Here is a 43,766-nt window from a genome sequence, read left to right on the forward strand (position 1 = left end):
TAAGACTGTAAGCTTAAGCTTCTCGAATAATTTATAATATTATTTACCGAGCGGTCCGTCGGAGCTTTCACCACACCATCAAGCAGGTGCTGAATTAGTAGCAATTCTGAGCAGCATTCTGCCAGCTCATCATCTTGCATTAGCGATTTCTCCAGTTGTTCGCACACATCTTCGGCCAATTCATCATAGACATACTGGATCAATTCATTCTGAGTAGAGGTTTTTATCATAGACAATATTACTTTTTTGCATCTTTTTCCTCAGGTTAATAAGCGCGTAGCGCATACGACCCAAAGCCGTGTTGATGCTCACTCCAGTTGCCTCAGCTATCTCCTGAAAGCTCATGTCTGCGTAATGGCGCATCATAAGCACCTCACGCTGCGTTTGTGGCAGCGCCTGGATAAGCTCGCGCAAGCGGGCATGTGTATCCTCTTTTATTTGTAAAGACTCTACAGAGTCTTCAGCAAACGACAAAGTGTTAAACACATTATTCCCATCTTCCAGAGTGATAATCGGGCTTCGTTTCTCTTTACGGAAAAAGTCGATTGCCAAGTTATGGGCAATACGGCATATCCAGGAAGAGAATTTGCCTTCTTCGTTATAACGACCGCTCTTCATTGTATGGACTGCTTTTATAAAAGTGTCCTGCAATAAATCTTCAGCCGTATACGAATCTTTTACAATCAGCAAGATCGTGGTGAATACTTTGTTCTTGTGTCTGTTTACTAGTTGTTCAAACGCATTTTCATTACCTGCGATATAGAGCGAGACTAAAGCAGAGTCGCTCAGCTGGGTAGTTGTATTCATCTTAAAGCTACATTAGGTTAAACGTAGAGCTTTATATCATATTGTTGCGTTTACTAGTTTGAACAAAGTTTTTTTAGAAGTGTAAATCAAATATAGGTAAAGCTTTCCTACTGTGCAATAGCTTTTGGTTTATCAAAATAAAAAATATTCAAATATTGTACCAACAGCATTTTTTTCTTCGTTAAAGGTTTCCTCAAAGCTTTGGATATGTTGAAGGTTTTTACAATAGAGGCTTTGGCAGCCATGTATTCTCTTTGAAAAAGTTTACTTTAAATAAAAGCTTCCTCAGCAGTTATGTTTTAAGCCAGCATATGGGCTCGGTGAGAACAGGTTCTTTTATTGTTGATCGGTCACTATACTAAATAAGCCTAACTTCATCTGAAAAATGCGCGCAATGCTACTTGCTCTGAATTTGGTGTCCTCGGCTTTTGGTCCTTTGAACAGTTTATCTACAGTACTAGTAAATAAACTGACCCAGCGGTTAAAATGAGTTTGCTCAATAGGTAGTCTAAGGTGTTTCGGAAACGGCTGCCCCTTATAAGCCGTGCTTCCAAACAAAACTGAGCTCCAGAAGGTGTACATAACAGGCAGGTGACGTTCCCAGTTTACCTGGGCAAACTCGTTGAACACAGGCGCAAGCAGTTCATCGTTGTTTACGTTACTGTAAAATGTGTCAACCAAAAGCTTAATATCAGCTTCATTCTCAATATCTTTAAACATGTTTTTCTGTGTTATTTAAGCAGCACCATTTTAAAATTGGTTGCGGCTATTAAGCTGTGTAGTACATTGGCAGGTATGCGGAAAACCTGCCCCGCTTTTAAGGTTTGCGCAGCGCCATCAAGTACAAAGTTACATTCTCCTTCCAGTATAAGTATGAACACGTCTTGTTTTGCTTTATGTGCTTTAAGTTCCTGCCCTTCAGAAAAGGCAAAAATGATGGCTTTTTGCTTCTCGTTCTCTAAAATAGTTTTACTCTGAAAGTTTTCCTGATTATAACTTATCTGACTTGCTATGTCTTCCATTTTTCTTTGCTTTCTGAGTTCTCCAGTAGTTTTGCTTTCTACGAAGCAAGATTAGCCATAAAGATCGTCCGGAAAAATGACATTTGTCATGCCTGTCAAAGTTTAAGAAGCCTTATCGTAAGATTGGTGCAGCGGTGTTAGAGAAACAGGCGGGCATAAAAAATCCTTCGAAAGAGCTAAGGAATCTTACCGAAGGATGGGTTTACAATATAGCCGATCAAGCTTTTACTTTATTTTCTGCTGTAACCTTTAAGGCGGTTTAATATTAACAGCAGGCGCCGGTTAATTTCGCGCTCTTCCACTGGCGTACACTGTGCCGTAATATTGTGAGGCTTCTCCAGCTTTTTCTCTACTGATTTCAGGTGGTCCAGGTAGCACTCTAGTGTGGTGCAGGAGATATTCTTCAGAGACGAGTCGAGATCATAATCTGTGCCCTTCTCTTGCTTATACTTGAGGTTTATGGCTTTATTGATCTCTGTATTAATCATTGTGGTTAGATCTGCATCTGTTGTGATTTCCTGCTGGTACACCTTTCTCTCAATGTTCTCCAGTAGACTTCTGATGTCCAGTTCTTTCATATACAAGGTTTTTTTAGTGAATAGTTATAAATAAAAATAGTATAATTCAATTAACGCGTGTTTTAGCTAAGTGTTTATCAATAATAGTATGTTTAAAGTAATGATAATGTCTATGTTTTAATCATAACATAAATGTAATATGTTAGCTACATTCTGTTTATGTCACAAGATGAATAACTGACTTGCGACTGCACAGAAAAATGTTTCCTCCAAAAAAGTTATACCTTTAAATGTGCGGCGGTGTTACGGGATGAAGCAAAAAATATAAATATAGAAGTGTTACCAGTAGTTCATAATGGTAAAGCCTCGGGAAAATACGAAGGTTTAAGAATAACAAAAATAGCTTACCAATGAGCACAATGCTTTGTGCCAATAAACACAAAGCATTGTGCTCATTGGTAAAAAGTTTATTGCCAGCTGATTGTTGAGCAGGATTGGAAGCTGCTGGCCTTTGTACAGTTGGGTAAGAACGTTTAGCTGCAGAGGCGAAAGCAGATATGCCATATAAAGGCTCTCATTTAGCGTTGCTTTTGCAACTGTTAGTAACTGGTCCTCAAACCAGCTTTTGTTAATTAAATTCGAATTGTTGCACAGTCGGTTATCCTCTAGCCAGTAGTAAGATTTGTGCTCACCTGCCACATTTAGCCTTCCGCAAATTCAGAAAGTTCCACATTTCTCTTCCACCTACGGAAAAGTACGTCTGAGTCTGTCCGATAAGCAGTGCTTAGGAAAGGGAGTTCAACTTTATCTATAGTTTCCATATATATAGTGTTTAATATTTCTTTATCAGAGACATTAAATATGTAGCCCTGTCAGATTACAGTACAACAGGATTAAAAAAGTGGTAGAATAGAATAATGGTAAGCGTGAAAATTTTAAAAGGAGTGCTATTTAATCAGCAACAGTTCGTACTACAGAAGTTACTGTAATGTGATATAACAAGGAATGCTTGCAAAGTGGTTTCTTAAGGTAAAGATAAAATTATTTATCGGGAGATTAAAAAAATCATCTGAAGACTTTGCTGTAGCTTTGTGGCAGAGTAGACTTTCGACTAGTAAAAATAAAATCTAAATGAATAAAAAAGGCGCTCGTTCACACGACCCTTATGCCGTGTTAAGAATAGCTGAGTTCAGGCTGTATGTTTCGGCAAGGTTGTGTATAACGCTTGCTATGCAGATACAGGCGGTAATTGTGGGTTGGCAGATCTATGATATTACCAGAGATGCCTTATCACTGGGTCTTATAGGCTTAGCAGAGGCTATTCCTTCTATTATTGTGTCGTTATATGCAGGTTACCTGGCTGATATAATGCCCCGCAAGAAGATTATTATGGCGGTTATATCGGTACTGATGCTATGTTCAGCCACATTGCTTTTTTTTACGACAGATATGAGCCATGTGCTAGCAAGCTATGGAGCGGGACCAATTTATGGTGTTATCTTTCTGAGTGGTATTGCCAGAGGATTTATGGGGCCGGCTGTATTTTCTTTTATGCCGCAATTGGTCGCCAACAAGCAGCTGTATACCAATGCTATTACCTGGAGTAGTACTACCTGGCAGGCTGCGTCAGTGGCAGGCCCTGCCCTAGGAGGCCTGATCTATGGTTTTTGGGGCATTACGGTTTCTTATGCTACAGATGCTGTACTTGTGTTGCTGGCTTTGGTATTGTTTTCACTGATCGGTGCCAAACCCTTACCTGAGAATATTAACCCGCAGAACATGAAAGAGAGCTTACGCTCCGGTATTAAGTTTGTGTTTGGAAACCAGATCATCCTTAATGCTATATCGCTGGATTTGTTTGCAGTACTGTTTGGTGGTGCAGTGGCTCTGCTGCCTATTTTTGCTTATGATATTCTGAACATGGGGCCACAGGCGCTTGGCTTTATGCGTGCAGCTCCGGCTATTGGTTCTGTGTCGATGGCTTTAATTATGGCATATTACCCTATTACGGTTAATGCCGGAAAGAAAATGCTGCTTTGTGTGGCAGGGTTTGGCGCGTGTATCGTTTTGTTTGGGCTGTCCACCAATTTCTGGTTTTCGATAGTTCTATTAGCGGTCAGTGGCGCTTTTGATAGCATTAGTGTCATTATCCGCTCTACTCTCATACATACCTTAACACCAGAGTACATGAAAGGGCGGGTGTCTTCTGTAAACAATATCTTTGTAGGCTCATCTAACGAAATAGGTGCGTTTGAGTCAGGCTTTACAGCCAAGTTAATGGGGGTAGTGCCAGCCGTAGTGTTCGGAGGTGTCATGACCATGGTAGTAGTAGGGATAACGGCATTGAAAGCTGATAAGCTTCGCAAACTGAACCTTACATCAGATATGGAGCCGGCTGTGTAGCAAAAAGAAGAGGTATATATAAACCAAAAGCCCGTCCTGCTTATAGCAAGCAGGACGGGCTTTTGGTTTCAAGTACTAGGTCAGGTTACTGGGCAACCTCTTTTTTTGCTTTCTGAGCTGCTTTGTTCACCTCTTTATGAGGGCGGCTGTTGCCGTAAGAGCCCTTCGTGATCTTTCCTTTTTTTGTTTTTCTATCTCCTTTTCCCATAAAATTAACTAGTTAAAATGAATTTGAACTTATAACTCCCATACGGGTAAAGCTGAACTGCAGATATACTAACGCTTACTCCTGCTGCTCTATTGCTAATTTACAGAAATGTGTCTGTAAAAGAAAATGATTGCTATTGTATCTGAATGTTAGCAGAATTCCTTCTCAACTCCTGCACATTCTGCCTCGTCTGCTGTAACAATCTCCTTCTAAATGAGGTTGAAAGTCTGTATCTTTGCAGATTAATTTAACTACAAGTATAGAAGCTTTCACAGGCAAAGCGTATAGCTTTAACTAGAGAAGGCATTGGCTTATGGCAAACATTCCTGAATATAATTTCGACGAACTAGACGCTCGTCAAAACATCATCATAAAAGGGGCTCGGGTACATAACCTTAAAAACCTGAGTGTGGCACTTCCCCGAAACAAATTTATCGTTATTACTGGTCTTTCTGGTTCTGGTAAATCTTCGCTTGCTTTTGATACATTGTATGCCGAGGGGCAACGCATGTATGTAGAAAGCTTAAGCTCTTACGCACGTCAGTTTCTGGGTCGTATGGACAAGCCTGATGTGGATTATATCAAAGGTATCAGCCCGGCTATTGCGATAGAGCAAAAAGTGAGCATAAAGAATAACCGCTCTACCGTAGGTACCAGCACAGAGATTTATGATTATCTGAAACTGCTTTACGCCCGCATCGGCAAAACATATTCACCTGTTTCTGGTGAGGTGGTGCAGAAAGATACAGTGACAGATGTCGTAAACTTTATATTTTCCCTGGAGGATGAGGCAAGAGTAATGATCTTGGCTCCGCTGCACCGGCACGAAGACAGAACACTGGAAAAGGAACTGGGCTTGTTGCTGCAGAAAGGCTATTCCCGTATTTACTCCGATGGCGATGTCTTATTTATTGAGGAATTGCTGGAGCAAAAGAAGCCCAAATTGGGTAAAAGTACTTTCATTCTGATAGATCGTGCGGTTATTTATAAAAATGACGAAGACCTGCAGTTCCGTATTGCAGACTCAGTGCAGACAGCTTTTTTTGAAGGGCAGGGTGAATGCCGTGTATTATATGGAGAGGAGGAACGTGTGTTCTCTGACAGGTTTGAGTTGGATGGAATAGTGTTTGAAGAACCCTCCGTTAACTTCTTTAGCTTTAATAATCCTTATGGTGCCTGCCAGACCTGCGAAGGCTTTGGAAGTGTTTTAGGTATTGATCCTGACCTTGTAATACCAGATAAGAGCCTGACAGTTTATGAAGGAGCTATTGCCCCCTGGCGAAGCGATAAGATGAACGAGTGGCTACAGCCCTTGGTTAAGAACGGCATCCGCTTCGACTTTCCGATTCATCGCCCTTACAACGAACTGACAGAGGCAGAGCAGGAACTGCTCTGGACGGGCAACAAGTATTTCGAAGGCCTTAACGATTTCTTCAAGCATATACAGGCACAGACGCATAAAATTCAGTACCGTGTGATGCTGTCGCGCTACCGTGGGCGTACTGCCTGCCCTGAGTGTAGAGGCTCACGCTTGCGCAAAGATGCCAGCTACGTAAAAGTCAACGGCAAGAGCATTACTGACCTGGTGCTGATGCCGATTACGCAGGTGCTGCCTTTTTTTCAGAATATACAGCTAACAGAGCATGAACAGGGGGTAGCAGAGCGATTGGTCACAGAAGTGACGAACCGCCTGAGTTACCTGGAGCGTGTAGGGCTAGGCTATCTTACCCTTAACCGTTTGTCTAATACCTTATCTGGTGGTGAGAGCCAGCGTATTAATTTGGCTACATCGTTGGGTAGTGCGTTAGTGGGCTCTATGTACATTTTAGATGAGCCAAGCATAGGCTTGCACCCAAAAGACTCTGAGCAGCTGATTGGTGTGTTGCGTTCGTTACAGCAAATTGGTAATACAGTAATTGTAGTAGAGCATGAAGAGGAAATGATGCGTGCAGCCGACCAACTCATTGATATTGGCCCGGAAGCAGGTTCTGGCGGTGGTAACCTAATGTTTCAGGGTACTTTTGATGAACTAATGAAATCTGCCGCTACCTACACTGGCAAGTATCTGAGTGGCAAAATGGAAGTGTCGGTACCGGCGCAGCGTCGTAAGTGGCGTAACGCGATAGAGGTTACGGGAGCCCGTGAAAACAACCTGAAAAACCTGTCAGTAAAGTTTCCGCTGGAGGTAATGACAGTGGTGACAGGTGTGAGTGGTTCCGGTAAATCGACCTTAATTAAAAAGATACTGTATCCGGCTATGCAGAAGTTACACGGTGCCACAGCCGAGGCTACCGGTAAATTTGATAAACTGCAAGGGGACTATAATAAAATTGAGCACGTAGAGTTCGTGGACCAGAATCCGATTGGTAAGTCTTCACGCTCAAATCCAGTAACTTATGTAAAGGCTTACGATGCTATCAGGGCGCTGTACGCTGATCAGCCCTTAGCCAAGTCACGTGGGTTTAAGCCTTCACATTTCTCTTTCAATATAGAAGGAGGCCGGTGTGAAGTTTGCCAGGGAGAAGGACAGGTGAAAATTGAGATGCAGTTTATGGCCGACATCTACCTGACCTGTGAAAGCTGCCACGGGCAACGCTTTAAGCAAGATGTGCTTGATGTGAAGTACAAAGACAAGAGCATCTCTGATGTACTTGATATGACCATTGCCGATAGTATAGACTTCTTTGCCGATCAGCCTAAAATTGTGGAGAAACTTAAGCCTCTGAACGATGTAGGCTTAGGTTATATTCGCTTAGGGCAGTCCAGCAATACTTTGTCGGGTGGAGAGGCGCAGCGTGTAAAGCTGGCATCTTTCCTGACTAAAGGAGCGCAGCCGCACCAGGAGAATATACTGTTCATTTTTGATGAACCAAGTACCGGCCTTCATTTCCATGACATCAGTAAACTGCTTACGTCCATCAATGCTCTTATTGAGAATGGCAATACCGTTGTGATTATTGAGCACAACATGGACATTGTAAAGTGTGCCGACTGGATTATAGATTTAGGTCCTGAAGGTGGTACTAACGGTGGGCATCTGTTATTCGAAGGTACACCAGAAGATATGGTGAAGCTGGAGGGTAATGATACAGCCAGGTTCTTGAAAGGAAGATTATAGGACGTACGAAGAATTAAAGTTATGGTGCCTGCGGCTTTTACTTTATAGCATCAGTTTGTATCATTCGAAGGGAGTTTGGGATTGCTGCTTCCTTTTTAGTTTCGCTATAAATAGCTACTCGGTTGAATAAATATCTGTACAGAAACACATGGCTCTTAACAGCTGTAGAATTACTGAGCTGCTAACAGGCATGAAGCATGACAAAGGTGCTGCTGTATGGAAGCAGAAGCGTGAGAAAGTAATTGTATAAATAAGGAGGGACCAGGGCTTTTAGGCTCGGTATTGAGGCAGCTTTTTGCCTGAGATAAACTACCTTATTGTCTAAATTGCAAATAGTACGTACAGCTCAAATCAGAAATTAGTAAATTGCCGTTGAGGTAGCTTAGACTGTGAAAGAAACTCAAGATTTAATAACAAATACATAAAACATGAGAAAGAAAATCGTTGCAGGTAACTGGAAAATGAATAAAACCTATGAGGAGGCGCTTTCACTGGTATCAGAAATTGATAACATGGTGAAAGACGAGGTAAATAATGACGTGACTGTAATTGTGACACCTCCTTTCCCGTACTTGCAAAGCGTAAGCAAATTAACGCAAGGCAACGATAAAATGCATCTGGCTGCTCAGGACGTAAGCGAGCATGAAAGTGGAGCCTATACTGGTGATATTTCAGCTGCTATGCTAAAGTCGGTAGGAGCAGAATACGTGATTATCGGCCACAGCGAGCGCCGTATGTACCATCACGAAGATGCACAGGTGCTTTATCAGAAAATGAAAGTTGCCTTAAAGCATGGTTTAAAGCCAATTTTCTGCTGTGGAGAGCCACTGGAAGAGCGTGATGCAGAGCGCCATTTTGAGTATGTGGGCCAGCAGTTGAAAGACAGCGTTTCTTACCTAAGCAACGAAGAGTTTGATCAGATTGTAATTGCCTATGAACCAATCTGGGCTATCGGTACTGGTAAAACAGCAAGTGCAGAACAGGCACAGGAAATGCATGCCTTCATTCGTGAGCAACTGTCGCGTATGTTTGATGCAAAAGCTGCTTTTAACTGTACTATACTGTATGGCGGTAGCTGCAACCCTGGCAATGCTAAAGAAATTTTCTCTAAAGAAGATGTTGACGGAGGCTTGATTGGAGGGGCTTCGCTTAAGTCCAGAGACTTTACCGATATCATCAAATCTTTTTAAAAAAGAAGAAAATTAAATGCAGGCTACTGGTGGAGACATTAGTAGCCTTCTTTTTTATAAGCTATAAGCTAAAACAGCTCAACCTTTAGCGGCGTTTTTACGTGAGCACAAGCGGCTTTTCCAAATCATCCTTCCTGTGCTTTAACATATTATTTCGGGCCTGGAAAATCAGTTTAAGGGGGAGATAGCTGAAAAATACATGATGGTTGAATAATGGAAGTTTACTGTAGTGATCTGCTTTTGCAGGGGGAGGTGGAGCTTATTAGCTGGCAAAAGAAACAAAAAGGCTGCTGATATAAATTAATCGGCAGCCTTTTTGTTTATAGCTTATCGTTATATTTGAGTAAATTTTAATTTTATGTCTATTATCTTCTCTCTTTTGCTGGCGTTGGCCCCATTCTTTTCAACATTAAATTCTAATAATGCGTCTGCCTCTGAGCCAGTAGTTGTGGAAAAAGGTTTCTGTAGAATTTATGGAGCAGTGTATCTTGAGCGGGATCCTAAGTACAGGAATACTGCTGCTTATACCGTTTTCCTGAATGACGATGAGGCTTTTGCCAATATGATTGTGTACAAGGAGAAGAACAAGCTGTTTGCCGATAACACAGCAATTTGGTACCTTACTCCAAAGAAAGCGTTTGCAGACCACATTTTATATGTAACGGATAAACGTAACTTAGCAGACTTTACGGTGCATTTTACCGACGTGCGCTCTTACGCTACTTGCCGCGAATAACTATTACCATGGATTTTATAGAAGTAACTTTAAAAGTAAACGCAGATTTTGCGGATATACTTATTGCCGAGCTTGGAGAGCTGGGTTGTGATGCCTTTGTGGAAACAGAAGATGGCTTTAGCGCCTACATGGACGAAGACAAATACTCGGAGGAGGCACTGGAAGAGACCTTAAACCGCTATGCTGATTTTGTGCAGGTGGATTATACGGTGCAAAAAATAGAGCGCCAGAACTGGAACGAAGAGTGGGAACGTAATTTTGAACCTTTGTTTATTGACGGACAGGTTTCAGTAAGAGCCTCTTTTCATCCAAAACCTGAAGAAGCAAAGTATGATATTGTTATCAACCCAAAGATGTCTTTCGGTACAGGTCACCACGAAACCACTACCCTCATGATCGAGAACCAGCTGACGCTGGATCACCAGGGCAAGCGGGTACTGGATATGGGCTGTGGTACTGGTATTCTGGCTATAATGGCCGCAGAACTAGGTGCTTCAGAAATTGTAGCTGTGGAAATTGAAGACTGGACTGTGGAAAATGCCCGTGAAAATGCAGAGCTAAATAACTATCCTGCTATTGATGTGCGTTTAGGTGGTGCTGAGACGGTTGAAGGAGAAAAGCCTTTCGATGTTATACTAGCCAACATAAACCGGAACGTTCTATTGGAAGACATGCCTGCTTATAAAGCTGTGTTAAAGCAAAAAGGGTGGCTGCTGTTAAGCGGTTTTTATACAGAAGATTTGCCGATACTCCAGGAGCGAACCGCAGAATTAGGACTAACTTATATTTCGCACCGGGTAAAGAATAATTGGGTGTCAGCTATTTTTACATCACATTAACAAACTTGCCTATGAAACGGATTTTACCCATACTGCTTTTTTTTTCGATTCTTACGGCACAGGCCCAGACGAAACTTTCTGAGAACCCTGATGAATTTGTAGCAGATGTGAGAGCAATGCTGTTAGCGGGTAAAGTTGAAAATGCTGAAAAACTTTCCGCTGAACTGGAGGCTGCCTGGAGTAGTGGTAAGCTTACTGCTAAACAGCAGAAAGAGGTTGTAAATATCTCTCAAAGCATGTACCGCAAGCGCATGAGCGTTAATCCGCATTTTGTGCAGTTCTTTACAATGGTTACAGCGGGTGTTAACAACCAGCATTTAGAGGGAGGTGCATTAGACAACATGCTTCATGTTACTGCTAAAGCTGTTGAACAGGAGAAAGTAAAAAACCTGGAAAAATTTCTGAATACAGCCAGCCTTTATCTAAGTACAAACCGGTTATTTCAGAATTCCTATTATACTCTGAGCAGCGCAGGGGGCAGCTTTAGCTTTGCTTACGAGGGAGAGAGTAAGGTGTCGGAAGAGGAAGCTGAAAGCAAAGACGGGTGGGATACTGCCTTTGAGGATGCTCCTGCTGATGAACAGGAAGAAGAGGATTTGTGGGGAGTTGCTACAAAGGTTCCTCAGAAAGAGGATAAGAAGAGATCAGAGAAGAATAGAAAAGAAACTTTGAAGAAACAGTTTATTCCTGCTTTGCCTGGTGTTTCAGGCCCCGTGTTAAAGCTGGAAAAGGCGACACTTACTTTCGTTACTCCCTGGGATTCTACTTCCGTCGAGGCAACTTCTGGGCAGTTGATGTTAACCAACAATACATTTGTGGGTGAGGGTGGAAAGCTGAACTGGAAGGCTAATGGAGAACCAGCTTCCGCTGAGTTTAATAAGTACAGCTTTAACACTTCTTTTGCTGGTTTTAAGGTGCCAGATGCAATAATTTCCTATCCTGCTGTACTTAATGCTCCCGTAGATGGTGCGCTGGAATGGATCAGTAGCCGGCATAAAACCAGTGAATATCCTTATCCTAAATTCTTTTCTTTCACGAATGATGCAAGCATTAAGACCTTAGGCACTAACATAGCCTATAAAGGAGGGTTTTCGCTTGTTGGCAACACCGTAGGCAGTAAGTCACTGGATAATAGCCTCTCAGAAATTGTGGTGATGCATAATGGGGAACGTAAGTTTCACTCAATGGCCCGAAACTATATTATTACCGATTCGCTTATTCTTGCGAACCGTGCCGCAGTAGCCATTTATCAACAGAAAGACTCTATTACCCACCCGGCTATGCAGTTACGCTTTTCTACTCGCAAGCAGGAACTTGTTTTAACAAAAGATAAAGGGGGATATGCGAACACACCATTTTTTGATACCTACCACAAACTTGAAATTACTGCTGAACGTCTGCATTGGCTCCTGAATGAGCCAACTATAGATTTTTCTATCTTAAACACAAAGACACTGGTCCCATTGCGGCTGGAGTCAACAGGGTATTACTCTGACAACCGTTTTCAACGTCTGATAGGTGTAGCACAGTTTCACCCTCTGCAGGTGCTGGTAAGCTATGCCGTCAAATCGAAGCAAAATGATTTTTATGCTTCTGACGTAGCTAAGTCTACCAAAATTAATGAGTCAGCTTTGAAAGAGGCCGCTATAAACCTCTCCCGGCAAAGCTACTTAGATTATGACCCTGCTAGTGGTTATATTGCTTTAAAACCTAAGGCTTGGCACTACGTCGGTTCCGCCCGCGATTTGAAGGACTATGACCACCTGGTAATAAAGTCTATTGTTCCCTCCGGCAAAAATGCCACCTTAAACTTAGAAGATAATAAGCTAACTGTCCGGGGAGTAGAAAGAGTGGAATTTACCAGAGATTCCTCTATCGTCTACATAAATCCCCGAAGTAAGGAGTTACATATTCTCAATAACCGCGATATAGAGTTTGACGGACAGGTGTATGCCGGTCAGTTGGCTTTTAAAGGTGCTGAGTTTAAGTTTAACTACAACGAGTTTGCTATAGATATGGCTAGCTTGGATACTGTAGCACTAGTACCGAAAAGGAGACGTGTTAAAGATGAAAAGGTTGCAGAACAGGTCTTGACAAGCGGAGGTAGTAAAATGTCAGGTAAACTGTACCTTAACAAGCCCGATAATAAGTCCGGGAAAGAATATTTTCCAGAGTACCCTAAGTTTGATGCTGTTTCAGGTGCACAGGTTGCTTTTGCCCGCCCTGATGTTGCAGGAGGAGCTTACGATAGCACCGTCTATTTCGACTTGCCTCCTTTTAAACTCGATTCTCTAAGCTCTGCAAAAAAGACAGTAAACTTAGACGGTACTTTTAACTCCGGTGGCATTTTTCCGCCAATCAAGGCTAAATTACAGCTAATGCCTGATGAAACCCTCGGCTTCTACTACCAGCCTCCTGCAACTGGTTTGCCAGCGTTTGAGGGTAAAGGAATGGTATTCGATACTATCATGATGGATAGTAAAGGTATTCAGAGCAAGGGAAAAATACAGCACTTAACAGCAACAATAGAAGCCCCGGCCTTTAACTATTACAAGAATGCCGTAACCACAAAAGAAGGTACAAAGGTAACCATAGCAGAGGGAGCATCTGGTGGTACTAATTTTCCTGCAGCTACCCTGAATGGCTTTAATATGAACTGGCGACCACAGGCTGATACCATGTATCTGCAGACATTAGAACAACCAATGCAGCTATACGATGAAGGTCTGACATTTAAAGGCGTGGCAAAGTTGTCGCCCGGAGGTTTATATGGAAGTGGTGAAGTAGAAAACCCGCTGGCGACTGTAACGGCTCCTGATCTGCATTTCGAACAACGCAGTTTTGCTGGTAGCCAGGCTCAGATGTTGATAAAGTCAGATGATGAAAAGTTGCCAGGAGTAAAAGCACAAGGAGTAGCTTTTAACTATGACCTGGTAAAAGGAGTCGTAGACTTTGCTATAGAGCAGAAAGGACAAGCGAGCCTGGAGTTCCCGCAGGCGCAGTACAGAACAAACATGAGCAGTGCCACATTAGACTTTAAAACGCAAAAGGTAAGCTTAAAATCTAATGATACCGGAGGCAAAAACTGGTTCTATTCTTTGCACCCACAACAGGACTCGCTTCGCTTTATGGCAGCTAATGGTTTATATAACCTTAAAAGCAATACCATTGAAGCAAACGGAGTACCTTATATAGCTGTAGGCGATGTGCATGTAGTGCCAGACAGCGGGCATGTGGAAGTTGCTGCTGATGCTACTATTAAAACACTGCGTAACGCTAAAATCATGGCTGATTCTGTGCAGCAATATCACAAGCTTTATGCAGGCAATATTGACATTATATCTCGCAGAGCTTTTAGAGGCGATGCACTGTTAAATTACACAAGTGCCACAGTAGACTCTTTCCAGTTACATTTTGCAGACTTTGTGTATGGTAATCCAGAGGAGAAAAAGAGAGGGAAGAAGAAAGAAGAGTTAGGCTTTACTTCTGCAAAAGCTACCATAGAGGATGCCAAATCGCTTTACATTTTTCCGCGAGTGATGTATAGGGGGCAGGTAACTATGAACTCCAACAACCAGTACATGAACTTCGATGGAGAGTTGAAGCTGAACTTTACCGGCAATGAGGCCGATGCTGATTGGTTCTCTTATAAAAAAGACTCTTTAAACCCTAATAGTTTACGCATTCCACTTGTAGCACCAGTAGCGGCTGATGGAGTGCCTTTGCATACAGGACTTCACGTAGCAAATGGTTCTTCTGAATTGTACAGTACTTTTGTGTCTAAAAAGAAAGCGGAAGACGACCTGGACTTGTTCGTAGTAGATGGGTTGTTGTCTTACAATAAAGAAGCCAGTGAGTTTAAAATAGGTCAGGAAGCCCGTGCTTATGCCGACTCTTACCAGGGGAACGTGCTCACGTACAACGAAGCATCTAACACTGTTCATTTTGAAGGTAAGCTGAACCTGTTAAAAGCAGTGAAAGATTTTATGGTAGAAGCTTCTGGTAGCGGAAGTGCGAGAATAGACAGTAATCGCTATAGCATGGATGCTTTTCTTGCTTTTGACCTGAATGTGCCTAGCCAGGCTTTAGCTTCTATGGCAAGTAGTATTAAGGAAAGTGCAGGAGGCGCCGGCGAGGCAATGGATGCAAGTGAAGCAACTATGTATAAGCTGGCAGCGTTCATCGGCGATAAAGAGGTGCGTAAGTACAAGGAGAGTTCTGCTGTGGAATATGTTCCGTTACCTAATTTGTCTGGCAAGCTGGTGCGTAGCATTATTCTGAACCAGGTAAACCTCCGTTGGTCCGATGCGCGTAAAGCATGGTACAGTGTAGGCAAGTTAAGTATGGCGAGTATGGGCAAAGAAGACATAAATGCGCAACTGGACGGTTACCTGGAAATGCGCCATGATCTGAATGGTGAGCCTGCTGTGAATCTGTATGTGCAGGCTGACCCTTATACGTGGTATTACTTTAGCTTTTTTGAGAACGGCCTGTCCTTGGTTTCCTCTAATGAGAAATTTAATAAAGCTGTAAGCTCTAAGGCGCGAGGAACCAGAGGAATAAAATCCGGCTACGGCATTTATGCAGGTGCTCCGATTGAGAAGAATGAGTTCCTGGACTATTTCCGTAAAGCCTACCTGGATGGGGCAGGAGGTTTTGAGGTAGCTAAAGAACAACCACTGGATGAGCCGACAGACAGGTTTGAGACTTTAGAAGAACAACCCCAAAAGGATAAGAAGAAGAAAAAGAAAAAAGATAAGCAAGATCCGTTTGGTCTTATAGAACAGTAACCAGAAGCCCTAAATACAGCGTATACACTAAAGTAAGGCAAAACTGATACTTGTAAAGTAAATCAAATATTCTATATATTTGAATTGATTGCGACCTTGAATAGGATCTTTTTTGCACTTATTTAAACTTAAAGTGGTTTAAGATCTAAGTTATAAACTCAAAGTAATTAATGAGCATACTTCTGATAGCTATAATGTTTATAGCCGCTTACCTGATTGGCTCTATCTCTACCGCAGTTTGGGTAGGTCAGGCATACTATGGTGTTGATATACGCCAGCATGGGAGTGGTAACTCCGGTGCAACCAACACATTTAGGGTATTAGGTAAAAAGCCTGGTACAGCTGTTATGCTAATCGACATTTTTAAAGGCTGGACAGCCACTTCTCTTGCCGGGTTTCTGATTATTTTTAATGCGATTGAGCCTGATAAACTGGTTGTTTTCCAACTTATTTTAGGCGCTTTGGCTGTTATAGGTCATATTTTCCCGGTTTACGAAAACTTTAAAGGTGGTAAAGGTGTCGCGACTTTGTTAGGTATGATGCTCGCTATACAAACAGAAGTAGCGCTTATGTGTATGGTTATTTTTATTGTGGTATTGCTTACTTCTAAATATGTATCGCTGGGGTCTATGATTGCAGCACTGTCTTTCCCTATTTTGCTGTTACTACCCCGTTTCCAGCCAGATAACCCGATTCTGATCATTTTCGGGTTCATCATTTTTGCTGTGGTGGTACTAACGCACCGTAAAAACATTAACCGCCTGTTGCAAGGCGAAGAAAGTAAAGCCAATATTAAATTAGGACGGAAAAGATGAACCTTGCCTGATTAATTAATCACATCAAGTTAAAAAGCTTAAAAGCCATTCTTCTCTGCAAGGGTGGCTTTTTTTTGTAACTTTAAGCATAACATTCTACCTCATGATGAACGAATACATAACTGAAAACGAAGAACGTTTTGTGTATGAACTGATGGAGATGCTTCGCATCCCGTCGGTAAGTGCCGACCCTAAGTTTAAAATAGATGTGCTGCGGACGGCTGAGTTTGTGAAGCAAAAGCTGGAAGAAGCAGGTGCAGATAACGTTGAATTATGTGAAACGGCTGGTAACCCTATTATTTACGGAGAGAAAATAGTAGGTACTGACCTGCCGACCGTATTGGTATACGGCCACTACGATGTACAGCCAGCTGACCCTTACGAGCTGTGGGACTCGCCTCCCTTTGAGCCTGTAGTAAAAGAAAATAAGATATATGCCCGGGGGGCCTGCGACGATAAAGGCCAGATGTACATGCACGTAAAGGCGTTTGAGGTGATGATGAAAAACGACAGCCTACCTTGTAATGTAAAGTTTATGATTGAGGGTGAGGAGGAAGTTGGCTCTGTGAACCTGGCTACGTTTGTAAGAGATAATAAAGACAGGCTTAAGGGCAATGTTATTCTTATCTCCGATACCAGTATGTTAGGTAACGAGACACCATCTGTTACAACAGGGTTACGTGGCATGAGCTATTTGGAAGTAGAGGTAACGGGGCCTAACCGCGACTTGCACTCAGGTATGTATGGTGGTGCTGTAGCGAACCCTATCAACATATTATGTAAAATGATTGCCTCTTTACATGATGAGCAGAACCACATAACCATTCCGGGTTTTTACGACAATGTAGAGGAGCTAAGTCAGGAAGAACGTAATGAAATGGCACGTGCACCTTTCAGCCTGGATAACTATAAAAAAGCTCTTGACTTAGGCGACGTACACGGCGAAGAAGGGTATAGTACCTTAGAATGTACTTCTATTAGGCCTACCTTAGATGTAAACGGAATATGGGGAGGTTACACCGGAGAAGGAGCTAAAACAGTTATAGCCTCTAAAGCCTATGCTAAAATTTCAATGCGTTTGGTGCCTAACCAATCATCTGAAGAAATTACAAAGAAGTTTCAGAAGCACTTTGAAAGCATTGCGCCTGCCAGTGTTAAAGTTAAGGTTAAGCCGCATCATGGAGGAGAGCCTGTGGTTACTCCAACAGATTCTGTGGCATATCAGGCGGCTGCTAAAGCTTATGAGGAGACTTTTGCTAAAAAGCCTGTACCAGTACGTAGTGGTGGTTCCATTCCTATTGTTGCCATGTTCAAATCAGAGTTGGGGTTGGATTCTGTACTCATGGGTTTTGGTCTTGACTCTGATGCTATTCACTCTCCTAATGAAAGCTTCGGTATCTTTAACTTCCTGAAGGGAATAGAAACAATTCCTTTTTTCTATAAATACTATGCAGAGATGAGTAAATAAGTCCTTTTTCATCTTTAAAAGCCAAAGCCCCAACAATATTACTGTTGGGGCTTTGGCTTTATCTTCACTTCAAGAAGAGAGTCCACGTTTCTTTATTAAAATGAATGAGGCAGCTTAAGTATGGAATTGTCGTAGCCTTTTAGCTAAGTTGCCACAAAGCTAGTACATCAGGTTAGCAGGCTGTTGAGGTGGGCGCAAATAACCAATGGAGAGTTGCCAGGCCATGTTTCGCTGAGTAAGATTTTTTGAGAAACTGCGAAGACCACCGGTGTTACGTACGCTCAGAAAAAAGCCATTGTCCATAATAATACCTACTCCTACAGTATAGCCGTAGTCAAACCGATTAAAGTCGTTTATGCTGTACTCTTGTGGGCCCAGCACGACAGGAGATGAGCTTCCCTGGTTTGTACTACTAAGTCTGTCGGTTTGGCTATACTCGTCTACAAGGTAAGCAACGTAAGGACCTGCTTCTGCAAATAAGCCCCCTTTTCGTATTTTTGCGAGCAAGGGCAGTTCAATATAGCGCAGTCTGATATCCCCATCCATATACTCATCGTCATTTAACGGATAGCCTTCATATACAAAGCCTTTTTCCGCGTAATTTAGCTCTGCCTGCACCGCAAGGGCAGAAACAAATTCATAGCTGTAAATAAATCCGGCATTAAGGCTTGCTATATGCCGGATCTCATCTGATGGGGCATCGCTTCCTACGGCATGTGTAAAGCCCCCACCTACTTTTGCGCCAAAGCGCGTGTATTGTGCCTGAGCTGTTAATAGTGGCAGAAATGTAAGGGCAATGATCGTGATAGTTTTTTTCATAGCTGTGAGTTTCATATAGTGCTTGAGAGCGGGGTTAGTCTAGTACTTTAGTTTACTGCGACAGACGTAAAATTGTTAGACAGGGAAGGAATATAAAGGCACAAAAAAAGCCAGCCTTGCAAAGGCAAGGCTGGCAAAAAATAGCAGAATGGTTATTTTAGTTTGTTATCGTCCGAAGTTATAACCCAGAGTTAACATAAATACCGAGTTTCTGGCATTACTTAAATCGCTTCCTATTTCTCCTTCTTCAAAATCCTCAGGGTTAAAGTCTCCAAAATCGTTGAAGCTGCCATTGTAGCGGACACCAATGCTAAAGCCGGTGGTTGTTGCTAATCCAATACCCGCAGCATAACCTATTTCAAACTTCTTCATGTCGTCTCTGTCTACCTGACTTGTGCTTGATGACTGAAGTTCATCATTTCTATAAAGTTCAGTTTCGTTGTTTACACTAAGCAGGTAAGATGCCTGAGGACCAGCCTCAAAATAAATGGGGCCAGCTTTTATTTTAGCTAAAATAGGCAGGTCTAAATAGTTCATGTTAGTCTTACCTTCACGTCTGTAGGTGTCGTTGATTAAAGGTATTGTGTATTCTTCATCACTGTTTTTATAGCCTTTATTAGAATAAAGTAGCTCTGGCTGAACCGAGAAAAACTCACCTACAATAGGAATGTTATAGGTTAAACCGGCGTGAAAGCCCAACTTGTTCTCAAAAAGGTCTTCATTTTGTAAATCACCCTCCACGTTGGATAGGTTAGCACCTACTCTGATACCCAGACCAGATTGTGCATTTGCTACTGAAGCAGTAGCGATAATAAAAGAGAATACTATAAATAACTTTTTCATAATCTTAATACGTTTGTAGTACATTGATTGTTTAAACAACAATAGTACGGGTACTCAAATTTTTATTTGTTTTAGTTATACAATAGTTTAACTGATTTGAGGGTAAGATGTTGGCCTATGATCGAATATTTTTTTATTATAAGTCGTTTTTCTCTTACTCTCTGGCATGCATGCAACTGATTATATAGCAACAAGTAGGCCAAAATATATTAATAGTTTATATATGGTTATTATATTTAAAGCAAGTGGTGGTGCTTTTAGCTGATCAAAGGAATTACCCGGCACCAGGCCGGGGTTTTGCTTTCATAGTTTGTATCTTGTACTAAGGCGGGTCTATCTGGTTGGCAAGGTAAAACCCAGCGTAAGCAGAAAGACAGAGTTTCTTACGTCAGCACTGTTATCCCCATCATCGTAAAGTTTGGAAAAATCGCCGTTGTAACGTACGCCAAGGCTTAACCCCATTGGTACAGATGTAAGACCAAGCCCGGCTGCGTAACCAACACTGGTGCGCCGAAGGTTATCTATATCATCAAAGTCTATGGAAGTGCTGCCTGTCGGGCTAACTTCAACTTTGTCATTAATACGAAAAGATACCTGAGGGCCAGCCTCAAAATAAATAGGACCAGCATTAATACGAGCCAGTACGGGTACATCGAGATAGTCTACTCTCACTTTAAACAAGTCGTCGTTGTAACTTGCACCTTTCTGAGAGTAAAGAACTTCCGGCTGAATAGAAAAGAATTCCGGTACAATAGGGAAGTTTGCAGTTAAACCAGCATGAAAGCCCCATCTGCTTTCAAAGTCTTCTGAATCATCTCCTTCGAAGCTGGCTATGTTAGCGCCCCCTCTTATACCTATACGTTGTGCTTGTGCCGCAAATGCTGTTAGCAAGGCAAAGGCAAAAAGTAACAGTGTCTTTTTCATAGTTTAAAAGGTTAATCTTAAGACTACAACAAAGCTGTTCATTATTCTTTATTATATATCTGTTTTGGGGTTATTACGGGGCATTCTAATAAAAGTCTAAAAAATAAACTTAAATTTAGTGAGTAACTGGAGTGGCGTGTTGCAATCTTAAAGACAAAAGAAAATAAAAACGGCAGCTGTTTTAGCTGCCGTAGATGCTCTTAATAGTAATTTAACTATATGTTAACAACAGGACGTTCTTAACCTGCCCATCCTTCTCTGTCCAAACTGCGGTATTGTATGGCTTCTGCTAAATGTTCAATTTTAATACTCTCACTATCAGCTAAGTCTGCGATAGTTCTGCTTACTTTTAGTATACGGTCATAGGCACGGGCTGAAAGGCCCAGGCGCTCCATGGCGGTTTTTAATAAAGCTCTTCCGGCTTCATTAATCTGGCAAATATCTTTTACCATTTGGGAGGGCATCATGGCATTTGAGTGAATGTTCGGGAAGTCTTTGAAACGGATTGTCTGTAGTTGGCGTGTACGTACTACCCGCTCCCTAATTGTGCTGCTATCTTCGGCTTTGCGGGTGGCAGTCATCTCGTCAAAAGTGACAGGTGTTACTTCTACATGCAGGTCTATACGGTCCAGTAATGGTCCGCTAACCTTGTTCAGGTAACGCTGTACTATGCCTGGGCCACATACACAGTCCTTCTCCGGATGATTATAATAGCCACACGGACACGGGTTCATGCTTGCTACCAGCATGAAGTTAGCAGGGAAGTCTATGGTTGTTCTGGCCCTGGATATGGTTACACGGCGTTCCTCAAGTGGCTGGCGCATTACCTCCAGCACAGTTCGCTTAAATTCAGGTAGTTCATCTAAAAACAGTACACCATTATGCGATAATGATATCTCACCAGGCTGAGGCATTCCGCCTCCGCCTACCAAGGCAACATCTGATATAGTGTGGTGCGGCGAACGGTACGGGCGATTGGTTAACAAAGAAGCCGATTCTCCAAGTTTTCCGGCAACAGAATGTATTTTAGTAGTTTCTAACGCTTCGTGCATAGATAGTGGCGGCAGAATAGACGGCAGCCGCTTGGCCAACATGGTTTTACCGGCTCCCGGAGGGCCGATCATAATGACATTGTGCCCTCCGGCAGCGGCAATTTCAAGCGCACGCTTAATGTTCTCCTGCCCCTGCACATCGGCAAAGTCAGCCGCATATTGGTCTACTTCGCTCTGGAAAATGTCGCGGGTGTTAATAACCACAGGCTCTATTTCACGCTTCCCGTCTAAAAATTCAATGGCTTCTTTAATATTGCTCACGCCTACTACATCAAGGCTGTTAACAATGGCGGCTTCGGTGGCATTCTGAACAGGAAGTATAAAGCCCTTGAAGCCTTCTTTCCGGGCTTGTATGGCTATAGGCAGTACCCCTTTAATAGGCCTGAGTGAACCATCAAGTGAAAGTTCTCCCATAATCATATATTGCGCAACTTTATTATCTGCCATTTGGCCGGAAGCAGCTAATACACCCATAGCTATTGTCAGATCATAGGCAGAGCCCTCTTTACGTATATCGGCAGGGGCCATATTGATAACTACCTTCTGGCGGGGCATTTTATAACCATACTGCTTTAATGCCGATTCAATGCGCTGTTCGCCTTCTTTCACGGCATTATCCGGTAGGCCTACTAGAAAATATCTGGCACCGGCGCTAACACTAACTTCAACGGTAATAGTATAGGCATTTACGCCTTGTACGGCACTGCCGAACGTCTTAATGAGCATCTAACTATGTCTTTATCTTAGGGGTACAGGTAAATTGTCTTTGGCCGGAACATTGTTATGCATAACAATGTTCCGGCTTGAACTATAGTGCTTCATAATTTTATTGCACTGCATAAGTACTTGAACTTTCTAAAGTACTAAAAAAAGTAGAATAACAAGATACGTACTAACGCTACTAACATTTACTAGGCAGTATGTAATAATAGGTATGTTCTTGTTCATTATATTTGGTTATTACTATATTTATCAGCATCAGAAAATAAAATGTATTTAAAGAATGAGCCTGTAGAAGGATTTGAGAAGCCGGATATCATCTCTGTTTTTAATAAAGCACAACGTAGAGTTCGGGAAAGTCTAATGAAGGGCAGTTCGCTAGAGGAAGTACTGGATAACCTAATACTGACTATACAGGAGCTGAATACAGGTATGAAATGCTCTGTGCTTTTATTAGATAGTGAAAAGAAGCAGTTGTTTCATGCCAGCGCTCCAAACCTGCATAAAGATTATGTTAATGTGGTAAATGGTTTGCCTATAGGGGCTGCTGAAGGGTCTTGTGGCGCTGCGGCATACAGTAGGCAACGAGTAGTGGTAGATGATATTGAGAACAGCCCTAACTGGGCCAGTTATCAAATTGCTTTAAAGTATGGATTAAAAGCATGTTGGTCGGAGCCCATCATATCCTCCAAAGATAAAACAGTATTAGGCACCTTTGCTATATATTATGCAACAACGCGTATACCTTCAGAAGAAGAAACTGAATTGTTGCGTATTGCGGGCGACCTTGCTGGTACCGCAATTGAATGGAACCAGGTTCTGAAGGAACGAAAAGTTTTTGAGGATGAGCTAAGAAGAGCAAATGAGGAGTTGGTAACACTCAATAAGGAGTTAGATAAGCGGGTACAGGCCCGGACGGAAGAATTAGAGTATCAGAATCATATTACCCGCACTATAACGGATAACGCTACAGGTGCTCTTTTTATGATGAATGAGCAAGGCATTTGTACATTTATGAATCCGGCAGCTGTTGCCATGACAGGTTACACCCTGGAGGAGATACAGGGCCGGCCACTGCACAACGTTGTTCACCATACAAGGCCAGACGGAACGCATTACCCGCTTGAGGAATGCCCGATTGACAGAGCTCTTCCTCAAAATAGTGATGTAAGGGCACACAAAGATGTCTTTATTAGGAAAGATGGTCGTTTCTTCCCTGTTTCCTGTGCAGCCAGTCCTATTGTAGAAAATGGTGTGCCTGTTGGTACGGTAATAGAGGTGCGTGATATCACAGAGGAAAACCATGCCCAGGCAGAAATAGAGGAAATAGCAGAAAGATTACATCTAACTCTGGAAGCACTACCACAGCTTTGCTGGACAGCCAGTCCGGACGGAGCTATAAGCTTTGTAAACCGTAGATGGATAGAGTATACTGGCTTGAAAGAACATCAGGCGCTTGGAGATAAGTGGCTAGATGCACTGCACCCCGATGATGTAGAAAGTGTTGTTGAGCGCTGGCAGGAGTCAGTTAGTAGAGGAGTAGAGTATGAGACACACTTTAGGCTGAAGCGTAATGATAGCCAGTACAGGTGGTTTCTTGTAAGAGGTATACCCCTTATAACACAAGGAGAAGAAGTAAAGGAATGGTTTGGAACGTGCACCGATGTGCATGAGCAGCTACTGATGATTGAAGAGTTGGCAGATGCGAAGAAACAGCTAACAGCTACAAATGAAGAGCTGCACAGTAAGAACAGAGAGTTGCTTATGATTAATGAGGACCTGGATAACTTTATTTATACAGCCTCTCATGACCTGCGCGCGCCTATTGCTAACCTGGAGGGGCTACTGTATGCACTAAAAGAAGAGCTACAAGTGGAACAGCCTGCTATAGAACAGATGCTCAACTTGATGGGTACGTCTATAAGCCGTTTCAAAAACACAATTGCTGACCTTACGGAGATATCAAAAGCACAGAAAAATCTGGAAGAAACCCATGAACTGATTAACCTACAGGAACTTTTAGATGAAGTAAAAGAAAGCATTACAGACAGTATTGAAAAGTCTGGGGCCACTATTACAGCTGATTTTAGTGAAGTAGCGGAAATAAGCTTCTCCCGAAAGAACTTCCGGAGTGTTCTGTACAACCTGTTGTCGAACGGCATTAAGTACAAGGCTCCAGAACGGCCTGCTGTTGTAAAGGTGAGCACCAGGTTATTAAAGGATAGCCATCAGGTGCTGTTTAGAGTAGAGGATAATGGCCTGGGTATAGATATGGCTTACGTGGAGCATCTGTTTATTATGTTTAAACGGTTACACGACCATGTCGAGGGCTCAGGAGTCGGCTTGTATATTGTAAAGCGTATTGTGGATAACTCTGGTGGGCGAATAGAGGTGGAAAGCGAACTGGGTAAAGGAACAGTCTTTAGTATATATCTGCCTTATACTACTGCTGATTAAGCCATGTCACGTTTAGGTGTATAGGCAGGTAACCGTTTGCCATACTTTCGCCTTTTTCATGCACTGCTATGGCTGCACAAGTACTGTCTGTTTCTGTTATCTCAAAAGTGATACCTTGTGCGGCATCATCATAAATATACACGCGCTTCTGCTGCTTATCAGGATAGTAGCCTACAGGCTTCAGGTGGTTGTACTGCTGCCTGATTTCGCCCATAGTGCTGCCAGTACTAATGCCATCAGGAGTGGTGAAACGAGGAGATGTAACCAGAACCTGGCGGGTTCGCAGGTTTATGTTGCCAGTCCCCATGCTACGAGAAGAGTACACCGCTACCATGTGCTTTGGTGTGTCAGGTGAATTGCTTAACCAAAAAGAAACCGCTTTGCCCATGGCAGCATCTCCGCTGTCTGCCTTGCTCAGGATGTTGCTTACTTGTTCTGCTGTGGAACCGATTTCCACCTGCCCAATGCTCTCACCCGGAACAATCATATATAAAGAGTCAGTAGTGTCTTTAGCTGGAGTTGTTTCTAGAGTTGTGGTATCAGTGGGTGCAGTAGAAGAGGTACTGGTTATGGCTTTATTTTCTGCTGTCTCGCTTCCGCAGGCGCTTAGTAAGGCAGCTAGTGCAATATATAAGTTACGTATGTTCATAAAGCAAGCTTTTAATGTCGTTTTTATACGTAACTTTTTTATTTATAACTATACCTTTTGGCTGACCAGGATGACGAAGTGCTGTAAATAAGGGTAGGGCAGCAGGCCTTTATTGCTACAGCCCGACCTTTACTATTCAGACCTTTTTCCAAAACCTACAGAGGAGAGCTTAAGTTAGTTTTTCCTCCAGTAAAAGGATAAGTATGTGTATTACTTTTATATGTACTTCCTGCACACGGTCTGCGTAACCAAAGTGCGGTACACGTACCTCAACATCACAAAGAGAAGCTAATTTACCCCCGTCTTTTCCGGTAAGGCCGACTACCTTCATTCCTTTATCTTTGGCTACCTCTGCCGCTTTTATAACATTACCTGAGTTACCGCTGGTGCTAATGGCCAACAGCACATCGTGTTGGTTACCTAAAGCTTCTACATAGCGGGAGAAGATAGCTTCGTAACCATAGTCGTTACTGACGCAGCTAATGTGGCTGGCATCAGCTATGGCAATAGCCGGTAAGGCTTTTCGGTCGTTGCGATAGCGGCCTGTCAGTTCTTCGGCAAAGTGCATAGAGTCACACATGGAGCCTCCATTGCCGCAGCTTAGTATTTTACCTCCGGCTTTAATGGCGTCGGCCATAACGTTAGCCGCTTGCTCTATAGCCTGCAGGTTATTTGTGTCGGAGATGAAAGCTGCCAGTGTTTTCTGCGCTTCTACCAGTTCTCCAAGAATGGTGTTGATCATATAAGGTTAAATGTCAACCTCAACCGCTTCTCTGGCTTCAGGTTGTTTTATGCTGTTGCTTCTGAACGCCTGCCGCTTCTCGTACAGGTCAGCCTTCAGTTCGTTTATTTTAAGGTCAGCCCGGTGCTGTTCGTGTCGGATACCGGTAATATATAAGTAATTAACCAGGAGCTTCAGGAGCATTATTCCGGCCCCCACACCTACCAGAACTTTGTAAAGGACCAGTACCTGGTTTTCTGAAGAAACATTAAAAATAGTGTTTTCATTAAGTACGGTTGCCAGCAGAAGGACTGCAAACACAATGTAAGCCACTAAGATCAGATCAAGAGCCGCTTTTAGTATTTTCATGCTTAAAAGGGTGTTTTTGGGGTGAAACAAGATGCTAGCTTAAAAATAAAAAAATAATATGTTTTTTTGAAGTCGTAGCTGCTGTTTTACTCAAAATTTCCTGTTAAGATTGCACTAAGCTCTTGCTATGGCTAAACAGTAAGCTGCATTTGCGTTAGTTTAGCGTATAAACCACTGCTGTTTTGCAACTCTTCGTGCGTGCCCCGCTCCACTATCTGCCCGTGCTGTAGTACCAGTATCTCGTCGGCATGTTGTATAGTGCTCAGGCGGTGTGCAATTACAATAGAGGTACGGTTCTTCATCAGGTTAGTAAGTGCTTCCTGTACCAGTTTCTCCGACTCTGTATCCAGTGCCGATGTGGCTTCATCCAAGATGAGAATCGGAGGGTTCTTTAAAATAGCTCTGGCGATACTTAAGCGCTGCCGCTGGCCCCCTGAAAGCTTGCCGCCTCTGTCGCCGATGGTGGTTTGGTAGCCATCGGGCGTTTGCATGATAAAGTCGTGTGCATTGGCTATTTTAGCGGCGGTTATTACCTCATCTGCTGTGGCATCTGTTTTATTAAAGGCAATATTGCTGAAGATGGTATCATTGAAAAGAATAGGGTCTTGCGTTACCACACCCATTTTATCGCGGACAGATGCCATGGTGTAATCGCGGATATCAAGGCCATCTATCAGTATTTTGCCTCCCATAGGGTCGTAGAAGCGCGGAATAAGATCTGCCAGTGTAGACTTGCCACCTCCTGATGGTCCTACCAGTGCGACAGTTTTACCTTTTGGAATGGCTATATTTATGTTCTGTAACACAACTTTATCACCATAGCCAAACTTCACATTACGGAACTCAATATCCTGCTCAAATGAACGGAGCACTTTAGCATCAGGTTTGTCTTTTATTTCAGGTTTGGTATCTATTACCTGCAGTACACGATCACCGGAAACCAAGCCTCTTTGTATGTTACTGAAGGAGGCAGACATGGCTTTAGCCGGAACCAGCACCTGCGAGAAAAGAATAATGTAAGTAATGAACTCACTTGGCGAAAGTTCCGATTCCTGGTTCAGCACCAGGGAACCACCGTAATATAAAAGCCCTGCTACTACTGTTACACCTAAAAACTCTGAAAGGGGAGAGGCCAGGTCGCGCTTATTGGCAATAGAACGCTGGATATCAGCATAGCGGTTGTTCTGGCTGTTAAATTTATTAAGAATAAAGGGCTCCGCATTAAAGGCCTTAACTACGCGTATGCCACTCAACGTTTCATCTATAATAGTGAGTATAAAACTTAAAGAATTCTGGCCCTGCTGTGCCTTCCGTTTTAGCCTTTTAGAGATACCTGCAATAATACCACCTGATAAAGGCAGCAATATTAAGGTAAACAAAGTTAGCTTTACAGACATAGAGAACAATAGTACGAAGAAAGCTATAATAGAAATAGGCTCCCGTACCACAACTGTCAGTGTACTTACAACGGAGCTTTCTACTTCTTGTATGTCTACCGTCAAGCGTGTCATCAGGTCGCCTTTTCGCTCATTAGAGAAGTAGCCTAAATGCAGTTCTGTTACACGCTGATACACTGCATGGCGCATGTTTTTAACTACATGTGCGCGTAGTTCACCTATCACCCTAAAAGCTAAATAACGGAACAGGTTTGCCAGGAAAATTGAAACAATCACTATTAAACAAACAAATAACAGCGCGCCCTGGCGGCCTTCTTGCAGAATCACCTGCCCGAAATAGTAGTTGAAAAAGTCTTTGAAGAACTCGATATTCAGGCTGAACTCCGGCTTTTGCGTAGCCATAGCTACGGCTTCTTCTGCGCCCACCTCTCCAAACAACACATTCAGTAGCGGAATAATGAGAGTGAAGTTAAAGAGACCGAAAACGATGCCCAAGATGGTATATATCGTGTACAGTGGCACAAACCGGCTATACGGTTTGGCAAACTGGAGTATGCGGAGGTAAGTTTTCATGTTAATGTATATGGCCTGCTCTTATACAAGCTGGCTGGCAGCAGTATGTGTAAAAGTTGCTGCATCAGTAATTTATATTTTAAAGTACATTTTAGGTTGATGCTCTCATTTTGGCACCAGCTGCCGCAAAGATACTTAAATTAGTATGGAGATGAAGAGTTGGGAAGGTGGAATTAAAAATCTGACTATCGCTAAGCTTTAGTTGATGACAGGCTTATTAACTGTTCGGGAGGTGGTTTTAAGTAAGTGCTGAACTACTCATCTTATTTAGGAACAGAAAGCAGGACGCTCTCTCCTGAAATATCAGGAGAGAGACAGGAAAAATACTAAAACTCATGCAGCCGCTGTGGAATGTTCCAGCGGAAAGATACAGAAGTGTAAGAGGTGTTCTTATCAAGTAAATCATCCTCGGCATCGGTTCTTCTTATTATTTGCTTTAGGTCTACAAATACATTGTGCCTGAACTGGAAAGTAGCCGTAAGGTCTACATGAAGCTGATTTGTTTTTATTCCCTGCCCTATTTGGTTGCCATATTCCAGTGCCCGATCGTTGTAAGAAAGATTTACGTTATTCCCCCAGTTAACTGTATCTGTAGCGGTTACTACATCCTGGCCAAACCTTGTAAAAATAGCTTTGCCAACAAGGCTAAGGTGCGGGATAGGCTGGTAACGTGCAATGCCTATAACCTCATAAAGGTTAGCCCCGTTGGGGTGGGCCAACGACTGGTTGTAGTGCTGGTAATTCGTAAACTGATCTGTATGCTGGTAGGTGTAGGGGCGAATAAGGTTAAACTCTCCCTGAAGGTCTAGGTTGTTTATACCAAAGGCATCAATATACTTTGCGCCCAGCTGCCCGGCCTGCTTGTTTGCCCACCAGCCATTGCCTGCTTTAACCTCGTTTAATAAGAATTCATCAAGTTGAAGTTGGCCGTACACTTGCACTACATTGCGTATGTTCCATCTAAAGTCTAAGCCCAGCATCGCATTGTCTTCACTGCCAAGTTGCTGTTCAATGCTTCTGTAGAATATAACAGGGTTTAAGTACTGCAATTCAAACCTGCCTTTGCCACGGGCAAATACAACCTGTTCAAAAAAGCCAATGTTCAGGTTGTCTGTAACATTAATGCCTAAGCGGTGCAATGCCATGTACTTTTTCGGAAACAACTCATCAGTGTTGCCACGGCGGTACTCTGATGTCAGTTCCTGGAACAGGTTCATGTAGTGTAGTTTCCAGACACGGGTATTCAGCTTCAGGAAAAAAGCAGGCGGCGCATAATCAGAGTAAATTAATGAGCGATAGCCGTCGCCGATAAAGTGGCGGTCGTGGCCTAGTTGTATTTCAACATGTTTGCTTAAGGCATAATTTATATAACCTCGTGCTGTTATAAAGTCATAGCCATCATCTTTAAAGGTTTTCCAGAAGCCCTCGTGGGGCACTACATTGTCGCGTGCTATGCGGTCTTCTACATACCCGGGAAAACGGGCCTGGTTCTCACTAATAAAAGCATAAAACCCAAATTTCTCATCTATGGAGCCTTCCAACTGTACACCTCTGGTATTTACATAACGTGCACCATCTGTTTGGTTGTCGTGGCCAAGCTCAAAATGTATAACTGGGTTTACGCGTAAAGAAAAGTCTTTGCTCTCGTAGTGGTACAGGTCCGTCTTGTTTCTGTAGAAAGTGTTGAATATGGGGTGTTCACTTAGGTTGCTTTCCTGGTCAGTATAGTTCCAGTTGTCGTTTAGCAGGTATTGTATGTTAAAAGCATCTGCTGCTGTTTGAACATTACGGGCACTTACCTCGGCTAACTTAGCGACATCTCTGCGACCATAAGGGCGCACTGCTGTCTGCAACTGCGGCACCTGATCTCCATATTTTATCTGGTAACGATCTATAAGATGATATGTGTCGGGGTTATATGGCATGTATACATCCTGTGCCTGCGCAGCAAAAGAAACTATAGCACAAATACCAACGGCGCAAAGTAGATATCTCATCAGGAAAGTAGCAGTTAAAAGTAAGGGTGATGCGTTTAAAAGGCAAAATAGCTCAATTAAGACAGAGTTTATACTTTTATATTTTAATTGAGATTCAAATTCTGCAGAAAATATTCAACTTTTCTGATTCTTGCTAAGTAAGCCATTGTGCCAGCACTCATTTAAATCAGCTGAAACTATAGCAGATGCACTAAGTTTCCTGAATTCAGATTCTATATTAATAATTTGAATTGTGGCTTTTCTGCTGAAAGCTTGTACTAAAAAGCCACCAGTCAAGATGCGTACATTTATTATTGAAACGAGTAGATATATAGTCAATATCAAAAAATAATGTTAATCTTGATGTTGACTTTGCTCCTGAAGCATATTTATCACAACAAATACGTTTTGGCAATGCACACGGAAATAAAGAAAGCAAACATCCTGACAGATACTCCCTCACTAGCCAATCATTTTGTGGCAGAACTGCGCAATGTAAGTGTGCAAGGCGACAGCATGCGTTTCCGTCGCAATCTGGAGCGACTGGGAGAGTTGCTGGCTTTTGAAATATCAAAGACTCTGCCTTACAAAGAAGTTACTGTAACAACACCTTTAAAAGACACGCAAACGCTTCTGCTGGCAGAGCAACCTGTGCTGGCAACTATACTACGGGCTGGTTTACCACTTTATCAAGGTTTAGCGAACTACTTCGACAAAGCCTATAGTACATTTGTGGGGGCTTACAGAGTGGAGGAGGAGCACAGTGAGTTGCAGATTAATATGGAGTACCTGGCCTCGACTAATTTACATGATAAGATTCTGATTCTGGCCGATCCTATGTTGGCCACCGGAAGGTCTTTAGTAAAGTCTTATGAAGGCATGTTGCGGCATGGAAAGCCTAAGCAGGTGCACATTGCCGCCGCTATTGCCGCTCCAGAGGGTGTAGCCCTTGTACAGCAGGAAATTCCGGAGGCGCAGCTGTGGTTAGGTGCTATGGACGAGTGCCTGAATGAGAAGTTCTATATTGTGCCAGGCCTTGGCGATGCAGGCGATCTGGCTTTTGGCCCTAAAATATAATCCTGAACCTTATGTAATAATAAGCTGTTACGGAGCAACTGATAATGATAGGTTATGCTTTAAATAATAGCTTAATTGTTTGTTAGAATAATTATAGTTTATTATGTTCGAAAGTTCGTATATATTATACTAATAGGTGTTTGTTCTTGATGAGTACAAAATTTATGAAATTGTGTTAGTAGAAATATTAAAATACGTGTCGGTATATCTGATAAGTACGGTGAAGTTCTTTGGAGGACCGCTTACAGGTATTTCGCTTGGTTTATCGTACGTGGAGACGGTGCTGTTTACAATAGCTGGTATGATGACCAGCGTGGTGACTTTTTCTTTTATCGGGAAGAAAGCTTCTGTATGGTTGTCTAAGAGAAGAAAAGAGAAAAAGAAGCCCATGTTTAGCAAAAGGAGCAGAGGGATAGTGAAAGTATGGAAAAGCTTTGGTGTAACAGGTATTGCATTCCTTACACCTTTGCTGTTTACGCCTATTGTAGGTACTATCGTAGCAGCATTGTTTGGGGCTTCCAAGAAACGGATTTTTGTACACATGCTATGGAGTGCAACCTTATGGAGCTTTGTGCTAACATTTGTGGTTTTTGAATTTCGCCATCTTGCATTAGGGTTCTTTTAAAATATTAAAGCATATTAAGGTAAAGCTAAAAGCGCCAGGTCTATTGAATAGACCTGGCGCTTTTAGCTTTACCGTTTTTTACCGCCTTTCTTCTTTGTCTTCTGCCAGAAGGAAGCTTTCGGGTCACGCTTATTTTTAGTGGGCTTGCCTTTAGGTATACCTTTTTTTTCGTGGAAGGCTCCTTTGAAATCAGGATTTTCATGGCGTTTCTGGCGGTCTATTTCCATAGCCATTGCCTGCTGTTCTTCAAAAGGTGTCTCAAAAACCTCTATCTCGGGTGGCATCGGGTTCTCCGGTAGCTGCATACGGATAAGCTTTTCAATTTTGCGTATGTGGTACATTTCCGGCTCACTGGCAAACGTAATAGAGGCTCCTTCATTTTCGGCACGGCCTGTGCGGCCGATGCGGTGCACATAGTCTTCGTAAACAAAAGGCACATCAAAATTAATTACATGGCTTACCATTGTTACATCTATACCCCGTGCTGCCACATCAGTAGCTACTAAAAAGCGTACCTCGCCACCTTTAAAAGCCTCCATAGAGTTGATACGGGTATTCTGGCCTTTGTTTCCGTGTATTACCCGCACCTCCCCAAGCTCTTTCCGTTCCAGGTATTTTGCCACACTTTCCGCATTTTTCTTGCTCCTGGTAAAAATGATCACACGGTTGAAAGCTTCCTCATCTTTAAGCAGGTATTCCAGCATAGCTATTTTGGTGCGCAGGTTTGGTACGCGGTACAGTACCTGACTTACTGTTTCTACAGGCGTGGCCTGTGGCGTTATCTCAACCCGTGTCGGGAACTCGAGAAACTCTTCTGATAACTCTACTACTTTATCAGGCATGGTAGCTGAGAATAACAGGTTCTGGCGCTTTCGTGGAATTACTTCCAGTATCTGGCGGATCTGCGGCATAAAACCCATGTCCATCATCTTGTCAGCCTCATCCAGCACCATCGTTTTCAACTCCTTTAGCACTAGCTCCCCTTTCAGGTAAAGTTCCATCATGCGTTTTGGAGTCGCTACCAATATATCCACCCCCTCATTTATCTTTTCGATTTGCGTTTTAGGTCCCAGGCCACCATAAATGGCGGTGTAGCGCAGGTCAGTATATTTGGCCAACAGTTCAATACTACCTTCAATTTGCATAGCCAGTTCCCGTGTAGGGGCTAGTATTAGTACACGAGGGTTTTGCCCTTGCGCATATTTTACCTTCATGAGTATAGGCAGCAGGTAAGCGGCAGTTTTACCTGTACCAGTCTGGGCTATACCTAAAATATCATGCCCGGCAGAAATGAGCGGAATAGCCTGCTGCTGTATGGGCGTGGGCCTTTCGTAACCTGCTTCTTCAATGGCATTCAGCAACTGTTTATTCAGCTTAAAATCTTCAAATGTGATGTTCTCTCTTTCTGCTTCTTCTGCCATGGTTGTGGTGTTTACACTTTGTATTGATTTGCAAAAGTACGGGTTTTATTTTTAGGAGGTAAAGCCTGTGTAAATGAGTGCAGAACAAGTATATGCCAGACCTTAAAAAGCTTATCTCTTCAAAATATGAGGAGAAAGTAAATAAAGAGCTTAGCCACCCAAACAGCAAATGCATAGCAGTACTGCCTACTGTATGTTTATGCAAGGCTTAAGCAAAAGGCACAAGAGGCGATGACAACAGTGATACTTAACTGTTGTCATCGCCGTCGTCATTCCCGACAATATAACCGAGAGGCTTAAGCCCTTCAATGTTGTCAAATATCACCTTAATAATGCCTAGGTAAGGAACAAACAGAATCATGCCCACCACGCCCCATATCATCTGGCCAAGTAACAGGGCCATTAAAGTAGACATAGGACTTAGTTTTATTTTAGATCCTGTTATGTTGGGTGTAAGAGCATAACTTTCTATCTGTTGCACCACTAAAAAGAAAATGCCGACACCTACCGGGTACCAGACAGAGTCTTTGGTGAGGAAAGCGAATAAAACCGGAATAAGGCTGCCTGCAAGAGAGCCTATATAGGGAATAATATTCAGGAGGCCGGCAAGTAAACCGAAAAACAAAGCATGCTCAATGCCAATCACCATTAAACCTACAGTATTTATTGTTGATAAAATAAGTACAACCAAAAATACACCGGCAATATAAGAACTGGCAACCCCTGTTATTTTGCCTACAATATCACGGGCATTGTTGCTTCTGTTGCTGGCAAGCTGCAAAATAAAGTTTTTAATTCTTCTGCGATAGAGAAGAAACAGCAGGGTAAAGGTGATTATGATGATAAAGTTTACCAGGAAGTTACCTGTTGATAACATAATGGTGCTGATGTAACCGCCCAGGGAACGGAGGGTGCTTTCCAACTGGTTTTGAAGGTACTCATTTTGCTCCTCACGTGATAAGTCAAACTGGTCAGTGACAAACTCATGCCCTTGATCCAGCTTTTCTGATAGTGTCTGGCCAAGTTGTGGTAAATCGTTTGCCAGAGCAATTATCTGGGTGATAAGTACAGAAATCAACCCTAATAATATAATAACTACTGCAAACACACATATAAAAGCGGCTCCGGTACGGGGTAGTTTCCATTGCTCTAACTTCCGGCAGACAGGTACCAGAAGCATTGCAAATAAACCACTGATAGCTATAAGAATCAGAAAAGAATCAGCTAAGTAAAGTATGCCAAAAAACAGAAGAAAGGCTAAAAGTACCTGGTTAAATCGCTGCAGTGAACTTTGTTGTTCCATTTTGTTTGTGCGTTATTTGCCTTTATTTACTGCGGCAGAGGTTTATCTGTTGCGGCAGCTGTGTTTTTAATTAAAGCGCTTAAGGCTGTTTATTGACCATAGCTTCTTTTATCTTAGCAGCATGAAATCTATTCTTATAAAGAACGCACAAATTGTAAACGAAGGAAGTACAACTACTGCCGATATTTTGATAAAGGCCGGGCGAATAGCACAGGTGGGGCAAAATATTACTGCCGATGCCGATGAAATCATAGATGCCACGGGGCTGCACCTTCTTCCTGGAGTAATTGATGACCAGGTTCATTTCCGGGAGCCAGGCCTGACGCACAAGGCTACCATAAGTTCTGAGGCCAAAGCCGCTGTAGCAGGTGGCGTTACTTCTTTTATGGAGATGCCCAATACTGTTCCAAACACGGTAACACAGGAGCTGCTGGAGGATAAGTATAACATTGCTGCCGAAACTTCGCTGGCGAACTACTCTTTCTTTATGGGGGCAACCAACGATAACCTGGCCGAGGTGTTGCTTACAAATCCTAACACAGTGTGCGGAATAAAGATTTTTATGGGCTCTTCTACAGGGAACATGCTTGTAGATAATGTTGAAACACTGGAGCAGATATTCTCTAAAGCCAAACTCCCTATAGCTGTGCATTGCGAGGACGAACAAACCATCCGTGATAATATGGCTATCTATGAGGAGAAGTATGGGGATGATATCCCGATGAAATGCCACCCGGAGATACGTAGCGAGGCTGCCTGTTTTAAGTCTTCTTACATGGCGGTAAAGCTGGCTGAGAAGCACAACACACGCCTTCATATCCTGCATATTTCCACGGAAGAGGAGCTTAAGCTGTTCCGCAACGACATACCCCTGGAGCAGAAACGTATTACTGCCGAAGTATGTGTGCACCATTTGTGGTTCGATAAAAAAGATTATGATACTTATGGCGCTCAGATAAAGTGTAACCCGGCTATAAAAGAACAGCGACATAAAGAGGCGCTGTTGCAAGGCCTTTTAGATGATAAACTGGATATTATTGCCACTGACCATGCGCCTCATACGCGGGAAGAGAAGCAGGGCAAGTATAAAAAAGCACCTTCAGGAGTACCATTGGTGCAGCATTCTTTACAAATGATGCTGGAGTTTGTAAAGGAGGGTAAGCTGGCTATAGAGAAAGTAGTGGAGAAAATGAGCCACGCCCCAGCTATCCTTTTCAATATCAGGGAGCGAGGTTACATACGCGAAGGTTATTGGGCAGACCTGGTATTAGTAGATCTGGATAAGCCTTATACTGTTAACAATGATAATGTGTATTTTCAGTGCAATTGGTCTCCTTTTGAGGGACATACTTTTAGCAGTTCGATTACGCATACTATAGTTTCCGGGCACCTGGCTTTTGTAAACGGCGCTTTTGATGATCGTAAGAAAGGCGAGCGGCTTTTATTTGAAAGATAAAAAAATATGCAAAAAATATTGAGTAGCTATTGTTAATTAAATAAAGCTACTTATATTTGCACTCTCAAACGAGACACGGTGGTTGTAGCTCAGTCGGTTAGAGCACCAGATTGTGATTCTGGGGGTCGTGGGTTCGAGCCCCATCTTCCACCCTAAGCCCTTGAAGTTAGCTTCAAGGGCTTTTTTATTTACCTTTGCTTTGCAACAGGGAAGAATGGGAGTTTGATTGCTTAATTTTTACCTCCCATTTGTAATTCATAATTTCTAATTCTTAATTCAGAAGAAATGAGCTTAACAGTAGTAGGTTCGATGGCGTTTGATGCGCTGGAGACTCCTTTCGGCAAAACAGATAAAATTGTAGGTGGTGCGGCCACATATATTTCTTTGGCTGCTTCATATTTTGTAAAGCCCGTAAACGTGGTATCAGTAGTGGGCGGCGATTTTGACCAGGACCACATTAAGCTGATGCACGAACGGGAGATCAGTACCGAAGGGGTGCAGGTAAAGGAGAACGAAAAGTCTTTCTTCTGGTCTGGACGCTACTTTAATGATATGAACAGTCGTGAAACATTGGTAACGGAGCTGAATGTATTAGGCGATTTCGATCCAGCCATTCCGGATAGCTACCAGGGTTGTGAGTTCCTGATGCTGGGCAACCTGGCGCCAGCCGTACAGCGTAGCGTAATTGAGCGCCTGCACAACCGCCCGAAACTGATCGTGATGGACACCATGAACTTCTGGATGAATATTGCACTGGATGAGCTGAAAGAGACAATGGCCCTGGTAGATGTGCTGTCTATCAACGATGAAGAGGCTCGCCAGCTAAGCGGTGAGTATTCTTTAGTGAAGGCTGCTAAAAAGATTATGGCAATGGGGCCAAAGTTCCTTATCATTAAAAAAGGAGAGCATGGTGCCTTATTGTTTAGTGAAGACAAGGTGTTCTTTGCGCCTGCCCTGCCACTGGAGGAAGTGTTCGACCCAACTGGAGCTGGCGACACCTTTGCAGGCGGCTTTGTTGGCTATATTGCCAGTACAGGAGACACCAGTTTTGAGAATATGAAACGTGCCGTAATTCATGGTTCAGCTTTGGCTTCTTTCTGTGTGGAGAAATTTGGAACAGAGCGGCTGAAAGATCTAAGCCAGGAAGAGGTTGCTGCACGTGTACAGCAGTTTGTTGACCTTGTAAAGTTTGATACGGTGCTACAGTAGTATTGTAAAAAATGTATATTGGAAAGGGAGGCTTTAGTCTCCTTTTTATTTGGATTATCTGTAACAAAGTGCCTTTGGATAGGGTAAAACTAAATGTAGACTTAAAGAAAGGAATTTGTTATGGCAGAAGATAAAAATAATAATAAAGAAAGATTACAGCAGCAGGCTGAAAAACCAGCTACTGGTTGGATTGAGGATAAACGCTTGGAAGAAGGATACACAGATAAAATGGCGGTAGACCCTTCTAAGAGGTCTGTGCAGGCCAGCGATTCTAAAGTACAAAACCCAATGCGCAACCTGGCGAAGGGTGGTAATAACACCAATATCAAACACAAGTCAGGTGGCTCGTGATAAAAGCAAAATTAAAACTATGAAATAAAAAGAGGAAGGCGGTTTTAGCCTTCCTCTTTTTATTTCGAGGTACTTGCCTCTCACATACTATTTAGATCAGCGGGAGGAATCTGCTTTAGCTTTTTTTAACCTTAAAGGGCTATGTATAGCAGCTCTTAAAACTCCTGCTTTAGCCAAAGTTTAAAATTACGTTTCTCTTCTTCTCTGGCTGCAGATTTTTTTTCGATTGCATACTTCTGGTAAAAGCTTTGCCCGTTTGGTTGTAGGTTAACCTGGCGCAGTTGCTTATCTCTGAATAGTGTTAGAGATATGACTTCTGAAACGTTTATTTGTGCCAGTAAGGACTGCAGGTTCTGTTCTATTTTCCTCCCGTTCAGAGCTACCAATTCGTCGTCTGTGCTTAATACAAAGCTGGCAGGTGAACCTGGTGCTATTCCTGTCACTTTTGTGACCTGACCGTCTGCAACAATTTTAAATCCATAAAGGCGCTCGTTTAGCAGTGGGTTCTCTGATGCTTTTAATGTGCAGCCAACATTGTGTAGTGCTTCATCAAGAGCTTCTTCTAGCGGAGCTGTTCCGTCAATGTACTTCTCAAAGTAATCCTGAAAAGAGGTGCCTGCTACCTCACTCACTAGTTGTTGGTAGTCCTGCTCGGTATAACCAATGTTTTGTTTACCGAACTCATCCCATAACTTGCGCATTACTACATCTAAACTTGCTTTGTTGCCAGTAACCTTACGCAACTGCAGATCCAGTAGGAGGGCTGTTAGAGCGCCTTTAACATAGATAGACACTTTTCTGTCTGGGATACCAGCCTTATATCCATCCAGCCACAAGTCAAAAGAGGAATCAGCTACAGATAAGTTGTTGCGGCTGTAGTCGGCGAAATAGCGTTGGAGTGTTGTACTCAGTTCATCAAAATATTGCTCTGCTGTAAACACACCAGCTCTGGCTAACATATAGTCGCCATAGTAGGTCGTAACGCCTTCTGCCACATAACCGGTTCGGAAATAGTTTTCCTGTGCAAAGTTGTAAGGCAGCATCTCTTTAGGACGTATTTTCTTGATGTTCCAGGTATGAAACAGTTCATGAGAACTCACCCCGATAAACTCCTTGTACAGGGCTGGAGACATCAATAGCTCACCAGGGCCTAGCGTAATGACAGTAGAGTTGCTGTGCTCTACACCGTGGTAGTAACGGTAAGGCAGTATCTGGTTCAGGTAATGGTAATCCTGTACCGGAAAACTACCGAATATTTGTAGCTGTTCTTTTGTAAAAGCTTTGAAATCTTTAATAATTTGCTCCCAACCTGGTTTACAGTAGCCTTGTATCCAGATATGGAAAGGAATGCCAGTTACCTCATAAGTCTCTTTATGTAAACTGCTACTGGCAATAAGGGGGCTATCGACTAGCTCATCGAAACTAGCTGCCTGTAAAGTGTTAGGACTGGTTTGGGAAAGGCCACAGGCAATTTGCCAGTTACCTGGTAATGCAAGTTCTAATTTACAGGCCTCCTGCTCACGTTGTTCCACCGCCATAAAGCAGTTAATGCCGTTCAGGTACAACTGTGTTTCATCCAGCCAGGAGCCTCCGGCATCCATCTGGCGTGCATAAAAACTGTAGCTCACCTCTATTGTATCTGTTCCATTTGTCTCCACTAACCAACGGTCTTTGGTTACTTTCTTTACTTGCAGGCTTTCTCCGTTTGCCTTAGCCGACACCTGCCGTAGCTTCTGTGCAAAGTGCTGTAGCTCATAACGGCCTGGTCGCCATGCAGGCAACTGCAAATAGAGTTCTTGTTGCTTGTTGTCCTGTATAGAAATGGCAATATCTACAAAATGAGTAAGTGGGTTGCTGTACGAAACACGGTAATGGATCATGTATTTGATTTGCTTGATGTGCTAATATAATAACTTGATAACTATTTATATTGTTAATCAGATTACGTTGCGGTTAACTATAAAAGCATATAATCTGATACAGTATGTGTTTGTAAATGTAAAGTTTTCGCAGGCTGAAATCTGTGTTTAAGAGCTGCTGGAGCAGGTGTTGGTTAGGTGTAGGCAAAAAATGTGTAACAGAGGTTGCAATTTTACAAAAGCTTCTCTAATTTTGCAGGCCATAATAAAACCATTGGCAGACGATGAAAAGAACATTCCAGCCTTCTCAGAGAAAAAGAAGAAACAAACACGGTTTCAGATCTAGAATGGAAACCGCTAACGGAAGAAGAGTATTGGCTAGCAGAAGAGCCAAAGGCAGAAAGAGACTTTCTGTTTCTGACGAAAAAAGACATAAGGCTTAATTCCTAGGTTGAGCATTGCCCAGCCGTGGCCGCTCATGTCCATGGAGCCAGCTAACGACAGTAAAGCAGGCCAGCCGAATTCTTATACATTTTCGAAAGAAGAACGCTTGTGTAGTAAGCACTTAATTGCGCTGCTCTTTAGCAAGGGTTCTTCTTTTAATTTGTATCCGCTACGGTTTGTGTATTATTCACCCGGAGAGGAATTGCAAGGGCCTACCCAGCTTTTAGTCTCCGTGCCGAAGCGCGCTTTTAAACGTGCTACAGATCGTAATCGACTTAAGCGGCAAATTCGTGAGGCTTACCGCCTTAATAAGCATCTTATTGTCCAAAGTCCGGAACAAGCACCACGACTTTTGGGCATTCTTTATATAGGCAAGGAAAAAAAATCCTTTGATGCTATCCAGAAAAAACTAATTTCAGGTTTGGTACGTTGTTTGAGTAAATAAGCTTACCACGTCCCTAATCTGAAAGTTATGTATAAAAAGTTTATTGCGGGCTTTTTGCTCGTTGGTCTGGCTCTCGGTCTATTCTCTTTCCGGTCAGATTCAGAACGCTATTTTGAGATTGCTAAAAATCTCGATGTTTTTGCCACGCTTTTCAAAGAGGTTAATACCTATTATGTAGATGATGTGGCCCCCTCAAAAATGGTTCGTACCGGCATAGATGCTATGCTGAAGTCTCTGGACCCTTACACTAATTATATTCCTGAAGACGATATTGAAGATTTCCGTACCATGACGACTGGTCAGTATGGCGGTATTGGTGCGCTTATAGGTAACCGTGATGGAAGAGTTGTGGTGCAGATGCCGTATGAGAACTCTCCTGCACACAAAGCAGGTCTTAACATAGGAGACGAAATACTCAAGATAAATGGGATTACTGTTACAGGTAAGAATACAGATGAGGTAAGTAAGCTTTTAAAGGGGCAGGCCAATACCGCAGTTAAGTTGGATGTGTTAAGTTACGGGCAGTCTAAACCTAAAACATTAGAACTTACTCGTGCTAATATTATGGTAGAGAATGTGCCTTACTATGGCATGATAGACGAGGAGATAGGCTACTTTCAACTTTCTGGTTTTACAGTAGACGCCTCTAAAGAGGTAAAAGTGGCTGTTCAGAAACTAAAGGAGCAAGGCGCGAAGAAGATTGTTTTTGACCTGCGCGATAACCCGGGCGGCTTGCTGCATGAAGCTGTAAATATCTCTAATGTTTTTATGGATAAAGGGAAAGACATTGTAAGTACAAAAGGCAGAGTAAAAGAATGGAATAAAACGTACAAGGCACTTGATGAGCCCTTGGATACTGATATTCCATTGGTGATATTAACCAGTTCCCACAGTGCATCGGCTTCTGAAATTGTGGCGGGGGTTATGCAGGACTACGATCGTGCTGTACTTGTAGGTGAGCGTACTTTTGGTAAAGGGTTAGTACAGGCTACTCGTCCGTTATCTTACAACTCTCAATTAAAGGTAACCACAGCTAAGTATTACATTCCTAGTGGGCGCTGTATTCAGGCAATTGATTATGCGCACCGTAACGAAGATGGTAGTGTTGGTAAAATTCCTGATTCGCTTAGAGTCGCTTTTAAAACAGCCGCTGGCCGTATGGTGTACGATGGTGGAGGCGTTGCGCCTGATGTGGAAGTAAAGCATACAAGCTATTCAGAGATTACGAAGACAATAGCTGGCAAAGGTTATTTCTTTGATTTTGCCAATAAATATAAAGCGGAGCACCAAACAATACCTTCTGCCAAAGAGTTTAAGCTTTCAGACGCAGAGTATCAGAGTTTCCTTACCTATCTAAGCGATAAAGATGTTTCTTATAATACAGAAATAGAAAGTGAACTGGAAGAACTTTCTCATGAAGCTAAAGAGGGCAAACACTACGACGATATAAAAAATGAGTTAGATGCCATCAAAAAGAAAGTGTCACATAACAAAGCAAATGACCTCACTCGTTTTAAATCAGAAATAAAAGAAGTGCTTGAGGCTGAAATTGCTTCCAGATATTATCTGAGAAAAGGATACATAGAGTCTACTTTTGATGATGATGAAGATATTCTGATGGCGAAGCAAGTTTTAAACGATCCTCAGAAGTTTGCTTCTTATTTAAAAGTTAAATAGCAAGTTCTTTTGAAATACAAAAAGAGGGTGTTGCAGTTAAAGCTTCACCCTCTTTTTGCTTATAAAGCCTTTGTGCTTATTCTTTGGCTACTTGCTCAGGTTAAACTAATTTTGCGGTAGTCATCAATACTAAACAAATTAAACACAGCATGCCATACCTGCTAGCGCTCGAAACATCTTCTACTGTCTGTTCTGTTGCTCTTTATAAAGAACAACAATTGTTGGGTAGCGCAGAACTTCAGATAGAGAAGTCTCACTCATCACACATTACAGTTATGGTATCGCAGTTGCTGGAAAATTGTGGGATTACTTTAAAAGAGTTGAATGCTGTAGCTGTTTCAGGTGGCCCTGGTTCTTATACAGGTTTGCGTATTGGTTCTTCTACTGCAAAAGGCTTGTGCTTCTCGCTTGATATTCCTTTGTTGGAGGTGTCCACGCTTTATGGCCTGGCGGCTCAGGTTATAAACAGCACGCCAAATCCGGAGCAGTTTCTTTTTTGCCCTATGATAGATGCTCGTCGTATGGAAGTGTATGCTTGTATACTGGATCACCAGTTGCAGGAATTGGTGCCTGTTGCACCTGTTGTACTTGCAGCAGATACTTTTCAGGAGCAGCTGAGGGAAAGACGCATAATATTTTTTGGTAGTGGAGCAGGCAAGTTTAAAGAATTGGTGGTAAATAATAGTAATGCGCTTTTTATAGATGGAGTTTTACCTTCAGCAAAGCCTATTGGGCAACTGGCGTTACAGAAATATGAGGCACATGCTTTTGAAGATGTTGCTTATTATGAACCCTTCTATCTTAAGGATGTTTATATAACAAGTGCGGGAAAGCGCACAAATTAAACTGTTACTGATATGTCAGAAATAATAAACAAAGTAGCACAAAGTGCTTTGGTAACACTAAACCTGGAGAAATTGCTTCATCCGGGTGAGCGTGTAGTATATGATATCAAAGAAAATCTTTTTCAGGGCCTTATTCTGCGAGAGAAGGACTTCAGAGCTTTTGTTAAGGAAAACGACTGGTCTGTATATGATGGCAAGAACGTGGCTATAGTTTGCTCTGTTGATGCTATTGTGCCGACCTGGGCATATATGCTGTTGGCTACTAAACTTCAGAGCCATGCTAGTTACTATGTATTTGGCGATCTGGAGGCATTAGAGCAGGCGTTAATGCAGAAAGCAATTTCTAAAATTGACCCGGAGGAATACAGAGATGCTAAGGTCGTTGTAAAAGGCTGTGGTGATGTACAAGTGCCAACTTATGCATATGTAGAGATTATGCGTAAGCTACTTCCTGTAACAAGCAGCGTCATGTATGGTGAGCCGTGTAGTACAGTACCTCTTTACAAAAAGCCAAAGGTTGTGTAAGTACAGTGGTATTGAAGTATATTAAAGTTAATGCCTGTTCAGGTTTATGTACCTGAACAGGCATTGTTATCAAAGATAATATGAAAGTTTAAAAACATCAACAGCTCAGGAACTC

The 43,766-nt window shown here is 42.6% G+C and carries 37 protein-coding genes and 1 tRNA gene (1 of these 38 cut by a window edge); 20 read left to right on the forward strand and 18 right to left on the reverse strand.

What is annotated here, in order from left to right; translation table 11 throughout:
- The 5 genes from LN995_RS08485 to LN995_RS08505 form a co-directional block, all read right to left on the reverse strand.
- Positions 1 to 230: the 5' portion of a hypothetical protein gene (locus LN995_RS08485; RefSeq protein WP_229960310.1), read on the reverse strand. Its footprint begins 1 nt before the window's first position; only the first 230 of its 231 coding nucleotides appear in the window; the start codon lies at positions 228 to 230; only part of the stop codon is in view: it crosses the left edge, with 2 bases visible at positions 1 to 2.
- Positions 205 to 807, reverse strand: coding sequence for an RNA polymerase sigma factor (locus tag LN995_RS08490; protein WP_229960312.1), 603 nt, complete (start codon positions 805 to 807; stop codon positions 205 to 207). The genes LN995_RS08485 and LN995_RS08490 overlap by 26 nt, the downstream gene beginning before the upstream one ends.
- A 336-nt stretch (positions 808 to 1,143) precedes the next feature.
- Positions 1,144 to 1,527: a group III truncated hemoglobin gene (locus LN995_RS08495; RefSeq protein ID WP_229960314.1), complete on the reverse strand. Its 384-nt coding sequence runs from the start codon at positions 1,525 to 1,527 to the stop codon at positions 1,144 to 1,146.
- Between the two features lie 11 nt (positions 1,528 to 1,538).
- A complete protein-coding gene (locus LN995_RS08500) occupies positions 1,539 to 1,829 on the reverse strand; it encodes a cupin domain-containing protein (protein ID WP_229960316.1) in 291 nt (96 codons plus the stop codon).
- A 230-nt stretch (positions 1,830 to 2,059) separates the two neighbouring features.
- Complete coding sequence (locus LN995_RS08505) at positions 2,060 to 2,407, reverse strand: hypothetical protein (RefSeq protein ID WP_229960318.1); 348 nt, start codon at positions 2,405 to 2,407, stop codon at positions 2,060 to 2,062.
- A 1,071-nt stretch (positions 2,408 to 3,478) separates the two neighbouring features.
- Here LN995_RS08505 and LN995_RS08510 point away from each other — a divergent pair.
- On the forward strand, positions 3,479 to 4,750 hold the full coding sequence (locus LN995_RS08510) for an MFS transporter (RefSeq protein ID WP_229960320.1): 1,272 nt from the start codon (positions 3,479 to 3,481) through the stop codon (positions 4,748 to 4,750).
- Between the two features lie 85 nt (positions 4,751 to 4,835).
- Here LN995_RS08510 and LN995_RS08515 read toward each other — a convergent pair whose 3' ends face one another.
- A complete protein-coding gene (locus LN995_RS08515; RefSeq protein WP_229960321.1) occupies positions 4,836 to 4,958 on the reverse strand; it encodes a 30S ribosomal protein THX in 123 nt (40 codons plus the stop codon).
- 313 nt (positions 4,959 to 5,271) lie between these two features.
- On the opposite strand from LN995_RS08515, the gene uvrA reads away from it, so the two are divergent.
- From uvrA to LN995_RS08550, 7 genes are all read left to right on the forward strand, one after another.
- The gene (gene uvrA, locus LN995_RS08520) at positions 5,272 to 8,076 is read left to right on the forward strand and encodes an excinuclease ABC subunit UvrA (protein WP_229960323.1); all 2,805 of its coding nucleotides are present in this window, start codon (positions 5,272 to 5,274) and stop codon (positions 8,074 to 8,076) included.
- 428 nt (positions 8,077 to 8,504) lie between these two features.
- Positions 8,505 to 9,266: a triose-phosphate isomerase gene (tpiA, locus tag LN995_RS08525; RefSeq protein ID WP_229960325.1), complete on the forward strand. Its 762-nt coding sequence runs from the start codon at positions 8,505 to 8,507 to the stop codon at positions 9,264 to 9,266.
- 358 nt (positions 9,267 to 9,624) lie between these two features.
- Positions 9,625 to 10,002, forward strand: coding sequence for a DUF6150 family protein (locus LN995_RS08530; RefSeq protein ID WP_229960327.1), 378 nt, complete (start codon positions 9,625 to 9,627; stop codon positions 10,000 to 10,002).
- Between the two features lie 8 nt (positions 10,003 to 10,010).
- Positions 10,011 to 10,841 (forward strand): 50S ribosomal protein L11 methyltransferase, encoded by an 831-nt coding sequence (gene prmA, locus LN995_RS08535; RefSeq protein ID WP_229960329.1) that lies wholly within the window; start codon positions 10,011 to 10,013, stop codon positions 10,839 to 10,841.
- A gap of 11 nt (positions 10,842 to 10,852) precedes the next feature.
- A complete protein-coding gene (locus tag LN995_RS08540; protein ID WP_229960331.1) occupies positions 10,853 to 15,631 on the forward strand; it encodes a hypothetical protein in 4,779 nt (1,592 codons plus the stop codon).
- Positions 15,632 to 15,801: 170 nt separating this feature from the next.
- Entirely contained in the window at positions 15,802 to 16,446 is a 645-nt protein-coding gene (gene plsY, locus LN995_RS08545) for a glycerol-3-phosphate 1-O-acyltransferase PlsY (RefSeq protein ID WP_229960333.1), read from the forward strand.
- Positions 16,447 to 16,552: 106 nt separating this feature from the next.
- Positions 16,553 to 17,914, forward strand: a complete 1,362-nt coding sequence (locus LN995_RS08550; RefSeq protein ID WP_229960384.1) for a dipeptidase — start codon at positions 16,553 to 16,555, stop codon at positions 17,912 to 17,914.
- 159 nt (positions 17,915 to 18,073) lie between these two features.
- On the opposite strand, the gene LN995_RS08555 is transcribed toward LN995_RS08550, so the two are convergent.
- From LN995_RS08555 to LN995_RS08570, 4 genes are all read right to left on the reverse strand, one after another.
- Positions 18,074 to 18,733 (reverse strand): porin family protein, encoded by a 660-nt coding sequence (locus LN995_RS08555; protein ID WP_229960335.1) that lies wholly within the window; start codon positions 18,731 to 18,733, stop codon positions 18,074 to 18,076.
- Between the two features lie 165 nt (positions 18,734 to 18,898).
- The gene (locus LN995_RS08560; protein ID WP_229960337.1) at positions 18,899 to 19,576 is read right to left on the reverse strand and encodes a porin family protein; all 678 of its coding nucleotides are present in this window, start codon (positions 19,574 to 19,576) and stop codon (positions 18,899 to 18,901) included.
- Positions 19,577 to 19,909: 333 nt separating this feature from the next.
- Entirely contained in the window at positions 19,910 to 20,500 is a 591-nt protein-coding gene (locus LN995_RS08565) for a porin family protein (RefSeq protein WP_229960339.1), read from the reverse strand.
- Positions 20,501 to 20,739: 239 nt separating this feature from the next.
- Positions 20,740 to 22,278, reverse strand: coding sequence for a YifB family Mg chelatase-like AAA ATPase (locus LN995_RS08570; RefSeq protein ID WP_229960341.1), 1,539 nt, complete (start codon positions 22,276 to 22,278; stop codon positions 20,740 to 20,742).
- Between the two features lie 264 nt (positions 22,279 to 22,542).
- On the opposite strand from LN995_RS08570, the gene LN995_RS08575 reads away from it, so the two are divergent.
- Entirely contained in the window at positions 22,543 to 24,729 is a 2,187-nt protein-coding gene (locus tag LN995_RS08575) for a PAS domain S-box protein (RefSeq protein WP_229960343.1), read from the forward strand.
- Here LN995_RS08575 and LN995_RS08580 read toward each other — a convergent pair.
- From LN995_RS08580 to LN995_RS08600, 5 genes are all read right to left on the reverse strand, one after another.
- Positions 24,716 to 25,378 (reverse strand): hypothetical protein, encoded by a 663-nt coding sequence (locus LN995_RS08580; protein WP_229960345.1) that lies wholly within the window; start codon positions 25,376 to 25,378, stop codon positions 24,716 to 24,718. The genes LN995_RS08575 and LN995_RS08580 overlap by 14 nt on opposite strands.
- Before the next feature lie 169 nt (positions 25,379 to 25,547).
- Positions 25,548 to 26,120 (reverse strand): D-sedoheptulose 7-phosphate isomerase, encoded by a 573-nt coding sequence (lpcA, locus tag LN995_RS08585; RefSeq protein ID WP_229960347.1) that lies wholly within the window; start codon positions 26,118 to 26,120, stop codon positions 25,548 to 25,550.
- A gap of 6 nt (positions 26,121 to 26,126) precedes the next feature.
- On the reverse strand, positions 26,127 to 26,468 hold the full coding sequence (locus LN995_RS08590; protein ID WP_229960349.1) for a hypothetical protein: 342 nt from the start codon (positions 26,466 to 26,468) through the stop codon (positions 26,127 to 26,129).
- A gap of 131 nt (positions 26,469 to 26,599) precedes the next feature.
- Positions 26,600 to 28,438: an ABC transporter ATP-binding protein gene (locus tag LN995_RS08595; protein WP_229960351.1), complete on the reverse strand. Its 1,839-nt coding sequence runs from the start codon at positions 28,436 to 28,438 to the stop codon at positions 26,600 to 26,602.
- 326 nt (positions 28,439 to 28,764) lie between these two features.
- Positions 28,765 to 30,435: a hypothetical protein gene (locus LN995_RS08600; RefSeq protein WP_229960353.1), complete on the reverse strand. Its 1,671-nt coding sequence runs from the start codon at positions 30,433 to 30,435 to the stop codon at positions 28,765 to 28,767.
- Between the two features lie 393 nt (positions 30,436 to 30,828).
- On the opposite strand from LN995_RS08600, the gene upp reads away from it, so the two are divergent.
- Positions 30,829 to 31,491: a uracil phosphoribosyltransferase gene (gene upp, locus LN995_RS08605; RefSeq protein ID WP_229960354.1), complete on the forward strand. Its 663-nt coding sequence runs from the start codon at positions 30,829 to 30,831 to the stop codon at positions 31,489 to 31,491.
- A 172-nt stretch (positions 31,492 to 31,663) separates the two neighbouring features.
- Positions 31,664 to 32,116 (forward strand): hypothetical protein, encoded by a 453-nt coding sequence (locus LN995_RS08610; protein ID WP_229960356.1) that lies wholly within the window; start codon positions 31,664 to 31,666, stop codon positions 32,114 to 32,116.
- A 68-nt stretch (positions 32,117 to 32,184) separates the two neighbouring features.
- Here the strand turns inward: LN995_RS08610 and LN995_RS08615 are convergent, their stop codons facing one another.
- Both LN995_RS08615 and LN995_RS08620 read right to left on the reverse strand, forming a co-directional pair.
- Positions 32,185 to 33,537 carry a DEAD/DEAH box helicase gene (locus LN995_RS08615; RefSeq protein WP_229960358.1) on the reverse strand — a complete coding sequence of 451 codons (1,353 nt, stop codon included), beginning with the start codon at positions 33,535 to 33,537 and terminating at the stop codon, positions 32,185 to 32,187.
- Between the two features lie 247 nt (positions 33,538 to 33,784).
- A complete protein-coding gene (locus LN995_RS08620) occupies positions 33,785 to 34,840 on the reverse strand; it encodes an AI-2E family transporter (RefSeq protein ID WP_229960360.1) in 1,056 nt (351 codons plus the stop codon).
- A 121-nt stretch (positions 34,841 to 34,961) separates the two neighbouring features.
- On the opposite strand from LN995_RS08620, the gene LN995_RS08625 reads away from it, so the two are divergent.
- The 4 genes from LN995_RS08625 to LN995_RS08640 all read left to right on the forward strand — a co-directional run bounded on the left by LN995_RS08625 (position 34,962) and on the right by LN995_RS08640 (position 37,856).
- Entirely contained in the window at positions 34,962 to 36,296 is a 1,335-nt protein-coding gene (locus tag LN995_RS08625) for a dihydroorotase (protein WP_229960362.1), read from the forward strand.
- A gap of 77 nt (positions 36,297 to 36,373) precedes the next feature.
- Positions 36,374 to 36,449, forward strand: a tRNA-His gene (locus LN995_RS08630).
- Between the two features lie 132 nt (positions 36,450 to 36,581).
- Positions 36,582 to 37,505: a PfkB family carbohydrate kinase gene (locus LN995_RS08635; RefSeq protein WP_229960363.1), complete on the forward strand. Its 924-nt coding sequence runs from the start codon at positions 36,582 to 36,584 to the stop codon at positions 37,503 to 37,505.
- 120 nt (positions 37,506 to 37,625) lie between these two features.
- Complete coding sequence (locus tag LN995_RS08640) at positions 37,626 to 37,856, forward strand: hypothetical protein (protein ID WP_229960366.1); 231 nt, start codon at positions 37,626 to 37,628, stop codon at positions 37,854 to 37,856.
- A gap of 155 nt (positions 37,857 to 38,011) precedes the next feature.
- Here the strand turns inward: LN995_RS08640 and LN995_RS08645 are convergent, their stop codons facing one another.
- On the reverse strand, positions 38,012 to 39,736 hold the full coding sequence (locus LN995_RS08645; RefSeq protein WP_229960368.1) for a M61 family metallopeptidase: 1,725 nt from the start codon (positions 39,734 to 39,736) through the stop codon (positions 38,012 to 38,014).
- Between the two features lie 263 nt (positions 39,737 to 39,999).
- Between LN995_RS08645 and rpmH the strand changes: the two genes are divergently transcribed.
- The 5 genes from rpmH (at position 40,000) to LN995_RS08670 (ending at position 43,651) form a co-directional block, all read left to right on the forward strand.
- Entirely contained in the window at positions 40,000 to 40,158 is a 159-nt protein-coding gene (rpmH, locus tag LN995_RS08650) for a 50S ribosomal protein L34 (protein ID WP_200507851.1), read from the forward strand.
- A 41-nt stretch (positions 40,159 to 40,199) separates the two neighbouring features.
- Complete coding sequence (locus LN995_RS08655) at positions 40,200 to 40,604, forward strand: ribonuclease P protein component (RefSeq protein ID WP_229960370.1); 405 nt, start codon at positions 40,200 to 40,202, stop codon at positions 40,602 to 40,604.
- Positions 40,605 to 40,631: 27 nt separating this feature from the next.
- Positions 40,632 to 42,281 (forward strand): S41 family peptidase, encoded by a 1,650-nt coding sequence (locus LN995_RS08660; protein ID WP_229960372.1) that lies wholly within the window; start codon positions 40,632 to 40,634, stop codon positions 42,279 to 42,281.
- A gap of 149 nt (positions 42,282 to 42,430) precedes the next feature.
- Positions 42,431 to 43,126: a tRNA (adenosine(37)-N6)-threonylcarbamoyltransferase complex dimerization subunit type 1 TsaB gene (tsaB, locus tag LN995_RS08665; RefSeq protein ID WP_229960374.1), complete on the forward strand. Its 696-nt coding sequence runs from the start codon at positions 42,431 to 42,433 to the stop codon at positions 43,124 to 43,126.
- A 12-nt stretch (positions 43,127 to 43,138) separates the two neighbouring features.
- Entirely contained in the window at positions 43,139 to 43,651 is a 513-nt protein-coding gene (locus LN995_RS08670) for a DUF2480 family protein (protein WP_229960376.1), read from the forward strand.
- Positions 43,652 to 43,766 lie beyond the last annotated feature (115 nt).

This window comes from Pontibacter silvestris (assembly GCF_020907275.1).
Classification (GTDB): Bacteria; Bacteroidota; Bacteroidia; order Cytophagales; family Hymenobacteraceae; genus Pontibacter; species Pontibacter silvestris.

Bases quoted from the DNA above. Each gene is read 5' to 3' on its own strand.
- LN995_RS08560 (WP_229960337.1), bottom strand. From the start codon at position 19,576: ATGAAAAAGTTATTTATAGTATTCTCTTTTATTATCGCTACTGCTTCA.
- LN995_RS08575 (WP_229960343.1), top strand. From the start codon at position 22,543: ATGTATTTAAAGAATGAGCCTGTAGAAGGATTTGAGAAGCCGGATATC.
- LN995_RS08570 (WP_229960341.1), bottom strand. From the start codon at position 22,278: ATGCTCATTAAGACGTTCGGCAGTGCCGTACAAGGCGTAAATGCCTAT.
- tsaB (WP_229960374.1), top strand. From the start codon at position 42,431: ATGCCATACCTGCTAGCGCTCGAAACATCTTCTACTGTCTGTTCTGTT.
- LN995_RS08625 (WP_229960362.1), top strand. From the start codon at position 34,962: ATGAAATCTATTCTTATAAAGAACGCACAAATTGTAAACGAAGGAAGT.
- LN995_RS08505 (WP_229960318.1), bottom strand. From the start codon at position 2,407: ATGAAAGAACTGGACATCAGAAGTCTACTGGAGAACATTGAGAGAAAG.
- LN995_RS08670 (WP_229960376.1), top strand. From the start codon at position 43,139: ATGTCAGAAATAATAAACAAAGTAGCACAAAGTGCTTTGGTAACACTA.
- LN995_RS08510 (WP_229960320.1), top strand. From the start codon at position 3,479: ATGAATAAAAAAGGCGCTCGTTCACACGACCCTTATGCCGTGTTAAGA.
- rpmH (WP_200507851.1), top strand. From the start codon at position 40,000: ATGAAAAGAACATTCCAGCCTTCTCAGAGAAAAAGAAGAAACAAACAC.
- prmA (WP_229960329.1), top strand. From the start codon at position 10,011: ATGGATTTTATAGAAGTAACTTTAAAAGTAAACGCAGATTTTGCGGAT.
- LN995_RS08620 (WP_229960360.1), bottom strand. From the start codon at position 34,840: ATGGAACAACAAAGTTCACTGCAGCGATTTAACCAGGTACTTTTAGCC.
- tpiA (WP_229960325.1), top strand. From the start codon at position 8,505: ATGAGAAAGAAAATCGTTGCAGGTAACTGGAAAATGAATAAAACCTAT.
- uvrA (WP_229960323.1), top strand. From the start codon at position 5,272: ATGGCAAACATTCCTGAATATAATTTCGACGAACTAGACGCTCGTCAA.
- LN995_RS08595 (WP_229960351.1), bottom strand. From the start codon at position 28,438: ATGAAAACTTACCTCCGCATACTCCAGTTTGCCAAACCGTATAGCCGG.
- LN995_RS08590 (WP_229960349.1), bottom strand. From the start codon at position 26,468: ATGAAAATACTAAAAGCGGCTCTTGATCTGATCTTAGTGGCTTACATT.
- LN995_RS08500 (WP_229960316.1), bottom strand. From the start codon at position 1,829: ATGGAAGACATAGCAAGTCAGATAAGTTATAATCAGGAAAACTTTCAG.
- LN995_RS08645 (WP_229960368.1), bottom strand. From the start codon at position 39,736: ATGATCCATTACCGTGTTTCGTACAGCAACCCACTTACTCATTTTGTA.
- LN995_RS08565 (WP_229960339.1), bottom strand. From the start codon at position 20,500: ATGAAAAAGACACTGTTACTTTTTGCCTTTGCCTTGCTAACAGCATTT.
- LN995_RS08580 (WP_229960345.1), bottom strand. From the start codon at position 25,378: ATGAACATACGTAACTTATATATTGCACTAGCTGCCTTACTAAGCGCC.
- LN995_RS08635 (WP_229960363.1), top strand. From the start codon at position 36,582: ATGAGCTTAACAGTAGTAGGTTCGATGGCGTTTGATGCGCTGGAGACT.
- LN995_RS08550 (WP_229960384.1), top strand. From the start codon at position 16,553: ATGAACGAATACATAACTGAAAACGAAGAACGTTTTGTGTATGAACTG.
- LN995_RS08515 (WP_229960321.1), bottom strand. From the start codon at position 4,958: ATGGGAAAAGGAGATAGAAAAACAAAAAAAGGAAAGATCACGAAGGGC.
- plsY (WP_229960333.1), top strand. From the start codon at position 15,802: ATGAGCATACTTCTGATAGCTATAATGTTTATAGCCGCTTACCTGATT.
- LN995_RS08600 (WP_229960353.1), bottom strand. From the start codon at position 30,435: ATGAGATATCTACTTTGCGCCGTTGGTATTTGTGCTATAGTTTCTTTT.
- LN995_RS08540 (WP_229960331.1), top strand. From the start codon at position 10,853: ATGAAACGGATTTTACCCATACTGCTTTTTTTTTCGATTCTTACGGCA.
- LN995_RS08660 (WP_229960372.1), top strand. From the start codon at position 40,632: ATGTATAAAAAGTTTATTGCGGGCTTTTTGCTCGTTGGTCTGGCTCTC.
- lpcA (WP_229960347.1), bottom strand. From the start codon at position 26,120: ATGATCAACACCATTCTTGGAGAACTGGTAGAAGCGCAGAAAACACTG.
- LN995_RS08640 (WP_229960366.1), top strand. From the start codon at position 37,626: ATGGCAGAAGATAAAAATAATAATAAAGAAAGATTACAGCAGCAGGCT.
- LN995_RS08655 (WP_229960370.1), top strand. From the start codon at position 40,200: ATGGAGCCAGCTAACGACAGTAAAGCAGGCCAGCCGAATTCTTATACA.
- LN995_RS08615 (WP_229960358.1), bottom strand. From the start codon at position 33,537: ATGGCAGAAGAAGCAGAAAGAGAGAACATCACATTTGAAGATTTTAAG.
- upp (WP_229960354.1), top strand. From the start codon at position 30,829: ATGCACACGGAAATAAAGAAAGCAAACATCCTGACAGATACTCCCTCA.
- LN995_RS08555 (WP_229960335.1), bottom strand. From the start codon at position 18,733: ATGAAAAAAACTATCACGATCATTGCCCTTACATTTCTGCCACTATTA.
- LN995_RS08490 (WP_229960312.1), bottom strand. From the start codon at position 807: ATGAATACAACTACCCAGCTGAGCGACTCTGCTTTAGTCTCGCTCTAT.
- LN995_RS08495 (WP_229960314.1), bottom strand. From the start codon at position 1,527: ATGTTTAAAGATATTGAGAATGAAGCTGATATTAAGCTTTTGGTTGAC.
- LN995_RS08530 (WP_229960327.1), top strand. From the start codon at position 9,625: ATGTCTATTATCTTCTCTCTTTTGCTGGCGTTGGCCCCATTCTTTTCA.